At 44.0% G+C, this 41,114-nt stretch carries 44 protein-coding genes; 26 read left to right on the top strand and 18 right to left on the bottom strand.

Going from position 1 to position 41,114, the window contains the following annotated elements; genetic code table 11:
* Positions 1–618 precede the first annotated feature (618 nt).
* Positions 619–927, bottom strand: a complete 309-nt coding sequence (locus ACBR23_RS19860) for a hypothetical protein (RefSeq protein WP_341736770.1) — start codon at positions 925–927, stop codon at positions 619–621.
* A gap of 51 nt (positions 928–978) precedes the next feature.
* On the bottom strand, positions 979–1,803 hold the full coding sequence (locus ACBR23_RS19855; protein WP_371115114.1) for a DUF2993 domain-containing protein: 825 nt from the start codon (positions 1,801–1,803) through the stop codon (positions 979–981).
* Between the two features lie 755 nt (positions 1,804–2,558).
* Here ACBR23_RS19855 and ACBR23_RS19850 point away from each other — a divergent pair.
* Positions 2,559–3,353 (top strand): pseudouridine synthase, encoded by a 795-nt coding sequence (locus ACBR23_RS19850; RefSeq protein WP_341736768.1) that lies wholly within the window; start codon positions 2,559–2,561, stop codon positions 3,351–3,353.
* Complete coding sequence (locus tag ACBR23_RS19845; protein ID WP_341736767.1) at positions 3,350–4,225, top strand: RodZ domain-containing protein; 876 nt, start codon at positions 3,350–3,352, stop codon at positions 4,223–4,225. Before ACBR23_RS19850 ends, ACBR23_RS19845 begins: the two co-directional genes overlap by 4 nt.
* A gap of 221 nt (positions 4,226–4,446) precedes the next feature.
* On the opposite strand, the gene malQ is transcribed toward ACBR23_RS19845, so the two are convergent.
* The 4 genes from malQ to ACBR23_RS19825 form a co-directional block, all read right to left on the bottom strand.
* Positions 4,447–5,955, bottom strand: a complete 1,509-nt coding sequence (malQ, locus tag ACBR23_RS19840) for a 4-alpha-glucanotransferase (protein ID WP_341736766.1) — start codon at positions 5,953–5,955, stop codon at positions 4,447–4,449.
* Positions 5,956–6,285: 330 nt separating this feature from the next.
* The gene (locus ACBR23_RS19835) at positions 6,286–6,411 is read right to left on the bottom strand and encodes a photosystem II protein Y (RefSeq protein WP_341733143.1); all 126 of its coding nucleotides are present in this window, start codon (positions 6,409–6,411) and stop codon (positions 6,286–6,288) included.
* A 578-nt stretch (positions 6,412–6,989) separates the two neighbouring features.
* Positions 6,990–7,748 carry a MinD/ParA family protein gene (locus ACBR23_RS19830; RefSeq protein ID WP_371115113.1) on the bottom strand — a complete coding sequence of 253 codons (759 nt, stop codon included), beginning with the start codon at positions 7,746–7,748 and terminating at the stop codon, positions 6,990–6,992.
* A 112-nt stretch (positions 7,749–7,860) separates the two neighbouring features.
* On the bottom strand, positions 7,861–9,720 hold the full coding sequence (locus tag ACBR23_RS19825) for a CHASE2 domain-containing protein (protein WP_371120318.1): 1,860 nt from the start codon (positions 9,718–9,720) through the stop codon (positions 7,861–7,863).
* A gap of 333 nt (positions 9,721–10,053) precedes the next feature.
* Here ACBR23_RS19825 and ACBR23_RS19820 point away from each other — a divergent pair, with 333 nt between their 5' ends.
* The 5 genes from ACBR23_RS19820 (at position 10,054) to ACBR23_RS19800 (ending at position 14,186) form a co-directional block, all read left to right on the top strand.
* Entirely contained in the window at positions 10,054–10,791 is a 738-nt protein-coding gene (locus tag ACBR23_RS19820) for a DUF928 domain-containing protein (RefSeq protein ID WP_371115111.1), read from the top strand.
* Between the two features lie 112 nt (positions 10,792–10,903).
* On the top strand, positions 10,904–11,653 hold the full coding sequence (locus ACBR23_RS19815; protein WP_371115110.1) for a DUF928 domain-containing protein: 750 nt from the start codon (positions 10,904–10,906) through the stop codon (positions 11,651–11,653).
* 37 nt (positions 11,654–11,690) lie between these two features.
* Positions 11,691–12,485 carry an HAD family hydrolase gene (locus tag ACBR23_RS19810; RefSeq protein WP_371120319.1) on the top strand — a complete coding sequence of 265 codons (795 nt, stop codon included), beginning with the start codon at positions 11,691–11,693 and terminating at the stop codon, positions 12,483–12,485.
* A 198-nt stretch (positions 12,486–12,683) separates the two neighbouring features.
* Complete coding sequence (locus ACBR23_RS19805; RefSeq protein ID WP_371115108.1) at positions 12,684–13,901, top strand: DNA double-strand break repair nuclease NurA; 1,218 nt, start codon at positions 12,684–12,686, stop codon at positions 13,899–13,901.
* Between the two features lie 66 nt (positions 13,902–13,967).
* The gene (locus ACBR23_RS19800) at positions 13,968–14,186 is read left to right on the top strand and encodes a hypothetical protein (protein ID WP_341733150.1); all 219 of its coding nucleotides are present in this window, start codon (positions 13,968–13,970) and stop codon (positions 14,184–14,186) included.
* A gap of 110 nt (positions 14,187–14,296) precedes the next feature.
* On the opposite strand, the gene ACBR23_RS19795 is transcribed toward ACBR23_RS19800, so the two are convergent.
* Complete coding sequence (locus ACBR23_RS19795; protein ID WP_371120320.1) at positions 14,297–16,333, bottom strand: ABC transporter ATP-binding protein; 2,037 nt, start codon at positions 16,331–16,333, stop codon at positions 14,297–14,299.
* Between the two features lie 242 nt (positions 16,334–16,575).
* Between ACBR23_RS19795 and ACBR23_RS19790 the strand changes: the two genes are divergently transcribed.
* Positions 16,576–18,660: a von Willebrand factor type A domain-containing protein gene (locus tag ACBR23_RS19790; RefSeq protein ID WP_371120321.1), complete on the top strand. Its 2,085-nt coding sequence runs from the start codon at positions 16,576–16,578 to the stop codon at positions 18,658–18,660.
* Between the two features lie 15 nt (positions 18,661–18,675).
* On the opposite strand, the gene ACBR23_RS19785 is transcribed toward ACBR23_RS19790, so the two are convergent.
* The 6 genes from ACBR23_RS19785 to ACBR23_RS19760 all read right to left on the bottom strand — a co-directional run bounded on the left by ACBR23_RS19785 (position 18,676) and on the right by ACBR23_RS19760 (position 24,601).
* Complete coding sequence (locus ACBR23_RS19785) at positions 18,676–19,476, bottom strand: class I SAM-dependent methyltransferase (protein WP_340517576.1); 801 nt, start codon at positions 19,474–19,476, stop codon at positions 18,676–18,678.
* Positions 19,477–19,559: 83 nt separating this feature from the next.
* Positions 19,560–20,258 (bottom strand): hypothetical protein, encoded by a 699-nt coding sequence (locus ACBR23_RS19780; protein WP_371120322.1) that lies wholly within the window; start codon positions 20,256–20,258, stop codon positions 19,560–19,562.
* A gap of 87 nt (positions 20,259–20,345) precedes the next feature.
* Positions 20,346–21,968, bottom strand: a complete 1,623-nt coding sequence (locus ACBR23_RS19775) for a 2-isopropylmalate synthase (protein WP_371120323.1) — start codon at positions 21,966–21,968, stop codon at positions 20,346–20,348.
* 137 nt (positions 21,969–22,105) lie between these two features.
* Positions 22,106–22,627 (bottom strand): NYN domain-containing protein, encoded by a 522-nt coding sequence (locus ACBR23_RS19770; protein WP_006633075.1) that lies wholly within the window; start codon positions 22,625–22,627, stop codon positions 22,106–22,108.
* Between the two features lie 367 nt (positions 22,628–22,994).
* Positions 22,995–23,645 carry a response regulator transcription factor gene (locus tag ACBR23_RS19765; RefSeq protein ID WP_341733155.1) on the bottom strand — a complete coding sequence of 217 codons (651 nt, stop codon included), beginning with the start codon at positions 23,643–23,645 and terminating at the stop codon, positions 22,995–22,997.
* Positions 23,646–24,175: 530 nt separating this feature from the next.
* Positions 24,176–24,601 (bottom strand): ferredoxin, encoded by a 426-nt coding sequence (locus tag ACBR23_RS19760; RefSeq protein WP_371115104.1) that lies wholly within the window; start codon positions 24,599–24,601, stop codon positions 24,176–24,178.
* 273 nt (positions 24,602–24,874) lie between these two features.
* On the opposite strand from ACBR23_RS19760, the gene groES reads away from it, so the two are divergent.
* The 10 genes from groES (at position 24,875) to ACBR23_RS19710 (ending at position 31,760) form a co-directional block, all read left to right on the top strand.
* Positions 24,875–25,186, top strand: coding sequence for a co-chaperone GroES (groES, locus tag ACBR23_RS19755; protein ID WP_096828723.1), 312 nt, complete (start codon positions 24,875–24,877; stop codon positions 25,184–25,186).
* A gap of 133 nt (positions 25,187–25,319) precedes the next feature.
* Positions 25,320–26,960, top strand: coding sequence for a chaperonin GroEL (gene groL / locus ACBR23_RS19750; RefSeq protein ID WP_371120324.1), 1,641 nt, complete (start codon positions 25,320–25,322; stop codon positions 26,958–26,960).
* 434 nt (positions 26,961–27,394) lie between these two features.
* On the top strand, positions 27,395–27,574 hold the full coding sequence (locus ACBR23_RS19745) for a hypothetical protein (RefSeq protein ID WP_371115102.1): 180 nt from the start codon (positions 27,395–27,397) through the stop codon (positions 27,572–27,574).
* Positions 27,571–27,783: a hypothetical protein gene (locus tag ACBR23_RS19740; protein ID WP_371115101.1), complete on the top strand. Its 213-nt coding sequence runs from the start codon at positions 27,571–27,573 to the stop codon at positions 27,781–27,783. Before ACBR23_RS19745 ends, ACBR23_RS19740 begins: the two co-directional genes overlap by 4 nt.
* Positions 27,784–27,875: 92 nt before the next feature.
* Positions 27,876–28,235 carry a hypothetical protein gene (locus ACBR23_RS19735; RefSeq protein ID WP_371115097.1) on the top strand — a complete coding sequence of 120 codons (360 nt, stop codon included), beginning with the start codon at positions 27,876–27,878 and terminating at the stop codon, positions 28,233–28,235.
* 27 nt (positions 28,236–28,262) lie between these two features.
* Positions 28,263–28,598, top strand: coding sequence for a hypothetical protein (locus ACBR23_RS19730; RefSeq protein ID WP_371120325.1), 336 nt, complete (start codon positions 28,263–28,265; stop codon positions 28,596–28,598).
* Positions 28,552–28,767 (top strand): hypothetical protein, encoded by a 216-nt coding sequence (locus ACBR23_RS19725; protein WP_371120326.1) that lies wholly within the window; start codon positions 28,552–28,554, stop codon positions 28,765–28,767. The genes ACBR23_RS19730 and ACBR23_RS19725 overlap by 47 nt, the downstream gene beginning before the upstream one ends.
* 23 nt (positions 28,768–28,790) lie before the next feature.
* Entirely contained in the window at positions 28,791–30,491 is a 1,701-nt protein-coding gene (locus ACBR23_RS19720) for a DUF262 domain-containing protein (RefSeq protein WP_371120327.1), read from the top strand.
* 181 nt (positions 30,492–30,672) lie between these two features.
* Positions 30,673–31,332: a glutathione S-transferase family protein gene (locus ACBR23_RS19715; RefSeq protein WP_371115094.1), complete on the top strand. Its 660-nt coding sequence runs from the start codon at positions 30,673–30,675 to the stop codon at positions 31,330–31,332.
* Complete coding sequence (locus tag ACBR23_RS19710) at positions 31,332–31,760, top strand: hypothetical protein (RefSeq protein WP_371115093.1); 429 nt, start codon at positions 31,332–31,334, stop codon at positions 31,758–31,760. The genes ACBR23_RS19715 and ACBR23_RS19710 overlap by 1 nt, the downstream gene beginning before the upstream one ends.
* A 101-nt stretch (positions 31,761–31,861) precedes the next feature.
* Here the strand turns inward: ACBR23_RS19710 and ACBR23_RS19705 are convergent, their stop codons facing one another.
* Positions 31,862–32,752: an ABC transporter permease gene (locus ACBR23_RS19705; RefSeq protein ID WP_371115092.1), complete on the bottom strand. Its 891-nt coding sequence runs from the start codon at positions 32,750–32,752 to the stop codon at positions 31,862–31,864.
* Positions 32,753–32,888: 136 nt separating this feature from the next.
* Here ACBR23_RS19705 and ACBR23_RS19700 point away from each other — a divergent pair, with 136 nt between their 5' ends.
* The 7 genes from ACBR23_RS19700 to ACBR23_RS19670 all read left to right on the top strand — a co-directional run bounded on the left by ACBR23_RS19700 (position 32,889) and on the right by ACBR23_RS19670 (position 35,344).
* Positions 32,889–33,248: a hypothetical protein gene (locus tag ACBR23_RS19700; RefSeq protein WP_371115091.1), complete on the top strand. Its 360-nt coding sequence runs from the start codon at positions 32,889–32,891 to the stop codon at positions 33,246–33,248.
* Positions 33,211–33,468, top strand: a complete 258-nt coding sequence (locus tag ACBR23_RS19695; protein ID WP_371115090.1) for a hypothetical protein — start codon at positions 33,211–33,213, stop codon at positions 33,466–33,468. Before ACBR23_RS19700 ends, ACBR23_RS19695 begins: the two co-directional genes overlap by 38 nt.
* 94 nt (positions 33,469–33,562) lie before the next feature.
* Positions 33,563–33,769 carry a type II toxin-antitoxin system HicB family antitoxin gene (locus ACBR23_RS19690; protein ID WP_371115089.1) on the top strand — a complete coding sequence of 69 codons (207 nt, stop codon included), beginning with the start codon at positions 33,563–33,565 and terminating at the stop codon, positions 33,767–33,769.
* Positions 33,770–33,811: 42 nt separating this feature from the next.
* Entirely contained in the window at positions 33,812–34,186 is a 375-nt protein-coding gene (locus ACBR23_RS19685) for a hypothetical protein (protein ID WP_371115088.1), read from the top strand.
* A gap of 66 nt (positions 34,187–34,252) precedes the next feature.
* Positions 34,253–34,534 (top strand): antitoxin family protein, encoded by a 282-nt coding sequence (locus ACBR23_RS19680; RefSeq protein ID WP_371115087.1) that lies wholly within the window; start codon positions 34,253–34,255, stop codon positions 34,532–34,534.
* Entirely contained in the window at positions 34,513–34,992 is a 480-nt protein-coding gene (locus tag ACBR23_RS19675) for a DUF433 domain-containing protein (RefSeq protein ID WP_371115086.1), read from the top strand. The genes ACBR23_RS19680 and ACBR23_RS19675 overlap by 22 nt, the downstream gene beginning before the upstream one ends.
* A complete protein-coding gene (locus ACBR23_RS19670; RefSeq protein ID WP_371115085.1) occupies positions 34,982–35,344 on the top strand; it encodes a type II toxin-antitoxin system PemK/MazF family toxin in 363 nt (120 codons plus the stop codon). Before ACBR23_RS19675 ends, ACBR23_RS19670 begins: the two co-directional genes overlap by 11 nt.
* Positions 35,345–35,421: 77 nt before the next feature.
* Here ACBR23_RS19670 and ACBR23_RS19665 read toward each other — a convergent pair whose 3' ends face one another.
* Genes ACBR23_RS19665 through ACBR23_RS19655 form a run of 3 tightly spaced genes read right to left on the bottom strand, consistent with a single transcriptional unit; the run spans position 35,422 to position 37,458 of the window.
* A complete protein-coding gene (locus ACBR23_RS19665) occupies positions 35,422–35,967 on the bottom strand; it encodes a hypothetical protein (RefSeq protein ID WP_371115084.1) in 546 nt (181 codons plus the stop codon).
* An 8-nt stretch (positions 35,968–35,975) separates the two neighbouring features.
* Positions 35,976–36,818: an AAA family ATPase gene (locus ACBR23_RS19660; protein ID WP_371115083.1), complete on the bottom strand. Its 843-nt coding sequence runs from the start codon at positions 36,816–36,818 to the stop codon at positions 35,976–35,978.
* Entirely contained in the window at positions 36,811–37,458 is a 648-nt protein-coding gene (locus ACBR23_RS19655) for a hypothetical protein (protein ID WP_371115082.1), read from the bottom strand. Before ACBR23_RS19655 ends, ACBR23_RS19660 begins: the two co-directional genes overlap by 8 nt.
* A 197-nt stretch (positions 37,459–37,655) precedes the next feature.
* Here ACBR23_RS19655 and ACBR23_RS19650 point away from each other — a divergent pair, with 197 nt between their 5' ends.
* Positions 37,656–39,233, top strand: a complete 1,578-nt coding sequence (locus tag ACBR23_RS19650) for an ATPase (protein WP_371120328.1) — start codon at positions 37,656–37,658, stop codon at positions 39,231–39,233.
* Between the two features lie 107 nt (positions 39,234–39,340).
* Here ACBR23_RS19650 and radA read toward each other — a convergent pair whose 3' ends face one another.
* A complete protein-coding gene (radA, locus tag ACBR23_RS19645; protein ID WP_371120329.1) occupies positions 39,341–40,891 on the bottom strand; it encodes a DNA repair protein RadA in 1,551 nt (516 codons plus the stop codon).
* Between the last annotated feature and the right edge of the window lie 223 nt (positions 40,892–41,114).

The raw sequence follows: 41,114 nt of genomic DNA, 5'->3' as shown, positions 1-41,114 counted from the left end.
TCCGGTTATTTTGGCGATTAGGCCTGATTTCCTTCTTTTTCTCTTGACTTTTTTCTCGTTGTTTGTGATATTAAGTATCAGCTACTGCTTTTACTCTCTATCTCTAATTTTTTTGACGAGGTTAATAGTGCTTTAAGCTTTCAAACTATTCTTTTTTCTAGGTTCGGTTTTTACCTTCCGGTTGTGGTTCAGTGAACCGCTTTCCTTTTGGCGCTTTTCAAGAATAGCCTAATAACCAGGGTGATGCGAGTAGAGGGAACCGAATCTTTTTGTAGTAATTTTTCTACTTTCTTATTTATCGTAAGTACGGTATAATATGCAGATTTTGTTTGTATAGCCGTCAATACTCCTCCCATAAAGAAATCCCCAGAAGGGTGATAATCTGTTCCCATCCCAAGACAGAAGCTCTAATTTCTATATTTGTTATGGCAATGACCCGTGTTAGGACACAAAGGGTAAGACATCCTCGATCGCCAGAACGTAAGGAATCGAACTGATCGAGCTGTTTACGAATTCGACTACGCGAGCGGATAAGCGGATAAACAGAGAGTGTCCAAAAACTGACAAGAACTGCAAAAGCTTGTGGCGCGGGTATCCCACCCGATCGCCCAATTAAATTTAAATATCTAACACATCAATATAATGGTGGCGATTATCATTGTATTTAATTGAGCCAGTCCGATCGCCCAAACGAGGAGAACTCGCACCACAAATCTGTATCGGTGGGTGGGAAGAACAGTGTTTCAACTTAGATTGACTCACCAGGAGACTTCTGAGGCGATCGGGATGACGCCGATTACGGTGAGGTGGCTGATCTGTGGCTGGGAGGAAGAGCGAATTATCGATCGCACTCGCCCTCAATACATTGTTGTCTGTAACATTGGATTTGTCTGGAAAAGGGATGACTGTGAAGTGTTTCTGAGTCATCAGCTAGCTGAGCAATAATTCTAGGGCTTGCGTTTAAAGCCATTTAACTAACTAAGGCAAAACTCTAATTCCACCCCGACAAACTATTTCCCCGGTATTCAAAATTAACTCCTCAATTTCGACTTCTGGCCCAAAATCAATTTTAAAACTATCTACAATATGCTTAGTGGATGATTGTGAAAATTCGATTTCTGGATTCTCTAACATCAATTCGTGACCCCTCAACATCCGCAAACCAGTCCGCAATACAAAGGGGATTTGCGTACCTTCAGGGCGCAAAATAACAGCAGAAAGCGTCAACAAACCTGCATTAATTACTATTTGCGAATTTTGTAATATCAGAGGCTGTTCCCGATCGCCTAGCGGCAGTATTGGCAGTAAAAAATCGCTCAAAGCATTAGCAAGCAAAGGTGCTTTCAGCGACGCATTTAAATCGGCTTGAATTAGCCGTAAAACGCCGAATACGGGAAAGGATTCTAAAAGGCGGAGTGGTTGACCTTTGATAACTTGACCGAGGTTAACGCGGATGCCAGCACCCTCTATGGCGATGGAAGTTAGATGCAGTCCCTGATAGATAGCACCGCGAGCTGTTGCCGTTACTTTGGGGATCGCACCACTGAAGATTTGTCGATCGCTCCCCTCTATTTTCACGCTCAACTCTGACACCTGCTGAACTTGCGATCGCAGCCACAACTCCACCGCCGGAGACAGCACTGCACTCGCGATTCGGCTGCCTTGACTCCTTGATGGTATCCCCGAACCCTGCTGCTTACCGAAATTAGCACCTCCCAGTTCCCCAGTAGGGTCAGATCCATTGTCAAATTCCCAAGAATTGCGATCGACTGTCATAAAAGATTTCAGAATTGGAACTTTCATATTCAAACACAAAAATTACATCATCCGGGCTGCTTGAGGTGCGGGGATTCTCGCTGACTCCCCATCGCCGAAAGTAGGGAAAATTGTCCCCGCTAGCTCCCTGGTTGCCAGCGTTGTCATGTATGGAAGCTCAGACTACCGCAAATTTAACTATAAACCTAGTATTTGTTTTAGTGTTAGTTTATAATTGTCTCGTCTAACCCCGCACCTTTGTAACCAGCAGTCGAGCGAAGGTGCAGGAATGGCGATCGAGAGTGAAAACCTAGAGTTTTCATACAATCTTCAGGGTTATTGCATCGGGACAATCTGCGGATGTGCCAACCTTTGTACGGTTTCGCCAACAGTATAATTTGTTCAAAATCAGGAAATGAAGTTTACAAAATTTCCGATTTGCGATGTCAGATTTACAACGTCAGATAGCGCCTAACACATACCACAGACACCGATTGCCTAATTGGTCGGGGCTAAATGTATCGAAAGCATCCAAAATAAAACTCTTCCTGTAACGTAACATTTGTACATAGTTTGTCTAAATCGTGTCAAGATTTAGCTGGACTGCCATCCAAGCAACAACTTTACGAAGCTGTCGGCCTAGGAGTCCGTAAACCCCCAATAAATTTAGGGGTATTGGAAGAGAAAGATTCACCAACTTTTAAATCCAAAGTCACACCAGTGTTGATGAGACACCGTTAATCAATTCAACCTGTCGTATTTCCTCCCCCAACTCAAGAGTTGGGCGTTTCCAAACTCCAGTCATGTCAGATGAAAGGCTACAAAAAATCCTCGCCCAGTGGGGCATCGCCTCTCGCCGTCAAGCTGAACAAATGATGATCGCTGGACGAGTGCGAGTCAATGGTCAGGTCGTGAATTTAGGACAAAAAGCTAATCCAGATATCGATCTGATCGAAGTCGATGGAGTGCCGGTCAAGGCGACAGAACGACCAGCGTCAGTCTATCTGTTACTTCACAAACCCCCTGGGGTAGTTTCGACTTGCAGCGACCCCAGGGCGCGATCGAAAGTTCTGGACTTGCTGCCTCCCAAACTACGTTCCGGTCAAGGCATTCACCCGGTAGGACGCTTAGATGCAGATTCTACGGGCGCACTGCTACTCACTAATGATGGTAAGCTGACATTTTGTTTGACTCATCCGCGTCATTCGATATCCAAAACTTATCAGGTTTGGGTGCAGGGGCATCCTCCCGAACCGGTACTGCAAGCGTGGCGTCAGGGGATCGTGTTGGCCGGCAGAAAGACTATGCCAGCTCAAGTTGAAGTCCTAGAGCGCACTCGCAACCAAACCATGTTGTCCGTTATTTTATCAGAAGGGAGAAATCGACAAATTCGGCGAACCGCCGAGCAGTTAGGATATCCCGTGCTGGGCCTACACCGCACAGCCATTGGCTCGATTCAATTGCAGCCACCTTCGGAGCCAATATTGCCAGTAGGCTGCTGCCGACCTCTTACAAATTCTGAAATTATTTTTTTATGGAGTCTAGTCAACCTAACCTCAACCAATGTGCCAGTCAACATCAGGAAGCACAGCCTATGACAAAGAATTTATTTTTTTTACTTTTCAAAACCCCTAAAAAAAAGCTGCCTTCCCAAGAGGCAGAACGCGCCCAAAAGCTAGCAGAAATTGGCGCAAAACTCCGCCAGTTCCGGGAAAAAGAGTCGATTTGCTTGGACAAAGTAGCTGTGGTGACGATGATTCGGCGGGATCTGCTACAGGCGATCGAGGATGGTCAACTAGATCGACTTCCCGAACCAGTCTACACTCAAGGTTTGATCAAGCGGTACGCCGAGGTCATGGGTTTGGACGGGGCTGAGTTTGCCGACTTTTTCCCGATCGAACCAGCACCTCGATCGGTACCCAAGTTATCCTGGCAAGAATGGCCTCAGTTGCGGCCGATGCACTTGTACCTGTTTTACACATTTCTAATTATCTTTTCTGTCAATAGCTTGTCTCAATTGATGGGTGGTTCCTTCCCAGGAAGAAACGAGCTGGTCAAAGAACAACTCGCACTTCAAGAACAACAAGCCCGTTTAGCAGTCGAGTCCGATCGCCTCGCCAAAAAGCAGAAAGTGGATACTTACACAACTCTACAAGCGGGAACAAAAGAGGGAAATTTAAATAAATCTAGCGATAAACCAGTAATGGTTAGCGTCACTTTCAAGGAAGAATCGTGGTTGCAAATTGAAATCGATGGCAAAACCGAGTTTGAGGGAACTTTGCCTTCTGGGACTCAGCGCACTTGGCAAGCTAAAGACAAATTAGTGGTGGTAGCGGGCAACGCCGGCGGGGTACTAATTGCCTTTAATAACGGACAAGCAGAGCAACTCGGAGACCCTGGAGTTGTCAAACAAGTTGTTTTCAAAGCTGACGAACTCAAACCTTCAGAAAAAGCCAAAAAGGAAGGGTAATTGGTAATTGGTAATGGGTAATAGTTAGTTGTTACTTGTTAGTAGTTAAGAGTTTTGGGAGCATCCCGATTTTGCATAGGCGAAGCATGACCGCAGACAATTTATTAGTGATAACCAGAGATTTACAGCGGTCATGCTTCGCCCCTACCAATATACTTGCCAAATAGAGATGCACCCAGAGTTTTTCTACTAACAAATAACAACTAATAAGTTACCCATTTTTAATTTCTCTTAGGGGAACGCCCACAGATGTAAGTCATGGTTTTGAGCCGATCGCGCACTTCCCAATTCAAAGCTTCTGCCCGATATCGCCAGCCCCAATTTCCCTCTGCTTTCCCTGGAAAATTCATCCTGGCATCTGCACCCAAACCCAACAAATCTTGAAACGGAACAACTGCCAAATTAGCAATCGAACCCCAAGCCATGCGGATTAAAGACCAATGAATCCCTTGGGGATCGAGGCAGCCCAAATAACGATAAACCTCTTCTCTTTCGTGGTGTTGCAGTTGATTGAACCATCCGACAGTCGTATCGTTGTCGTGAGTCCCAGTGTAGACTACACAGTTACGTTCGTAGTTAAAAGGCAAAAAAGGTTCATTGGGACCTGAGTTAAAAGCAAACTGCAAAATCTTCATTCCCGGAAACTCAAATCGATCGCGCAAAGCTTCCACTTCAGGAGTAATTAACCCTAAATCCTCAGCGATAATTGGCAGGTTGCCAAACTTCTCGTTAATTACCTCAAACAAAGCTGTTCCCGGCGCTTGAATCCACTCTCCCTCGATCGCATTTTTTTTGCCGCGCTTAACAGCCCAGTATGCCTCAAATCCTCTAAAGTGGTCTATTCGAGTCACGTCTACATAATCAAAAATCGCTTCAAAACGCTGCACCCACCACTGGAAATTATTTGCTTGCAACTCCTCCCAATTGTAGACAGGGTTGCCCCACAATTGACCTGTACTGCTGAAGTAATCAGGGGGAACTCCCGCCATTAAAGCTGGTTCTCCCGTGGGTTCATCCAAGCAGAATGTTTCGGGATGAGACCATACATCTGCGCTATCGTGAGCTACATAAATTGGAATGTCACCAATAATTTTAATGTCCCGCAGGTTAGCATAACGTTTCAACTCCGTCCACTGGCGAAAAAACTCAAACTGGACGTATTTGTAGTAATAAATCTCAGAATTTAGCTGCTGCCGCCACTTGTCTAGCGCATCGGGTTTTCGATGAGCAATATCTGATTCCCAATTGTTCCAGCTAACACCACCAAAGGATTCTTTGAGAGCCATAAACAAGGCATAATCTTCCAGCCATATCGCTTTGCTTTCACAAAAAGCCGAAAATTCTCTTTGCTGCACCGGCGATGCTTTCGCCTTAAAATTTTCGGAGGCTTTTTTGAGCAATGGCAATTTCAGAGCCACTGCGCGCTCGAACTCTACATAGTCGAGGGGAAATTCCGGCCAATTAGCCAAGTCTTCATCTGTTACCAATTGCTCGTCTCGCAATATTTCCGGGCTGATCAGCATCGGATTTCCTGCCATTGCTGAATAGCACGAATAAGGAGAATTGCCGTATCCTGTGGGGCCCAGTGGCAATATTTGCCAGTATTGCTGGTCGCTTTCTACTAAAAAGTCAATAAAGCGATAGGCTTCTATTCCCATGTCGCCTACGCCGAATCGACTGGGAAAGGATGTGGGGTGGACTAGAATACCGCTAGATCTGGGAAAAAGCATAATCTATCTCAAGATATAGGAGTTCAACGTTGACAATTTTACCGATCTTCCCTACAGGTTAAACTTCGGAGTTTTTCGGGTTTTTTTCAGTGCAATTACTTTTGTGATTGTCTCATATTTTGGTTAGAGTGTGTTTGACCAATAGTTTGATTTTCTTTAAGCGATCGCAGCCGATAGATTCATTTTCCGAGTTCATCAATGCTCTCTTGGTTTTTGAGAAATGATTCTAACTTTTCCCAAGAATTTTACAGTAAATAAACATGAATTAGCCGACTGTTTTTGTATCTTAAGAAACAGTCGGCTCGGAAAGTAGCTGTAAATAAGCTAAGTTTAAGTTTGTTTGTTCAACAATTTCTGAACTTGTGTCAGAGCAATAGCGCCGATGTTGTATACGGCCCAGCCGCCAGCCAACAAAACGGGCATCAATACTATTAGTATCCGCAGGTCAAAATCCATTGTTTCTCCTCCTAAAGTTTTTTCACAAATTCTGTTGACTCTCCCCAGTTAAGCTCACGCCGGGATTCTTAAGACTTGGCGGCCTTAATATCCCTATTGCTGGGGTTTCCGGGCGCAATCCTGTTGCCAAACATGGCGGTCTGCTATCCTAGTGTGGCCACTAGCTCCTCGGTCGTAACTTTCCCCCTGTCGGGGGGTAGGTTTTAATGTCTTGTACTGACAAGTCCTTGGAGACCTCTGCGTAAAAGCAAGTCTTGAACAGGCCGGATACCTATTCCACAATCATGATGACAGAGGTGTATTTGACTAGGCAAAAACACTGGGTTAACATGATTCGGCACGATCGGTAAATCAAGGCAGGATTTATCCTGCAACTACCTTCGATCCCTCGACTCAAGTCAAGCAGGTTTTCCGGCTATTCTTTATAATCTATTTTTATCTTATTGTGTCACCATTCTTCAGACTAAACAAGCTAATCTTTGCCACTGAAAGTTCGATCGCCCCCGCCATCTGGTCATCTCGCCCGGTGGGCGTGAGTTGAAATGGTCGATCGCCTCGCACAGCAGCACATCCCAGGATCAGGCCATAATTTGTCTAGCGATCCCTTCCACCACCGCAGTTAGGGGATCGTTGGGGTAATGCAAAGCAAAAACTCCCTTACTCGCCAGCAGCATCATTTTGTCACTGTGGGGCAGAACTCCTGCCACTGGGATCTTGTATATCGTCTCTACTTGCTGCTTCAAATCATCAAAGTCCAGGGATTCCGGGGCTTTATTGATAGTCATCAAGATCTTTGGCACTTCTAATTGTCGGGCCACATCTACCGTCACAGCCGTTCCTTGAAAGTCTTGCTGATCGGGACGCAGGATCAGCAGCAGGATGTCGGAAATTGTAATACTCAGCAGAGTTTCTTCGTTGAGGCCAGGGTGAGTGTCGATAAATAGGTAATCTAAGTCCAGAACCTCGATCAGTTCTTCAAAACCGTCCGTCAGCAATCCTACGTCGTAGCCTTCGCGCAAAACTCGTGCGATTTCTCCTGCTTTAATGCTCGAAGGAATCAGGTAGAGTTCGCCCTTATTCGCTAATTGGGGCAATAGGGATGTTACTTTGCAGGCTGTATCGGCGATCGGACATCGGCCCCATAGGTAATCATTGAGACAGCGATCCATATTGTTTTCAGTGAAACCGAACAATACATGAATCCCAGGGGATTGAATATCGGTGTCTACAATAGCCACCCGATTTCCTTTGCTAGCGATGATAGATGCCAGGTTTGCTGTCGTGTTCGATTTGCCAGTTCCACCCCGGTAGGAGTGGACAGAGATGGTTTTGGACATGGTTTAGTTTGGAGTGTGAGATGAGGAAGCAAATTACTACTTTCACATCCTCCGCTACCATTCGACCCTTTGACAAGCTATGGCAAAAGGAAGATGGAAGATGCCAGAAGCTCTAATAGTCCTGATTGGTTGGATTTTTGAGCCGGTTTTTTGCGGCTTTGCGCTGTCGCATTTGTCTGGCTTTGGCTTGCAAATCGCTCAACTCCTCATCAGCTTGAGTTTCGATCGCCCCGTCAAGCAGTGTTTGCTCAACAGTCACAGGGGTTTGGGATGGCTGAGCTGACAAATCGCTCAACTCCTCATCGGTTTGAGTTTCCATCGCTCCGTCAAGCCCTTTTTCCTCAACAGTCACAGGGGTTTGGGATTCCTGTTCAGCTTCACTCAGTACCACGCGCTGCTTGTGTTTTTGAGATTTTTGCTTTAAGTGAGCTAAGTAATCCTGGGGCTGGCTTTCAGCGTTTTGAGGTGTCGCCGAAACAGGAATTATTTTGGGTATTTCTGCGGATGCAGAAGGAGCTTGAGCAGAGAGTTCTTTTTTGCTCCCTCTAAGTCGATCTTTTTTTTGCTGCAATTCTTTAAAGAACTGCGATTGCGTAATTTCTGCTACTTGCTCATCTTTTTGGGCTTGGTCTATTTCAATTTTGAAAACTTGTTTGACGCGATCGGTAATTGCTTTCCCGTAACCGGATTTATTAAATCTGTCGGCTAATACAATACTGCCACCAGTGACAACTAAAGCTAAGGCCGGTGTTGCCATCGGCACCCACCCTCCTAACCAAAAAATCCCCAAGCTGGTGATGCAACATACTCCCAGCATTGCCACAAAGGTGAGTATCAAGCGCGTAGGGTGAGTTATTCGCCAAGCCAAGGTTCCTCCCACAATTGACCATCCTGAAATCCAGAGGATTTCTAGCCATTCGGGCCAAAACCAAAATAAAGGTCGATCGTCTAAAACCGCACTCAAAATTTGGCTAACGACTTGTGCGTGAGTAACTATCCCTGGCATAAATTGGTTTTTATCTTTTCCCGCACTGTAAGGAGTATAAAAAAAGTCTTTAACAGTTTCTGTGGTGTAACCGATGAGAACTATTTTATCTTTAACCAATTTCGGGTTGATTTTACCTTCCAAGACATCTGTTAATTTGACTTGGTTTGCTACTTTACTTCTCGACCTATAGTTAATTAGTATTTGATATCCTCTGAGATCGACATTTGTATATTCTCCGTCATTGGGTTCCAATTTTTTAAACTGCTTTTGACCAAGCCATAGAGATTGGTCTTTCGCGAGTTTGGGGTAAATTTTTTGCGCTTGCAGGTAGCGCAATACTAGCTGGAGATTAAAGGAAAATAAAACTTGGGAATTGTCGTTACAAAGGTGTTTTTCGGTAGGATAGTTAGTCTCTATAGCCGGGGGTTTCATAAATAATAAAGCCCTGCGGACTATGCCACCGGGATCTACTCCAAAATCTGCAAATCCAATCCGCTCTTTTGGTATTCCGGGGGGAGGCGGAGTACCGGGACTATCGACAGTACCATCGGTGACTAAACAAACCCCGATCGTGCGATCGCTTCTGCGCAAAAATTTAGTTAACTCGTCCCGCCCCGCTCCTTGGGGTACATCTCGCAGGACATCTAAACCGATGACTCGTGGCTGTAGTTTGTCTAGTTTTTGTAAGATTTCGGTTATTTTGCGATCGGATATGGGCCACTCTTTAAGCCTCTGAATGTCTGATTCGGTAATTCCGACAATTAACAAGCGCGAGTCTGGACTTTCGTCAGGACGCCACCTCACCATTTGGTCATAAGCCGCTAACTCTACTGATTCGAGTATTCCAAGCTGTCTAGCCCCAATTAAGGACAAGGTTACGGCTGCGCTAGCTATTAGTACAGACCTCGCAAATGTTACCGAAGGTTTATAAAACTTACTCAATGGGGTTGTTACCGATCGAATTTGGTTAAATATATTACTCATGGTCCCTGGATAAAGGTTTGAGTCGTTTGTGGAGCAGCAGTTTGTAGGCGCTGGCCTTAACCCTCGACTGTCTCTATCTTAGAACAGTCCGAAGATTCCGCAACTTTGTCAAAATTTTTTACCGTTTTTAGCTTTCAGTCTCCGTAATAATCCTTACGACTTGGACAACTTGATGTTTGGGCTGTTGAGAATACACTTGCCGATCGCATTAATTAATGCTATTGATATGTCAAGGTTAAAAATGTGTATCTACAGCGAGTCTAGTTGCTCGAAAAAATTTCTCGCAAACAGACAATTTCTATGTTTGCAATATTATACTCAAAGGTACAAAAAATGAAACGTTTTTTACATCTTGCTACGGTTTCGGTGGCTTTATCTGCGATCGCAGCCACTATCCCCACGATACCTACACCAGTGCGAGCCCAATCTCAACCAATTCTTCTGAGCCAGAGTCTTAACTTCCAGCCTCCCGACGTCACAGCCCCCGCCAACCGACAAGGGGGGACACATCGTGGTAATGGTGAATGTCCGGCTGGCTTATCCATTACTCCTTTAGTACCCATTAGTAATATTGGTTTAACACTCACAGATTCGCCTACATTTTTTGTGTATGTCCCTCAAACTGATGCCCAAATAGAATTCACATTGCTCACAGAAAAGGAAGACGAATTAGTCTACGAAAAAAGTTTCAAAGTTGACAAGCCAGGGATTGTCGGCGTGAAGGTTCCCCCCGGAGACAAAGAAAAGTCTGTGCAAGCAGGTAAGCGTTATGTCTGGTCATTTTCCATGATTTGTGATACTCAAGATCGATCGGCGGATTTAGTAGTAAAAGGCTGGGTAGAACGAGTAGAAAAAGAAGCCAATGTCCAGAACAGTTTAAAAAAAACCGACCCGATGACAAGAGTGAACTTTTACGCCCAAAATGGGATTTGGTATGAGACTGTCACAACTCTAGCCGAACTGCGCCGTCAGAAACCAGGCGATTCAGTTTTGACCGCAGAGTGGAATAAATTGTTGCACTCCCAAGGACTTGATTCCGTAGCCACTCAACCCTTGGTTGAATCTCTTTAATTTTTGCTCGATTGTGTCAAGATTGAGATGGTTGTAGTGTTAATCAGAAGTTTCAACTCCTGGTTAACCCTACAAAAATGCCATACCACACTTCTACAATTTAGTCAAAGCAATGAAAGGTTTTCTGCATCTTACTACTGTTTATACTAAGTATCTGGCTCTAGGGGCGATCTCAGCTATTATTTCTAGTCTACCAGCACCATTGCTAGCTGAGTCTACCCCTATGCAACTGAGCCAGAATATTAATTTCCAGCCCCCAGATGTGGAAGCTCCCAACAATCGCCAAGGTGGAACCCATCGAGGGGATGCGTGTCAAAAAGAATTATCGATTATTCCCTTAATCCCAGACAGCAATTTTGGTTTAACCCTAGCAGCCTCGCCAACATTTTTAGCTTACGTTTCTGGGCCTGGTACTGAAGTGGAGTTTACTTTGCAAACAGAAGATGAAAAAGCAACGGAAATTTACAAAACTACCTTCAAAGTGGACAAGCCAGGGATTGTTGAGGTGACTATTCCGACTACTGATAATCCTCAGAAATCTCTTCAAGTAGGTCAGCGATATCAGTGGTCCTTTGCGGTGATTTGCAACTCACAAGATAGAGCCGGAGATTATTTTGTCAACGGTTCTGTACAGCGGATTGAACCTCAGCCAAGCCTCAAAACCGATTTAGCGACTCCCGACCCGATCGCTAAACTGAGCGTTTACGCTAAGAATGGGATTTGGTACGAAACAGTAGCTAATCTCGCCCAATTACGCCGTCAGGCTCCTGATGATGCCAAGCTGACAGCAGAGTGGAGTCAATTATTGCAGTCTCAAAAACTAGATGCAGTGATGAGTCAACCCCTAGTTCAATCTTTCTAATAATCACTCCTGACAACACACAACTGACAGCTTACTAATGAATAATCAGTTTCCCACAATTCTAGCTCTGGATTTTGACGGCGTGATTTGCGACGGATTAATCGAATATTTTCAAACAGCTTGGCGCACCTACTGTCAAATCTGGAAGCCCGCTCAAACAGCCCCAGATCCCGATTTAGCTTCCAGTTTTTATAGAGTGCGTCCAGCCATTGAAACTGGTTGGGAAATGCCCCTGCTGATTCGCGCACTGCTGACAGGAATTACGGAACAGCAAATATTGCTAGATTGGCCAAACATTGTACCACAATTGATGTCAGAAAATGATTTAAAAGCAGCATCAGTTGGGGCTATGTTAGATGGATTGCGGGATAATTGGATTGCCGAAGATTTGCCTGGATGGCTTTCTTTGCACCGTTTTTATCCAGGAGTAGCCGAAAGTTTATGCAGATGGCAGGAGACTTCGGTCAAAGTGGCGATAGTTACGACAAAGGAAGGTCGCTTTGTGAGAGAACTTTTGCAGTTAGCCGGTGTCAAATTACCGTCAGAATTAATCTATGGCAAGGAATATAACAAGCCAAAACATCAAATTTTGCGGGAATTTTTGGCAGCATCTGGCGAAGATGCTACTATTTGGTTTGTGGAAGACAGGTTAAAAACTTTGCTCTCGGTGAAACAGCAGCCTGATTTATCAGATGTGAAGTTATTTTTAGCGGATTGGGGTTACAATACTTTGGCTGAACGGGAATCAGTAGCTGAAAATCCCCCAGTTCAATTGTTGTCTCTATCACAGTTGGCGGCCGATTTCTCCCATTGGCTCCCGGAGCAATCATGATGTTATGTAGTAATCAGTAAAATAATAACAAGTAACAAGTAAAAAACAACCAACAACCAACAACAACAACCAACAACAACAAACAACAAACAACCAACAACCAACAACCAACAACCAACAACCAACAACCAACAACCAACAAATAACAAATAACAAATAACAAATAACCAACAACCAATAACCAATAACCAATAACAAATGTTAGATTTAACAAAAGCAGCAAAAGCAATGCAGGGAATGAGCCAACATTTAACTGTGGAGGCTCAGGCGGCTCGCCAGCGTTTAGAAGTTGCTCAGAATTTGTTACAAAAAGCCGCAGCGAGACAGGAAGAATTGGTAGAATTACAAGAGAGTTGGCGCGATCGCACTTTATTTAATTCTGCCACACCGATCGAGTCCTTGTCCGATCGCACTTATATCCCAGCTCCCCCCACAGCCCATACAGTCTTTGCCACAGACGGCTCACAAATTTCACCAAACCATCACGAAATAGCCTACTGCTACCTGCTCAACATCGGCACTGTCATGCTCCACTACGGGCAAAGTCGCCACCCAGTTTTAAACAGTGTACCAGAAGTTTTTTACAAACCAGAAGACTTGTATATTTCCCGACAGTGGGGAATTAGAACAGAAGAATGGATGGGATATCGGCGGGCAGTTTCCGAAGCCATCTTCTTAGCAGAAATGGGGGAAAATTGGGCGAAAGTTAATAACCATAAATTGCCAGCACCAGCTTTAGCAATGGTAGACGGTTCCCTGATTTATTGGTTTTTAGAACCCTTACCCACCGATGCCCGCGATTTAATTTTGCAGCCCATCTTAGCAGCATGGGACAAGTTGCGTTTAGCAGGAATTCCCCTATTAGGATATCTGAGTGCTTCTCGCAGCAGCGATAGCTTATCTTTTTTACGATTTCAAGCCTGCACCCACGAAGTACCCGACTGCATAACTAACTGCCCCAATGTCGGATTTGCTGCCACACTTTCCTACGCCGAAAAAGCACCTTGTCAAGTATTTGAACCCTTGCGAGATGTCATTTTATGGGCCACAATCTTGTCACCGGGAGAAAGAAGTCCTTTCTGGAAATCCCAAGCTAGAATCTTAGATTTGTACGGCTTGAATTCCGTCTATTTTTGTTACGTTCATGTAGGGACAGAAATTGCTAGAATAGAAGTGCCGGAATGGGTAGTAGAAGATTCAGCCCAGCTAGATTTAGCCTTGGGAATGATGCTCGCTCAGGTACGCAAAGGCGGTGGCTATCCAGTCACCTTAGCAGAAGCCCACAATCAAGCTGTGGTGAAAGGAGGAGATAGAGGTCGATTTTTCGCTTTATTGGAGCAAGAAATGATTAAAGCTGGTTTACAAAATGTCGGAATTTCTTACAAAGAAACACGGAAACGTGGCAGCATTGCTTGAAATATACAGATTGTTTTAGAGCCTTAGCCATCACAACTATAATTAAATAAGAGTTAAAAATGTTATATGCCCCTAGAATTAATTATCTTAATTGCCTCATTACTTGTATCTTGGTTAGTATTTAATTGGGCAGTGAAAGTATTGAAGGCTAGCATCGGGACGGCGATTGCTTTGGCCGTAATTGTGCTGACAATGCAGTTAATGTTTGGCATCGGGCCAAATCAATTATTTCAGTACATAATTCACCTGCCAGAAACGCTTTGGAAAACAATTTCTGGCAAGTAAATTGAACTGTCTAAGTTGAAAAATGGGCGGTTAAAACCGCGACTATAAAAACTAAGTCCGCCTGGGCGGACTAAGAAATAAGGGAAGATTTTTGCTGTTTCCTTCCAATATTAACTTCCTAGCATTTGCAACTTATACAAACTAGCATACAACCCTTCTTGTTGCAACAATTCCTCATGGCTCCCAGACTCTATTAATTGGCCGCGTTTAAGCACTAAAATGCGATCGACATTTCGGATAGTCGAGAGTCGGTGAGCAATAATTATCGCCGTTCTTTCCGCCATCAAACGCTCTAGAGCTTCTTGAATCAAAGATTCTGTACCCACATCCAAACTAGCAGTTGCTTCATCTAGAACTAAAATACTGGGATTGCGAATAGCCGCACGAGCAAAGGCTAATAACTGCTTTTGTCCCCCAGATAGATTTGTACCTCGCTCCCGCAATTGCGTGTCATAACCTTGGGGCAATTGTTCAATTAAACCAGCAACATTTGTCTTTTCTGCTGCTGCTTGGATTTCCTCGATCGAGTAATTTTCACCCAGACTAATATTGCTTTTCACATCCCCAGCAAATAAAAATCCATCTTGGATGATCACCCCTATGTGTCGCCGCAATTCTGCTTGAGGCAAATCCCGAATATCAACATGATTAATTAAAATACGTCCTTTAGTGGGCTCGTAAAGGCGACACAACAGACGGATAATCGAACTTTTCCCCGCACCTGTGGGCCCAACTAATGCTACTTTTTCCCCAGATTTGATTGTGAAATTCAGGTTTTGCAGCACATATTCGTCTTCTTTGTAAGCAAACCAAACATTGTCAAATTGGATTTCTCCCGATTCACCATCCGGCGATTGAAGATTTTTCCCCTCCTTTGTTAAGCCAAAATTGGGCGGGGTGACTTGGGAATTTTTAGACAATAGACGATATTCCGAAGTGGGCGGATTTTGATGATTATCATCGGCTAATTCCGGCGGGAATGGAGACAAATTATAACCAATTGCGTCTGGATGTCCCGTTATCAGCAGCGGTGAATAATATTCTGTTTTTACTTCTTTGCTATTCCCTCTTCCTACTTCTTGCTTCTGTTTGCTAGTTGGATCTTTAATTTCGATGGGTTCGTTGAGAATATCGCTAATCCGTTCAACCGCCGTAAATCCTGCTTGAATAGCGGTAAATTTTTCTGCAAATTGCCGCAGGGGATCGAAGAGACGCTGAGCAAACAAAATGAATGCAGAGAGAGTTCCAAAATTAATTGTACCTCCCAGAAGGCTTTGACCGCCCATCCACAAAACTGCTGCTATCGCCACTAAAGCAATCCATTCTAATGTCGCAGATACGGCTGAGTCGTAAAATATTGTTTCATCAATTGCCTTAATGTAGCGTTTATTAGTGACACTAAACAGTTGTGAGTTAAATTGTTCACGACGAAATAGCTGTACTACACCAATACCAGTCAAGTTTTCTTGCAGTTGTGCATTGAGATCGGAAAGTTCTTCTCTAGTCTTGTAATTGGCTATCCGATATTTATACTGAAAATAAACTATGAGGGCGGTAATTGGAATCATCATTAACACCAACATTAAAGCTAATTGCCACTGCATGGTAAACATGAATACGGCAATTACTAATATTGAAAATAAATCGCTGATAATCCCGATCGCCCCGGAAGAAAAAACTTCCCCCAAAGCCTCTACATCACTGGTGAGACGAGTCATCAGTTTACCTACAGGAGTGCGATCGAAAAATCGGACGGCTAGGGAGGTGACATGGGCGAACAAATCATTTCTAATATCAGTAGTAATTATTTGCCCTACCTTCGTGACTAAATAGCCTTGAACTGATTGCAATACTAGCCGAAATGTGATAGTTAGCATCAGCATAACTGCCAGAAGATTTAATCCGGCAGACAAAGACATTCCCCGCAGAAATTCGTAGGTAGGTTCAGCTCGAATTAGCGAAATTGCCTGTCCGATCAAGACAGGTTGAACCGCGCCGGATACTGCTAGGGGTACTAATAGGACGATCGAAATAATTAACAAGCGTTTGCTGCGCCCTGCGTAAGTTGCCAACCTCATGAATAACCGCCAGTCTGTTTCGCGGCGGGGTTGGTTGTTGGTATCTGCTACTGGTGAGGAAACAGTCATTCGATTTTAGATTTTATAGGAAAAATTTGAGATGGCAGAAGCGATGCTACTACTATATGTTAGTATAGTAGCAAATAGAATCATTTAAATTATCAATTTCTCTCTTCATAAGAGTTATTCATCTCTCTTAACAGTCTCTCTGCGTACTCTGCGTACTCTGTGGTTAAATAATTCCGAATTAGGAAACCGATGTAGTATATTATTCTAGAGGGCGATCGCAATATCTTCAGGAGTAAAAGTCTATGCGTAAACTTTTGTTGCAAATATTGGTATTAAGTCCAGTAATTTTAACTTTTTACTCCATCGCTTCCCAAAGTATGATCGCCCAAGAAGTCGATAGCCAAACTGGCGCACCAACTCCCACCAATGTTTCTCAAGCAGCGGAAATTACACCAAATAGCTGGGCTTTCCAAGCACTACTATCCTTAGCAAAACGCTACAGTTGCCCGATTGTCCCTTCACTTGGTACTACTTTAGGCGATCGACCTTTAAAACGCTCGGATTTTGCGCTAAGTTTAAATAATTGTTTGGAAAAAGTCGATCGGGCGATCGCCACAGGTACACCCACAGTCAGCCCCGAAGATTTAGCCACAGTGCAACGTTTGCGATCGGAATTTGCCTCAGACTTAGCATCAATCAGTCCTTTACCAAAAGCAACACTTGATCCTAACCCCCAAAATCACCCACTTTCAAAGCCAGCTAGTGGAATTGTAGCGCCACCTTTTTCAGAAACAATTCCCCGCCGACAAGCAGCAATTCAAAATTCTACTCCTTTGTCTAACAATCGTCCTCCTGGCAATTTTACAGGCACTGATATATTAAGAAGTAGAAATTTTGAGGGCATGAATCCGCCACCACCTACAATATCATCTCCGGCAAATCTGCCTGCACCAGAATTCGATCGCGAAGGATACAACCGCATTTACGAAAACTCTTATCAGCGGGCTAGCAACAACCCACTGTCAACCTTTGGCATCGATGTTGATACAGCATCCTACAGCAATGTGCGACGATTTATCAATAGCGGTGTGATGCCGCCAAAAGATGCAGTGCGCTTGGAAGAACTAATTAATTACTTTACCTACGACTATCCACAGCCAAAAGGCGATCGACCTTTTTCAATAAATACAGAAGTAGCCAATGCACCCTGGAATCCCCAACACAAATTAGTCCACATTGGCTTACAAGGAAAAAGCATTTCTACCAAAGATTTACCGCCGAACAATCTCGTATTTCTGATCGATGTTTCCGGTTCCATGAATTCCCCAGACAAATTGCCACTACTCAAAGCATCTTTAAAATATCTCGTCAGCGAATTGAGAGCCAAAGATAGCGTTACAATTGTAGTCTACGCCGGAGCCGCCGGATTAGTTTTGCCCCCAACACCAGGAAGCCAAAAAGAAAAGATCTTAGATTCCCTCGATAAGTTACAAGCAGGCGGCTCTACCGCAGGCGGGGCGGGCATTCAACTTGCCTACAAAGTTGCCAAAGAAAACTTTATCAAACAAGGAAACAACCGCGTTATTCTGGCAACAGACGGCGATTTTAATGTCGGCACTTCCAGCGATGGGGAACTGGTGCGCCTGATAGAAGAAAAGCGAGAGCAAGGAGTTTTTCTGAGTGTTTTGGGATTTGGCACAGGTAATTTGCAAGATGCCAAAATGGAACAACTAGCCGATAAAGGTAACGGCAATTATGCTTACATCGATAGTTTATTAGAAGCCAAAAAAGTGTTAGTCACTCAAATGGGAGGCACGCTATTTACCATCGCCAAAGATGTTAAAATTCAAGTAGAATTCAATCCAGCCAAGGTTCAAGCTTACCGTCTAGTTGGCTACGAAAATCGAGTTTTGCAAAATCAAGATTTTAATGACGACAAAAAAGATGCGGGTGAATTAGGTGCAGGACATTCGGTAACGGCAATTTACGAAATTATTCCGGTTGGTGTCGCCAGCGATGTCAAATTACCCGAAGTCGATCCATTAAAATATCAACCAAATCCAGCCACTCAGTCTGCATCTCAAACTGATGAATTGATGCAAGTCAAATTCCGTTATAAAAAACCTAACGAGACAGTCAGCCAGTTAATTACGCAGTCAGTAATTGACAAACCTGTTAAATTGGAAAATACCTCTGCTAACTTCAGGTTTGCTGCTGCTGTAGCTGCTTTTGGGATGGTTTTGAGAGATTCTGAATACAAGGGAACAGCCAATTTTGATGAAGTATTGAGGCTGGCAAGTCAGGCCAAAGGTGAAGACAAGGAAGGCTACCGTGCAGATTTTCTCCGTTTAGTTGAAAGCTGCAAGACGCTAGCGGCAAAAAACTGATGGTACTTCCTGAAATTACTTAGTGGCTACCACAGCCAAATTCCAAGCCAACCGTTTCATCAAAGGCAACTTCTTTAAAAAACCATCCAACCCTTCTAACCGAGAATATTCTGGTTTTAATCTCTCTTGTTCAATAATAATCTTCTTCCAATAACGTTCCTCATTGGGATGCACTTTTTCGATTAAATAAAAACGTAAAAAAATCCAAAGCGATGTCAACCAAAATGTGTCGTAAGCTGTCTCGGAAAACAAAGACTTGACAAGTTTCACAATATTAATATCCAAAGGAGTTTCATCCTCAGTGCGCACTTCAGTCGCCATCCTGCGGTAAACATTAATCACCGGATTGTGCTTCATCGGGTCCCAAAAACAAGCTTTTCCACCGGGTTTCAGCACGCGGTGCATTTCCCGAATCGCCTTTTCTGGTTCCGGCAAATGGTGCAGTAAATTAGAAGCGTAAACAATATCAAAACTATTATCTGGGAAATCTAGCGCCATGGCATTTACAGTGCAACCTTCGATTTTGACGCCGTTTGTCTCTGCTAATTTCAGAGCAACTTCTACCATACCCTGAGAATAGTCCGCCGCCGTACACAGCGCGCCTTTTTTTGCAAAATAAACGCTATTTTCTCCAGCACCGCAGCCTAAATCTAGGAGGCGTTTGCCGGTGATATCGCCCATTTGTTGAACGATGAATCTATTTTCTGGGGCTGTACAAGCTTCAAAGTAATCGTTGACGCGGATGCCGTCAACGTCGATGGTGGATGCCCAAGCATCGTGGAATTGTCGCTCTTTTTGTAAGGTTTCTTCTTGCATTTTATTTACTATTTGTTGTGTGTGTTTGATTGACGGGGATTAGTTGGCAACTTATTCGTGTCTTCTGGCTGCAAATTTTTGTATTATCGAATACGCCTGTAATAAAATTCTATATTCAGTTTAGCCAAAGGTTCTAATTCGGCTCGCGTCCACTGTTTTGTACCAGATACTGCCAATTGATTAACTCGCCGCAAACAACCGTTGAAAATTTTTACGAATTCTGCTTCCTTCAATTCTGTTTTGCCAAGATCGTAACTGCTATTTCTCGTTTCTGGAACGCAGCCGTATTCCTGTATCATTAACTGTAGGTGTTTGTAAATATGCTCGTTCGGTTGAATGGATATCGGCGGCTGAATTGCCTCAAGAAATCTCATGGAGGCAAGTTCCGCGCTAAATTCTTCTTGCAGTTTTTGTAAAGCTGCTAATTCTTGCTTGCTGATAATTTTTGTTATTTCCTCCTGTGTGCGTAGAAGTTGACTTACATTATTTAAACACTCCGATAAAACCTGTGCAAATTCGTACCGTGTTATCTCTACGTTGGATATAAAATAAGTTGATGAAAGATTCGGTGTGGAGGGGCAGTTGAATTTTGATGCTAGGAGTTTTAAGGTTATGTAAGCCCAGTCAGTGGGTTGGACTACTGGATTGGTTTCAGTTATCGTCACAGTCTGTCCCGCAGGTTGAGGTTCGCTCTGAGCCTTAGCAGCATCTGGCGATCCAACTAAACTGTAACTCAAAATTGCTGCGATCGATAACAATAAATGCACCCAAAATTTACGCATTGCCCCTCATCTCCGGTACTTTTACAGCAGTAGGGCGAGCAATGCTCGCCCTAAAAATTAACTAAAAACTGGTAAAGAATCGGCAATTTAAGACTTAGCTGCTGTTACTACTTGCGATGTTTTAACTGCGGGAGATTCCTGCTGCAATACTCCGTAAAGGCGATTTAAAGCGCTGATGTAAGCTTCGGCGGAGGCTACAATAATGTCAGTATTAGCTGAGTGTCCAGAAAATACTTTGCCTTGGTGACGCAAGCGAATTGTGACTTCGCCGATCGCATCAATTCCCCCTGTTACCGATTGTACCGAAAACTCAATCAACTCATTGGGGAGATTTACCACTCGGTTAATTGCCCTGTAAATTGCATCTACTGGACCAGTGCCGATCGCAGCATCAGTCAATTCTTCCCCCGTCGGAGTCCGCACGGTGACTGTAGCTGTGGGACGAGATTTGTCGCCACAGGAAACCTGTACCAATTCTAACCGGAAAAGTTCGGGTGCTTGATGGACTTCGTTGTTGGCGATCGCCTCCAAGTCCCAATCCGTAATCTCTTTTTTCTTGTCAGCTAAATCCTTAAATTTGACAAAAGCCTTATTTAACTCATCATCACCCATTTCAAAACCCAACTCTTTCAAGCGACTGTGAAAAGCATGACGCCCCGACAATTTGCCCAACACAATTTGATTTTCGGTTAAGCCGATGGATTCAGCGTCCATAATCTCGTAGGTCCGCTTATTTTTCAGCACCCCATCTTGGTGAATTCCCGACTCGTGGGCGAAGGCATTTGCCCCTACAATCGCCTTATTTGGCTGCACCAACATCCCCGTCAAATTGGAAACTAAGCGCGATGTTTTGTAAATTTGGCGCGAGTCAATATTGGTCAGTGGCTCCTCAGATTCGGCTGGTCTACCCAAAAATGGATTAAAGTATTGACGGCGGACGTGCAAAGCCATCACTAACTCTTCCAGAGCGGCATTTCCGGCTCGTTCGCCAATGCCATTAATCGTGCATTCCAACTGTCTTGCACCATTTTTCACTGCTTCCAAAAAGTTAGCAACTGCTAGTCCTAAATCATTGTGACCGTGGACTGAAATAATTGCGCGATCGATATTGGGTACATTTTCTTTAATTCCCCGAATCAAAGCACCATACTCGCTGGGAGTTGTGTAGCCGACTGTATCGGGAATATTCACAGTTGTGGCTCCGGCTGCGATCGCCCGTTCCAGAACTTGATATAAAAACTCAGGTTCAGAACGGCAAGCATCTTCGGGGGAAAATTCCACATCTTCGACAAAAGACTTAGCATAAGCTACCATTTCTGGCACTATTTCCAGCACTTCAGCCCGCGTCTTTTTCAGTTTATATTCCAAGTGAATATCAGACGTAGCCAGAAACGTATGAATTCGCGCATTGGCGGCTGGCTTCAGAGCTTCGGCTGCTGTTTTGATGTCTGGCTTTCTTGCCCTGGCTAAGCCACAAATTGTCGGCCCATTTTCTGTGCCCACTGCTCTGGCTATTTTTTGAACTGCCTCAAAATCGCCTGGGCTGGTGAAAGGGAAACCTGCTTCGATGATGTCTACACCCAATCTGGCTAACTGACGGGCGATCGTCAGTTTTTCCTCCACGTTCAGAGATGCGCCAGGAGATTGTTCTCCGTCGCGCAAAGTCGTATCAAAAATCAGAATCCGGTCTTGATTTTGTTGAGTGTTCATATTTTTCAAAAATTGTCTCTTGAATTTTAGGTGTACACCGATTTTGGCAATTAGTCCTTCGTCACAATTCTCTTTTTTCTCCCTCCCGCCCCTAACTAATAACTACTAACTAATAACTACTAACTAATAACTACTAACTAATAATCCATTTTTTCGATATGTTCCCTAATTTCATTTAAGTCTATATACCTATCTGTGGCATTTCGGAGTTCTCTAGCAATCATGCCTTCGGTTGATACCACAGTAATATGAGTATTTTTCGAGCGCAGTAGCTCGATCGCTCGCTCAAAATCCCCATCCCCGCTAAACAGTACCACCTGGTCATATTGATCCACCGTATTAAACATATCAACCACAATTTCTATGTCTAAATTAGCCTTTTGAGAATATCGACCAGAAGCATCATCGTAATATTCCTTAAGAATTTTAGTGCGAACCGTGTAACCCAGACTAATCAAAGCATCTCGAAATCCCCTTTGATCTTGCGGGTCTTTTAGACCCGTATACCAGAAAGCATTAATCAAGATGACATTCGGCTGCGAAGTTTTGAAATATTCGAGCACCCTGCGAGGATCAAAAAACCAACCGTTCTTTTGTTGAGCGTAGAACATATTGTTCCCGTCCACAAAAATAGAAAGGCGGTTCATTAAGTTTGTCATAGAACTTAGACCTAATAATTGTAGAAAGAAATTAATCTAAATATCACATTTTAGCAATATGGAGCTAACTGAGGCAATAGATTAAACTTCAGAAAACTCTATCTCCCCAGTATTTCATATTTTAGGCTCTACCGCCAGAGGGCCTTTTTAAAAGCTCCCATAATTGAGCCATCCTTCCCAAAAACCAGACATCTATCAACTAAGCGGGCGGCTTCGGTGTCAAGGTTAATGGGGGTTCTAACGACTGACTACAGCCCGACCGCCTGCGTGGCATAGCGCAGCGCCTTGGCAACACCTTTTCCGTTACAAATGTTAGAAAAAGTCTTGCTGTTAATCAACCCCCTCATTTTATAGCAGCCCACCCAGCTTAAGCTTTTTTGCTTTCTAGTGCCCAGCGAGCTAACTCTGTCCGGTTGTGGAGACCGGTTTTGCCTAGCATATTGCTGACGTGGCTTTCTATAGTTCGCTGGCTGACATTCATCACCTCTGCGATTTGGCGGTTTGCCATACCTTGCGCTAGCAACTGTACCACCTTTAACTCGGTGGGAGTCAATTCGACATTGCGCCGCGCTTTAATTTTGAGCCCGCTGTCAATACCTTCATTGCGGTGTCGAATCAAGCGGGATGCGGCTTTCAAAGAAGATTCTACTTGAGCTACCAGTTCTTCGGGCTCAAAAGGTTTAACTATATAAACATCAGCCCCCGTGCTCAGGCCTTTTACTCGGTCTGAGCTTTGACCTTTAGCAGATAAGAATAGAACAGGAATCCAGTTAGTGCGAGGGTCTTCTCTGATGTGCTTGACTAAAGTGTACCCATCCATTTCCGGCATCATCACATCGCAGATGATCAAGTCGGGAACTTCTTGTTCTAGTTTTTCCAGAGCGTGTCTGCCGTTTTCTGCTGTAATGACGTTATAACCCCGAAACTCTAAGTAATCCTTGACTAGCAAGATCAAGTTGGGGTCGTCGTCAACCAGCATCAGCCTTTTTTGCTCTCCTGAATTATTTTCCTTTGTCATGTTAATTCCCGCTAAAGTATTCCGCTGGCTTGCTTGTTTTCACTCCGGTGTTTTCGGGTCGTCCCCCCTTATCCCCTGCGGGGGTTTGGAGGACGGTGATGGGGTGAAGGCATTGCGGTGAGGGGAAAGCGGGGCGGGTATTACCGCTTCCGAACCTGTTGTTGATGCCCGTTTGTCAATGTCTTGCGACCAGGAACGGAGCCAAAACCTGTGATGGGCGATCCTGTAACGATCGACCTTAATTGATTGGAGACTGTCTGGGAGAGCCTTAGTTATATTTAATCTCGATCGGTTTAATTGCAGGTTGATGCCCCGGTTTTAAATGATACTTCTGATATAGAGAGATTTAAGCAGGATCCCTACTTACGTGTTTAACTTTTTCTAGTGTAGTTTGGCAAATTGCTTACTGCCTAGCACTGAGAAATTTTTTGGGCAAACTCACGCTACTTTGAGCTGTCACAGGTGCGATCGACTCGACGCTGAACAATAATCAGATTCTCACCCTTAAATTTAACATTTAAACGCTACAATTAAGGGTTTTGCTCCGTCAGAGTTGTTACTGGTAAAGGTTGAGTCAAGAAAGCGTATTCTTGAACCACCTTGGAGTTGAGGAGATGTTCCTGAATAATTCTCTCGATCGCCACGGGTGTAACGTCGCGATACCAAACTCCGTCTGGATAGACTACCATGATTGGCCCTTGAGTACAAACTCGTAGGCAATTGGCTTTGGTACGAAAGATGCAGGTAGGCCGTGAGACACTGGGCCGATCCAATCCCAGTTCTTGCAAGCGTTTTTTGAGGTAGTTCCATGCTTCGAGACTGGCGGCGCGATCGCAGCACTTGGGCACGGTTTGGTCAGCACAGATAAAAATATGTCGCTCTATGTGAGCCAGTCCCAGGCTTTCCACACACACCCTCAAGTCTTGAGAGCAAGATTCATCCTGATTTTCTGACATCTGAATTCCTGGGTAAATAGATTTTAAATTTTACCTCACTCCCCCACTCTCCCCCTCTGGGACTCTCCCATTCTCCGCCACTTTCCGACTCTCCCACTCCTTCTGGGTTCGGGAACCCGTACAGACACGCAAGTTGCGATCGCCCTTAACTAAAGCTAAATTAGCACTCAGGAGTCGAGAGTGCTAATATGTCAGTTGTAAGTAGTCGGCTGTTGCTTTGACAGTGACTCCTGACCACTGACTGACGACAATCTGTAATCTGGAGATTTATTTATGGCAGCAGTATCACTGAGTGTTTCTACCGTTAAACCACTAGGCGAGCGCGTGTTCGTGAAAGTAAGCGCTAGCGAAGAAAAAACCGCCGGCGGCATCCTTCTGCCTGACACAGCCAAAGAAAAGCCCCAAGTAGGGGAAGTCGCGGCAGTGGGCCCCGGCAAACGCAATGACGACGGTCAGCGCGTGGAAATGGAAGTCAAAGTCGGTGACAAAGTTCTGTACTCGAAGTATGCCGGCACCGACATCAAACTCGGCACCGATGAATACGTCTTGTTGGCAGAAAAAGATATTCTGGCGATCGTTAACTAATTAATCATTAGTCATTAGTCATTAGTCATCAGTCATTAGTTCGATCGCGAACAACGCCAACAAACTAATGACAAACGACAAATGACCGCCATCCAAAAATCCCAAATCTTAAACCCAAAACCCCCAAAAAACTATGGCTAAGCGTATAATCTACAACGAAAATGCACGTCGCGCCCTCGAACGCGGTATGGACATTCTCGCCGAAGCAGTGGCAGTTACCCTCGGTCCCAAAGGCCGTAACGTAGTTCTCGAAAAGAAATTCGGAGCTCCTCAAATCGTCAATGACGGCGTTACCATCGCCAAAGAAATCGAACTAGAAGACCATGTAGAAAATACAGGCGTTGCTCTAATTCGTCAAGCCGCCTCCAAAACCAACGACGCAGCAGGCGACGGCACCACAACTGCTACTGTTCTGGCCCACGCAATGGTCAAAGAAGGCCTGCGGAACGTAGCTGCTGGTGCAAATGCGATCGCCCTCAAACGTGGTGTTGACAAAGCAACCACCTTTTTGGTAGAAAAGATTGCCGAACACGCCAAACAAGTAGAAGATTCTAAAGCCATCGCTCAAGTCGGCTCCATCTCCGCCGGCAACGACGACGAAGTTGGCCAAATGATTGCCAACGCCATGGACAAAGTGGGCAAAGAAGGCGTGATTTCCCTTGAAGAAGGCAAATCCATGACCACCGAACTCGAAATCACCGAAGGGATGCGCTTCGACAAAGGCTACATTTCGCCTTACTTCGTTACCGACACCGAACGGATGGAAGCGGTGCTTGACAACCCCTTCATCTTGCTGACAGACAAAAAAATCGGCATGGTACAAGACTTAGTACCAGTGCTCGAACAAGTAGCACGTTCTGGAAGCCCGCTGCTGATCATTGCAGAAGACATTGAGAAAGAAGCTCTAGCTACCCTCGTTGTCAACAAACTGCGCGGTGTGCTCAATGTAACTGCTGTCAAAGCACCTGGTTTTGGCGATCGACGCAAAGCCATGTTAGAAGATATCGCCGTTTTGACCGGCGGTCAACTAATCACCGAAGACGCCGGTTTGAAACTGGAAAACACCAAACTGGACATGATCGGCAAAGCTCGCCGCATCACCATCACCAAAGACAGCACCACAATTGTTGCCGAAGGTAACGAAGTCGCAGTCAAATCTCGCTGCGAACAAATTCGTCGTCAAATGGACGAAACCGAATCTTCCTACGACAAAGAAAAACTGCAAGAACGCTTGGCCAAATTGGCTGGTGGCGTTGCAGTCATCAAAGTTGGCGCTGCGACTGAAACCGAAATGAAGGATCGCAAACTGCGTTTAGAAGATGCGATCAACGCCACCAAAGCTGCTGTGGAAGAAGGCATCGTTCCTGGTGGTGGTACAACTTTGGCTCACCTAACTCCTCAATTAGAAGAGTGGGCTAATGGCAACCTCAAGGGCGAAGAATTGACCGGCGCATTAATTGTTGCCCGTGCTTTGGCTGCTCCTCTGAAGCGGATTGCTGAAAATGCTGGTTTGAATGGCGCTGTGATTGCTGAGCGCGTCAAAGAAAAGCCATTTAACGTTGGTTTCAACGCAGCGACAAACGAGTTTGTCGATATGTTTGAAGCTGGTATCGTTGACCCTGCGAAGGTGACTCGTTCTGCTCTGCAAAATGCCGCATCTATTGCCGGCATGGTGCTGACAACTGAGTGCATCGTTGTTGACAAGCCCGAACCGAAGGATGGCGCTGCTGCTGGTGCTGGCGCTGGTATGGGTGGCGGCGACTTCGATTATTAATCGATAGTCGATCGTTTGATGGGGCGGGCTTTAGGGCCTGCCCTGTTATATTGATAATTGTTACAGAACGGAATGTGATACTTTCCCATCCTTTCCCATCATTGTGATAATTCTAGATATCGATGAAGATCCCCTTGGAAATTCTTGACACTTCCAACTAGAAGTTTTAGGATAGAACGAAAGAAACAATTGAATAAAATACCCGGCCGGGGCGCACCATCGCCTCGGCTTTTTAGGTTTTTATGATTTTATTTCGATCTCTTTTCGCTAAGTTTGGCTTGCCTTTTCCACTGGGAAAACAATTTTTAAACTGCTCCGGTCGGAAGTCACAATCGTCAAGATAAAGCTCTGGGTACTGTTAGGTCACGTTAAAACCCCAGATCATAACCCAATGGCCAAACCCTACGTTTACATTAAAACTTCGGAAAGTTAAAATGAACTTGCCAACTGCTGAACAAGGAATCAGATGTGTCATACTATGTCAATCCTTAACCAATACATTCACCCCTGTTTTCATTGTCCGCCTAGACGAGCGAACAGGTAATCTATTTATATTGGCAGGAGATAATATAGAGATAGAAATCTATCGCAATGGTTTGTGGAGGTTTTTGTGAGCGAGCCTGAATTTAATAGGATGACTAAAATAGAGCTAAGAGCTTATGTCATTGCTCACCCCAATGATAGAACAGCGTTTCATGCCTTTGTTGACCGTTTTACCTCTGAAGCCTCAACCAAGACGTTTGACCTCCCGAAATCAAGTGCTGATGTTGAGGAAGTTGATATCTTGGTTAGACAAAAATTAGAGCAACTAAAGACGAGTTAGCTCTAAAAAAGCGATCGCCCCTTGCCTGAAATGGTGAGGGATTTTTTTTCTGCGATACAATCAAGACAGCACTTAAAAAGCGTGATTTAAACATGGTAACAAGCTTAAATGTATTGCAATCCCAACCATCTAGCCAATGGAAAGTGACACTCCTGTTAGAAACTCTCTCATCAGGACAGGTTTCTGCTTCTGTTTTCGAGTTTCCGCACTGTCGAGTTGAAGCAGCAACTCGGGAAGAAGCCATTACCCAACTTCAAACCAAATTGTTAGAAAGACTTAAGCATATTGAAGCTATTTCCTGGGAAGTACCGATTCAGGCTTCAGAACCCACCTGGATGCAATTTGCGGGTGTGTTTAAAGACGATCCAGATTTTCAGGAAATTATGGACGAGATTCGTGCCGAACGTACCTCTGACGATGACTCTGAAATCGATCCCTCATACTACCTGTAGAGGTGATTTATAACATAGTAAGCTAACATGAATCTATCATTTAAAGATTTAAGGTTTATTATAGAAGCGATTGAACACCAAATCAATGCCTATCAAGAACGTTTGCAAGTAATTGAAGATGTAGATGAGGATGAGGCAGCAGATCTAGGGAATGATATTAAATTTTTAGAGCTTCTCCACGCAGACATGACGACAACTTTAGAGCAGAATACTACTGAACGGGAAGATATCGCTTATGAACAAGCACTATCTGAAGCCCTGGAAGAGACTTTTGCAGAGTGGGAAACTATCGAAGCGATGACAGCAGAGGAGGCCTGTGAACGGATCAGAGCAATTTCAAATCAAGCTCTCGAACAACTTTGAGAGAACTCAGCAAAAACTAATCCGCGATCGCTATCGTAAAAATCAGGCAGGATTAGTAAAATTTATGGATAATTATGAAGTTTCCGATGAAAGTAACAATTTAGCCGATAGTGGAGACGGTGAAACGGTCGAGGATAAACTTGGAGAAAATAAATCTAATGATAGCTAAACTAACTTGTATTATTCAGTCTTATGGCTCGTACTAATCTCTTAGAGACCCGGACTACTAGCTTCGGGGACTTAATCGGCAATGGCAAAATCTATCGAGTACCGCCATTCCAACGCGATTATTCTTGGACAGAAGAGAACTGGGAAGACCTCTGGCAAGATATTTTGATGCTGCACAACAACCTCAGTGTTAGCCATTACATGGGAGCAATTGTGCTACAAAGCTCGGCTACTGCTGACAAAGAATTTACAGTCATCGATGGTCAACAGCGATTAGCCACTCTCAGCATTATTGCCGTTGCTGTGATTGAAAAAATCCGACTGCTGGTAGAGCAAAATGTTCAGCCTGAAGCCAACCGAGAACGGCAAGAAATTCTCAAGCGTACCTATCTGGGCGATCGAGATCCGCGTTCTCTCCGTTATTCTAGTAAACTATTTTTAAATGAAAATAATGATGATTTCTATCAAAGCAATTTGGTCAATCTCAGAAAGCCGTTAAATATCCGATCGCTCTCGAAATCCAATCAACTACTATGGCAAGCTTTCGATTACTTTTCCCAAGAATTAGAAAAACTGTCTGACATATTTCAGGATGGAGAAAAACTAACTGCTTTTCTAGGAGATACTGTTTCTCAACGGCTACTTTTTATCCAAATTAGCGTCGAAGATGAACTGAACGCTTACACTGTTTTCGAGACACTAAATGCTAGGGGATTAGAACTAACTTCCACTGATTTGTTGAAGAATTACCTTTTTTCATTGTTTCAAGGCCCAGACGATTTAAAAGCAGCTCAGCGACAGTGGAAGCGCATTATCAATATGGTTCAGATGGAGGAGTTTCCCGCATTTTTGCGATACTATCTCAGTCTAAATTATTCCAGAGTGCGACGCGAGCGCTTATTTAAGTTAGTTCGAGAATCTGTCAAAAATGCTCAACAAGCTTTTGACTTGCTTGACAAACTTGAGAATTTTAGCAGCTTATTTGTAGCTCTTGGTAGTCCGAATGATGAATTTTGGCGCGATACTCCGCAGAATCAACCATATATTCGCGCGCTGAACTTGTTTCGGGTTAAGCAGGTATATCCAACCCTATTTGCTGCTTATCAGAGATTCTCGGCTGAAGATTTTACTCGCTTGCTAAAGCTTGTAGTTGCTATTTCCTTCCGCTACAGTATCGTTAGCAGCTTGAATCCCAATGAGTTAGAATTGCTTTACAATAACGCTGCGCTCGACATTACTAGCGGCAAAATAACGGGTATGCGACAGGTGTTTGATGCACTGCGTCCGGGGTATGTTAAGGATGAAAAATTTCAGCAGGACTTTGCTTTGCTTTCTCTGTCTACAAAAGGTCAAAAGCGTAAGTTAGTTCGTTACATTTTTTGCAACCTAGAGGCAGATGAATCTGGCATTGAGGTTAATGAAGATAGTTTTTCTATAGAACACATTTTGCCGGAAGTACCAACAGATGAGTGGCGACAAAATTTCACTGATGTCCAGATAGAGGAAATGGTTTACCGTCTTGGTAATTTAAGTCTTTTAGAACCTTCTTTTAATCGCGATATTGGACAAAAAAATTATCAGATAAAACGAGAAAAATATCAGCAGAGTGTTTATGCTTTGACAAAGAACATCTTGGCAGAAGATTGGACGCCAGATGCGATCGCAGCCCGTCAGAGGAATTTAGCACGGCGGGCAGTTCATATTTGGCAATCAGATTTTTCTTGATTTTTAAATCTATTGCTATTGCTATCTAGGATTGCTCTGGATACGGGTATTGATGTCCGATTCTCGGAGAAGTACGATCGCCCCCTGTGCGTGTAAAATTGACTACAGTCTAAATATTTTCAGCGTAACAATAAGAAACTCAATCCTTAACACATCACTCTCAACAAGCACCACAATCATCATGAAACTTTACCATACTCCGATTTCCTTCAACTCCCGCCGCGTGTGGATCGCCCTCATCGAAAAAAACCTCGACTTTGAATTAGTAACAATTCACTTGGACGGCGATCACTTAAAGCCTGAATTTGTGGCAATGAATCCTTTTCACCGCATCCCTGTTTTGGTCGATGGTGACTTCACTGTCGTCGAGTCTCTGGCAATTCTTGACTATCTAGAAGCGAAGTATCCCGAACCGGCAATGCTCCCGAAAGATGCGAAAGATTTGGCAATTGTGAAAATGGTACAATTGGTCACGGTGAATGAACTTGGGCCGGCACTTTACCCCCTCAGTAGTGAAAGAATGGGCTGGGGAATTCCCGAAGCGCAGGTAATTGCAAAGGCTAAGGAAAAAGTTGATACTGTACTGACATTCTTTGAAGGTTTGTTGGACGATCGCCCTTTTTTCGGTAGCAACACTGTAACATATGCCGAGTGCGTTGCCGGTACCGTCGTGCCTTTGCTATCTTGGGTTGGTGTATCTATAGACAGATATCCCAAAATTCAAGCTTGGTGCGATCGCCTAATCTCCCGTCCCTCATTCCAGCAAACCCAATTCACCAAAGCAGACTTGGCGGCTTTCGCATCAAGGAGACAAAAATTTCTCGAACAATCTCCAGCATAATGAATAAATTAATTGTCAAGGAATCGCTCTTTTTTCTAGCTGTGTTCACCTGCATCCAACTTCCGATCGCAGCAATGGCACAGCCTGCAACTCGATCGAACTACGAATCAATTAACGTCAAACAGTTCCTGGGCGATCGCCAAATTACAGTTTCCACTCCCAAAGATATCGCAGCTAAACTCTTTAGCAGCGATCGAGAATCTGAAGGTAGAAAAAGCGATGCAATTTCGGTGGAATATCCAACGCGAGAAACAGCAGTAATTGTGCATACAGTCATTGGTTTAGCTGACGATTCTGTCGCAGGAATGCGCCACCGCATCGAACTTGCATTCAAGCAAAATAAGTGGGAAATTGTCTGGATAGGCAGACAATCAAAGTGTCAGCCAAATCGCGGACATCAAAATTGGGCGGCGGGTCGTTGTAAGTAGGAAAAATGATAGATTTTAGATCGCTAATCCCCCGATATTCACCGTGGGAGCAGTCTAAAATCTAACATCTAACATCGCACAACGATCGCACAAAATTCTGGTTAAGCAAATCTCCGCCGCAACAGAGGTTGAATGCTCAACAATGCTACTGCATCAAAGGCTAGCAAGACTAACAACGCTCCTCCAAAGGTGACATTACCCCAGGGAGCTTGCATGACGACACTTGCTAGGGACCAATCGCTGTGCAAGTACAAATAGCGGATGGGTTCGATCGCATAACTGAGAGGATTGAGTGTCACCACAACTTGCAACCAGTCTGGCATAAAGGACAGCGGCGCGAGGGCTGTGCTGGCAAATAATAGTGGTAAGTTAGTAACAAAAATTACCGCAATTAATTCTACGTGGCCGGGAAGAGCGAAGGCTAAACCGAGACTCAAACCCGTTACACCCAAAACTAACAACAGCACTATGAGGGCGATCGCCCCTAGTCCGGCAATTCCCGGCAATCCTGCGCCCAAGAATGCGCCCGCCGTCACAATTGCGCCGGTTTGGATGAAGCTGAGGGTAACGATGAAAATAGCCGAAGCTAGGACGATGGAAAATCTGGAAGCTAGGGGCGCGACTAATAGGCGGTTGAGAAATCCGAATTCGCGATCGAACATAATCGGCAAACCGGCATTCAGCGCCCCTGCAAAGGCAGTAAAAACTATAACACCAGCGCCGAGAAATTGTCCGTAATTCTGGCTTTCGCCGAACAAGCCTGCGGGAGCATTTTCAAATAGAGCTCCGAACAAAACCAACCACATCAGCGGCTGAATAATGCCTGCAACTAGCGTCGAGGGGCGGCGCTGCAATTGAATAAACAGGCGCTTGGTTAAGGCGAGTGTTTCTTGGATGAAGTCGCCCAGCAGGGAACTCGAAGTGTCAGCGGATGGGGTGGCGAGTGGCCGCTGCTGGTTGAGGTTGTTGGGGGATGTAACAGTACCGCTCATAATTGCTTACGCTGATTTTGATTAAATTTAACTATCTTTAGGGTAGCAAGTCTGGAGGAATTGGTGGCGATCGGGCGATCGCTCTTTGTGTAGAGTTTTGGTAAACTGAATATCATGTTACCTGTCTAATTAGTTGATGACTGGCATTAACCGCGAACTAACACCAGACGCTAGAAATAGTTTATTTAACAAACATCTTCCCGGTACGTCACAGGTGGAACGACTGCTAAGGAAAGAGGGAAAAGCTCATATTTTTAATGACAGAGCTACACTAGATGCAGTGACGGAGGCTATTATTGAGAGAGGATATCTGACAGGGGTTGAGGATGAAACCGATGACTACGAACGTTATGGACTCTACTTTGATGATGCGATCGGCTATCAAGTTGGAGCAGATGGTAGTCGCATTCCCCTTTATTACGCTGAAATAAAAATTATCAAAGGAACAGATAAATATCATGTTATCCCACGCACCAGACCTCGCCGAACAAGTTAATGATTGGGAATTTATCGAATTGTGGGTAGATCCGATTGTTTTTCCGCCTCGAATTTTGATGTTAGTGAGTGGAAAGAAGGGAGGTTTTTGTATTTATGACCCATCAGCAAACTATAAGTCTCTGTTTTTAAGTTCAAGCTATGATGAGGCTCATTCATGGCTTTTGGAAGATGAATATGAGCGCTGTGATGGTCGGCTTTTGGCGGAGGAAATTGCTTGAATTTTTCAGAGGAGATATTGTGGTAAAATTTAGAATAAGTTCTCATTAACCCTACTGGATATGCTACATTGAGTAGGAAGAATTTGGCAAAAAAATGTCTTGTACTTTCACGGCAATTGTTTATTGGGAAGAGGATGTTTATGTAGCCGAGTGTCCTGAAGTGGGAACGGCTAGCCAAGGAGAAACGATCGAAGAGGCGATCGGCAATCTCAAAGAGGCAACGGAACTTTATTTAGAAGAATTTCCTCTGCCTAAAAATTCCCCCCGTCTGCTAACTACATTTGAAGTATTGAGTGCCTAAACTACCACGAGTTAGTCCGGCTAAACAATGGAGGATAAAGCTATGTCATCAAGCGCGATCGGCACTTTGGTCAAAATCATGGAATCTCTGCCGGAAACTCTGCAAGATAGAGTCGTTGAACACCTGCGAGAATACATTCTGAAATCAAATATTACTGTTCCTGTCAACCCCGACGGTAAATTAGAAATTCCCGCTGAGATTGAAGCTCAACTAAAGCCTGGGGATAGATATACAGTGACTGTCACCGCAGATAGTATTGTTTTTCAGAAGGTAAAAGCAGGTTTCGACTGGGAGGAACTGCGGCGGCGTAGAGAGTCTTTACCACCCGATCCTAATCCGATGACAATGGAGGAAATTTGCGAAATTGTCAGGGAAGTGCGTCGCGAGAAACGTTTGGAAAGAGAGTCACAACAATGAAAGTAAATGCTATAATAAGGCTGAGTTAATTTTCGATTTTAATTCAAATAACACAAGGAGATAATAATGACAATTGCAGCCATTTATGAAAAGGGTGTGTTGCGGCTAATGCAGCCAATGGAACTCCCAGATGGAACCAGTGTTGAAATAATCGTTATTCCGAAACCATCTCATTCTGAGCATAAAAATCCTGCTGATATTCTGGCAGATATCGCAGCTTTACCATTAGAAGAGAATGCAGATACATTCTCTGGTCGAGACCATGATAAAATATCTAACAGTGCTATGCTAGATAAGAGAGCGATCGGAATAGGGAGGAAAAAATCTTGTCAACTATCACCGATATAGGAACTTTAATTAGTCGCGATCCAGACATACATGGTGGCTGTCCAATTATTGCCGGCACTGGTGTTACAGTCCGTCGCATTGCTATTTGGTACAAGCAAAGTTTGAGTGCAGAAGAAATTGCCGATCGCATCGGGCATTTAACTCTCACCCAAGTTTATGCAGCTTTGACTTATTACCATGCTAACCGAGATGAAATTGATGCTGACATTGCAGCGGAAGCAGCCGAAGGCGATCGCATAGAAGCATTGAATTCCCAGCGTAAGATTCAACAGCAGCCGACGGATATAGATTTGGAAGTAACAACAATGGCAAACTATCCCAGTCGCCGAGAATTTATGCAATTGCCGCTAGAAGAGAGGCGAATCATTCTAGCAAAACAAGCTGAGGTAATGTTGCAACATTACCAGGAAGATAGAGAATGGCAAGAATTAGAAGCAGGAGATTTAATTGACTACTAACTCTCCTTCTCCTAAACGGGGTGATATTTGGTTGGCGAATTTTGACCCAACAGTGGGAGCAGAAATCAAAAAAATCCGTCCGGCTGTAGTGGTAAGTTCTGATAGTGTTGGCAAGTTACCACTGAAATTGGCTGCACCTATCACTGATTGGAAAGCATATTATGCTGGCAACATCTGGCACGTTAAGATTGACCCAGATATTGCTAATGGTTTAACGAAAGTTTCCGCAGTAGATGTGTTGCAATTGCGCGGTATGGATGTACAAAGATTCATTCGTAAAATCAGAGAACTTTCGACTACTGATAGGTCGGAAATTGCCAGGGCGATCGCGGCTGTAGTAGAGTATCAGTAGTTACTTATCAAGGGCGATCGCACGGTTACTCAAGCAAGGGCGATCGCTCTTGGGCATAGCATGAAAGGTATGACTCCTTACGACCCATCTACACAATAAAAACCCACACGAAGTTCTTCAATTTTTAATAGAGGAAAATCCAAGCATTTATGTGCTTTATCCTTCCATTTTATCGTTTCAGCATTAACCATTCGCAGAGAAAGGTTAGCCTCTTCACGATTGACTTGGGGTGCATATAATGTGTGACATTTAGTTTGAAGCGAATGTTTACTTACATACTCCTGAAATAGTGAAATAGCCTCGCTTAACTCAATAGCTGTATTATCTATCCAAGTTCGCCCATCTTCAGTTATGGCAACTGTGGTTTTGCCTTTAGCTATCTGTACGTCATGCTTATCCCAGTCAATTTCCATACTTAACTGTGCTCTGCACAGATTTTCACTGTCTAACGCATAAACATGGACTTTACTAATCCACTTATTTTCAATTCCTTTTAAAATAGATTCTTTTATGAACTCTACCGAAAGGTCTGTTGTGTGACGTAGTGCGATATTGACCTGTATTTTTATGGCTTCGATTCTAGTCCAAGTTGTTGTTTTTGAATAGGTAACTGTCTTAGCCATTTTTAAATTTACCTCAAATGATTGATTAATTGACCTGACTGAAGAAGATTTTTACCAATTTGTACTATCCACTCTAATTGAATAGTTTGCTCTAAAACTGGCTCTCTAGCATTATTACGATCGGTAATAATTTCTATGGCTATGCGAGTGCCACCTGCTTTTTGAATTAATTTCCAGAGTTCGTCATCTATAAGGCTAGCTCTGAGATGGCAGAAGAAAGCAACAGGTTGAGATTCAAATTCTCTTACAAGGGCTTCGCATTCTTTGGAATTAATCTCTGAAAAAATACCCTGGACTATTTTTGCTTTCTCTTCTAAAGTTGGCTTCCACTCAAATGCCGTCATTCTACCTGCACGAACTAGAGGTTCATACAACTTAGTGAAATCATTACCAGTTATGATAATAGGAATGCGTCTAGTAGGTATTCCCTCTACTAAATTCGGGTAATCTACAAGGTGCATCAGTTCACCAAAAACGGTTTGGGTGTTTACGGTGTATTGAACCAAACTTCCCCAATTACCTAATCCTGTATCTATGTCATTTATCAGCACTACTGCTGCTCTGCACTTACCCTTTTCAATGCAATCGCTCGCTTTGAGATAAGTGTCTCTAACAAGTTGAGCAGGCTTTCCAGAATCGGGGCTTTCTAACTGTCCACCAGATATTAAGAATGCTTTAACACCAATTTCGGTTAGAATTTGTTCGCACTGGTAGGTTTTTCCATCTCCTGATGCTCCATGAATTCCCAATAATAATGGAACACGATCTGTAATTTTGGTCATTAAGTTTTTGACAATATGAAGCTCTAATGCACGCCTGAATCGTTCAGGAATATAAGTTGTTTTATTCATCTATAACCTCAGCGCTTGAGTGAAGATTTTCGATCTTGCGAACTGCATCGTTAATCCTCTTTTGCCAAGGAGTTTCAGTTTCTTGTTTAACTATTGGCTCCCATTCTGCTGAAGAGTCTGTCCTTACAGATTCAGAGACATTCAAATTTCTGCTCTGTTGTAACTGTGAATTCTCATACTTTACATCCTGCTGCTCAACAGGTTCCCAACCAAGAAGATTCTCTTTCAAATTTTCCTCCTTAGACTCTGGAGGCAAACCTAATTCTTGACGCCTTTGGGCTATGATTTCTTTTAACCGTTCCAAGTAAACTTCCAGTTCTTTCTCCACATCTCTGTCTTGGAAGGGCAAAATTGGCTTTCTAACTGGTTTTTCGAGTGCTATTTTACCGGGTAAAATTTTTAAATCCGGGTCTTTCTTTGCTAAAGTATTGATTTCGTCTAGTATCTTACTGGTAATTTCCTGACGTTCTTGTTCTTGAGGTTTTTGCTTAAATAGCTTAAAAAAGTCAATGACTTTGCTAGCTACTATTTCTTCTAGCTGTTCCTTTACTACTTCTTTTACCCTACCCGTCATCAGATCAGTTATCAGGTCACGCAGCACAGAACTAGCTATATCAAAGACGATTGTTAAGAATTCCACTTGGCTTAGTTTTCAATTCAATCAAAATATTATTTACATATTAAATAGTGAAATCCAGTTCTGTCAAGTGGCAAAACATAATATTTTATCAGGACTTTACTCAAACCTTTTGTTGAAAAACCTCATCTTTTATCACACACATCATAAAACATCATTAAAGTCTGATATGATAGCAATATCATATACACTACTTGACTATGGACATTAAGGAAGTCTTGAGATTTGCCGATGACCTGGTTTTAGCCAAAACTGGCAAACACCTAGACAGGCTGCAAGAAGCTGTCTTACACGCAGGTTGGCAAGGTAAAAGATATTCCCAAGTTGCTAAAGAATTTCATTGTACCGAACGTCATGTTGGAAATATCGCCTCAAAATTATGGAAAATTATGTCAGAAATTTTAGAGGAAAATGTAAATAAATCTACTTTTAAGTCTGCAATGGAAAGGTATCAAGTTTCTCACAATTCTAATTTCCTCAATTCTAATTTTTTAGAACAGGGTAACATCAACTTCTGCACACAAATCTCACACCCTCCAAAAGCTCCACAAAACTCACCCCCAACAGAAACCTCGAATCAAGACAACACCCAACAGAAACCGCGACTCGATTTAAGAGATGCACCGGAGCTCAAAACCTTCTACAATTCCACATCCTCACCCCTCACCACCCTCGAAACCTGGATTTTAGAGCAAAACTGTCGCCTCCTCACCATCACAGGCATGGCAGGCGCCGGCAAAAGCGCGATCGCCCGTAACCTCATCCCCCAAATTCAAACTCAATTCGATCGCATCATCTGGCGCAGTCTCCGCACCTCCCCACCCCTCGAAATAACTCTTAAAAATATTATTCAATTTCTATCAAATCAAAACCCCCCCAACCCCCCCTTACCAAGGGGGGGCGAAGAGCGACAAACCTCCCTCTTACCAAGGGGGGGCGAAGAGCGACAAACCCCCCTCTTACCAAGGGGGGGCGAAGAGCGACAAACCCCCCTCTTACCAAGGGGGGGCGAAGAGCGACAAACCCCCCCCTTGGTAAGGGGGGGCGAAGGGGGGGTTTTCCCCGCCAACATCGATGCTCAGTTGTCAATCCTCATAGAAACATTGCGCGAAAATCGCTGTCTGATCATCCTCGATGACGTGCAGCAAATTCTCAGCAGCGGGCAACTTGCAGGAAATTACAAACCCGGATATGAAAATTACGGAACCCTATTTAAACTCATCGGCGAAATTCCCCACAATAGCTGCTTAATCCTCAATAGTTGGGAACCTCCCTCAGACATCCTCACATTCACCGACGATAATTCAGCAGTATGTTTATTACAATTAACTGGTTTAGGTGAAGCAGCCACAGAAATTCTGAGAGAAAAAGGTTTATTGGATGAAGAATACTGGCCAGAATTGATTGAGCTTTATCAAGGCAATCCCCTCTGGTTAAAATTAGTCGCTCAAACTATAAACAACTTATTTAGCGGTAGAGTATCTCAATATTTAAGTTATCAACCAGTGTTTTTAGGTGACGAATTGACACCGATATTGCAGCAGCACTATCAGCGGTTGTCGGAAATAGAAAAACAGGCGATCGCCCTAATCAGCCATGAAAGTGATCCTGTTTCATTTACCCTATTGATGTCAAAATGTCAAGGTTCGCAGGTCGAATTATTTAAAGCAATTCAATCTTTAGACAGACGGGGCATCATTGCAAAATTGAGCTGTGAATCTGAAACGATTTTCACGATTCCACCTGTGTTAAAACAATATGTTCAGATGATTCTTTGATCTTATACCATTTTCATAAAGTCCTACTACAGATGTAGTTCAAAGCCCCCCCTTGGCAAGGGGGGGTTGGGGGGGTAGATATGTAGCGCTACTTTATGAAATTGATCTTACTCCATTTCTTCCATTTCCTCGACTTCAATGGACTGCAATTGAGTGGGAGTTGCGGGAATAGCTGCAATGATTGCATCAATTACTTTGGCGACTGGCAGAATCTGCATCCCCAAATCTGGCACTGGTTGATTCTTGGGAATAATTGCTCTTTTAAAACCTAGTTTCGCGGCTTCTCTCAACCTTAATTCTAATTGAGAAACAGGGCGAACTTGTCCCCCTAAACCGACTTCTCCTAGTAACACTGTCCTGGCATCAACTATGCGATCGCGAAAACTGGCTACAACGGCGATCGCCACTGCCAAATCCGCCGCCGGTTCTTCTACCTTCAACCCTCCCACGGATGCTACAATTGTATCTAATTTCGACAGGGGAATCCCAACTCTTTTTTCCAAAACTGCTAAAATTTGTTGCAATCTACTATTATCCACTCCCGTGGTAGAACGGCGGGGGGAACCAAAACTCGCAGGGCTGACTAAGGCTTGAATTTCTACTAAAATTGGTCTCGTTCCTTCGCAAGTCACTGTCGTTGATGTACCGGGGGAAAACTCGTCCCGATTTCCTAAAAATAACTCCGATGGATTGTCTACTTCTCGCAATCCCTCGGCTACCATTTCAAAGACTCCGATTTCATGAGTTGCACCGAAACGGTTTTTCATTGATCGCAACAGTCGATGGGAAGCAAAGCGATCGCCCTCAAAATATAGTACAGTATCTACTAAATGTTCCAATACCCTCGGCCCGGCTAAACCTCCATCTTTGGTAACGTGACCTACAATAAATAACGTAATATTTTCTCTTTTTGCCACCTGCATCAAAGCCGAGGTACATTCCCGCACCTGAGCCACCGATCCTGGTGCTGATGTTAAACTAGCAAAATAAATAGTCTGGATACTGTCAATAACTGCTACATTCGGTTTTAGGGCTTCCAACTCCCGCAACACAACTTCTAAATCCGTCTCTGGAAGTAAGTAGAAATTCTCGGCTGAATGATCCTCAGAATCAGTTTGAGCGGCCCCGTTATTAGCGTGTCCGTTACTGTCAGATAAATCTGAGCTCTTACTTGACAAATCAACCGGATTAGCCACTCCCAAACGTTGCGATCGCAATTTCACCTGCTGGCCAGACTCCTCGGCACTTACATACAGTATGCGATCCTTGCGCGCCAACTGATTTGCCACCTGCAACAACAGCGTCGATTTCCCAATCCCCGGTTCCCCCCCAATCAATACCAGGGAACCGGGAACAATACCACCTCCCAACACGCGATCGAACTCAGCATAGCCCGAAGGCCAGCGAGATTGAGTTTGGTCAGCAATCTGCGATAATCTAAAAGATACCCTGGGTTGACCCTTGGATTTATCAGGAGGTGCACCGCCTGCTGCCTTAGTCGTTACCCCAGTCAAACCAGCCCGTGGTACGGCAATGGTAGATTGTTCTACCTGCTCGTCGAAAGAATCCCACTTCTGACAGCTAGGACATCTGCCAAAATATTGTGGCGACTCATACCCACATTCCCGACAAATATATTGTATTCGAGGTTTTGGCATTGTTTACTATGATAAATAATTGCCGAACACATTCTTTCCAAGTCTGAACTAAAGCAATCATAAAGCTTTCAGAGCGATCGCCACAGGCGGATCAGTGTTAGAGTCGATAGGGGCATCTCTACCCCTACCTCTCATTCAGAACGGAACGTGAAACTTTCGTTTCATTCCGCTCCTTGGTATCTCCATCCTTTGTTAAGGGTTCAATTCAAAACGGGTGTTATGC

The sequence above is a fragment of the Microcoleus sp. genome (assembly GCF_041354475.1).
In the GTDB taxonomy this organism is placed as follows: Bacteria; Cyanobacteriota; Cyanobacteriia; order Cyanobacteriales; family Microcoleaceae; genus Microcoleus.
This window is presented reverse-complemented; position numbering and strand designations above follow the sequence as displayed.

Bases quoted from the DNA above. Each gene is read 5' to 3' on its own strand.
- ACBR23_RS19780 (WP_371120322.1), bottom strand. From the start codon at position 20,258: ATGCGTAAATTTTGGGTGCATTTATTGTTATCGATCGCAGCAATTTTG.
- ACBR23_RS19770 (WP_006633075.1), bottom strand. From the start codon at position 22,627: ATGACAAACTTAATGAACCGCCTTTCTATTTTTGTGGACGGGAACAAT.
- ACBR23_RS19795 (WP_371120320.1), bottom strand. From the start codon at position 16,333: ATGACTGTTTCCTCACCAGTAGCAGATACCAACAACCAACCCCGCCGC.
- ACBR23_RS19830 (WP_371115113.1), bottom strand. From the start codon at position 7,748: ATGTCCAAAACCATCTCTGTCCACTCCTACCGGGGTGGAACTGGCAAA.
- ACBR23_RS19775 (WP_371120323.1), bottom strand. From the start codon at position 21,968: ATGAACACTCAACAAAATCAAGACCGGATTCTGATTTTTGATACGACT.
- ACBR23_RS19855 (WP_371115114.1), bottom strand. From the start codon at position 1,803: ATGAAAGTTCCAATTCTGAAATCTTTTATGACAGTCGATCGCAATTCT.
- ACBR23_RS19745 (WP_371115102.1), top strand. From the start codon at position 27,395: ATGAACTTGCCAACTGCTGAACAAGGAATCAGATGTGTCATACTATGT.
- ACBR23_RS19765 (WP_341733155.1), bottom strand. From the start codon at position 23,645: ATGACAAAGGAAAATAATTCAGGAGAGCAAAAAAGGCTGATGCTGGTT.
- ACBR23_RS19825 (WP_371120318.1), bottom strand. From the start codon at position 9,720: ATGAGTAATATATTTAACCAAATTCGATCGGTAACAACCCCATTGAGT.
- ACBR23_RS19860 (WP_341736770.1), bottom strand. From the start codon at position 927: ATGACTCAGAAACACTTCACAGTCATCCCTTTTCCAGACAAATCCAAT.
- ACBR23_RS19715 (WP_371115094.1), top strand. From the start codon at position 30,673: ATGAAACTTTACCATACTCCGATTTCCTTCAACTCCCGCCGCGTGTGG.
- groES (WP_096828723.1), top strand. From the start codon at position 24,875: ATGGCAGCAGTATCACTGAGTGTTTCTACCGTTAAACCACTAGGCGAG.
- ACBR23_RS19660 (WP_371115083.1), bottom strand. From the start codon at position 36,818: ATGAATAAAACAACTTATATTCCTGAACGATTCAGGCGTGCATTAGAG.
- ACBR23_RS19735 (WP_371115097.1), top strand. From the start codon at position 27,876: ATGGTAACAAGCTTAAATGTATTGCAATCCCAACCATCTAGCCAATGG.
- ACBR23_RS19760 (WP_371115104.1), bottom strand. From the start codon at position 24,601: ATGTCAGAAAATCAGGATGAATCTTGCTCTCAAGACTTGAGGGTGTGT.
- ACBR23_RS19850 (WP_341736768.1), top strand. From the start codon at position 2,559: ATGTCAGATGAAAGGCTACAAAAAATCCTCGCCCAGTGGGGCATCGCC.
- ACBR23_RS19810 (WP_371120319.1), top strand. From the start codon at position 11,691: ATGAATAATCAGTTTCCCACAATTCTAGCTCTGGATTTTGACGGCGTG.
- ACBR23_RS19695 (WP_371115090.1), top strand. From the start codon at position 33,211: ATGTTATCCCACGCACCAGACCTCGCCGAACAAGTTAATGATTGGGAA.
- ACBR23_RS19805 (WP_371115108.1), top strand. From the start codon at position 12,684: ATGTTAGATTTAACAAAAGCAGCAAAAGCAATGCAGGGAATGAGCCAA.
- ACBR23_RS19685 (WP_371115088.1), top strand. From the start codon at position 33,812: ATGTCATCAAGCGCGATCGGCACTTTGGTCAAAATCATGGAATCTCTG.
- ACBR23_RS19785 (WP_340517576.1), bottom strand. From the start codon at position 19,476: ATGCAAGAAGAAACCTTACAAAAAGAGCGACAATTCCACGATGCTTGG.
- malQ (WP_341736766.1), bottom strand. From the start codon at position 5,955: ATGCTTTTTCCCAGATCTAGCGGTATTCTAGTCCACCCCACATCCTTT.
- ACBR23_RS19705 (WP_371115092.1), bottom strand. From the start codon at position 32,752: ATGAGCGGTACTGTTACATCCCCCAACAACCTCAACCAGCAGCGGCCA.
- ACBR23_RS19835 (WP_341733143.1), bottom strand. From the start codon at position 6,411: ATGGATTTTGACCTGCGGATACTAATAGTATTGATGCCCGTTTTGTTG.
- ACBR23_RS19820 (WP_371115111.1), top strand. From the start codon at position 10,054: ATGAAACGTTTTTTACATCTTGCTACGGTTTCGGTGGCTTTATCTGCG.
- ACBR23_RS19720 (WP_371120327.1), top strand. From the start codon at position 28,791: ATGGCTCGTACTAATCTCTTAGAGACCCGGACTACTAGCTTCGGGGAC.
- ACBR23_RS19845 (WP_341736767.1), top strand. From the start codon at position 3,350: ATGACAAAGAATTTATTTTTTTTACTTTTCAAAACCCCTAAAAAAAAG.
- ACBR23_RS19790 (WP_371120321.1), top strand. From the start codon at position 16,576: ATGCGTAAACTTTTGTTGCAAATATTGGTATTAAGTCCAGTAATTTTA.
- ACBR23_RS19710 (WP_371115093.1), top strand. From the start codon at position 31,332: ATGAATAAATTAATTGTCAAGGAATCGCTCTTTTTTCTAGCTGTGTTC.
- ACBR23_RS19690 (WP_371115089.1), top strand. From the start codon at position 33,563: ATGTCTTGTACTTTCACGGCAATTGTTTATTGGGAAGAGGATGTTTAT.
- radA (WP_371120329.1), bottom strand. From the start codon at position 40,891: ATGCCAAAACCTCGAATACAATATATTTGTCGGGAATGTGGGTATGAG.
- ACBR23_RS19700 (WP_371115091.1), top strand. From the start codon at position 32,889: ATGACTGGCATTAACCGCGAACTAACACCAGACGCTAGAAATAGTTTA.
- ACBR23_RS19680 (WP_371115087.1), top strand. From the start codon at position 34,253: ATGACAATTGCAGCCATTTATGAAAAGGGTGTGTTGCGGCTAATGCAG.
- ACBR23_RS19800 (WP_341733150.1), top strand. From the start codon at position 13,968: ATGCCCCTAGAATTAATTATCTTAATTGCCTCATTACTTGTATCTTGG.
- ACBR23_RS19665 (WP_371115084.1), bottom strand. From the start codon at position 35,967: ATGGCTAAGACAGTTACCTATTCAAAAACAACAACTTGGACTAGAATC.
- ACBR23_RS19650 (WP_371120328.1), top strand. From the start codon at position 37,656: ATGGACATTAAGGAAGTCTTGAGATTTGCCGATGACCTGGTTTTAGCC.
- ACBR23_RS19815 (WP_371115110.1), top strand. From the start codon at position 10,904: ATGAAAGGTTTTCTGCATCTTACTACTGTTTATACTAAGTATCTGGCT.
- ACBR23_RS19730 (WP_371120325.1), top strand. From the start codon at position 28,263: ATGAATCTATCATTTAAAGATTTAAGGTTTATTATAGAAGCGATTGAA.
- groL (WP_371120324.1), top strand. From the start codon at position 25,320: ATGGCTAAGCGTATAATCTACAACGAAAATGCACGTCGCGCCCTCGAA.